General features: G+C 70.9%; 45 protein-coding genes (1 of these 45 running past the window's edge). 28 read left to right on the top strand and 17 right to left on the bottom strand.

Going from position 1 to position 49,415, the window contains the following annotated elements:
* Positions 1-188: 188 nt before the first annotated feature.
* A complete protein-coding gene (locus tag RS82_RS18665; RefSeq protein ID WP_045302176.1) occupies positions 189-1,415 on the top strand; it encodes an amidohydrolase in 1,227 nt (408 codons plus the stop codon).
* A gap of 60 nt (positions 1,416-1,475) precedes the next feature.
* Here RS82_RS18665 and RS82_RS18660 read toward each other — a convergent pair whose 3' ends face one another.
* The 3 genes from RS82_RS18660 to RS82_RS18650 form a co-directional block, all read right to left on the bottom strand.
* A complete protein-coding gene (locus RS82_RS18660) occupies positions 1,476-1,934 on the bottom strand; it encodes an SRPBCC family protein (RefSeq protein WP_045302175.1) in 459 nt (152 codons plus the stop codon).
* Positions 1,935-1,951: 17 nt separating this feature from the next.
* Positions 1,952-2,686, bottom strand: coding sequence for a hemerythrin domain-containing protein (locus tag RS82_RS18655; RefSeq protein ID WP_052676936.1), 735 nt, complete (start codon positions 2,684-2,686; stop codon positions 1,952-1,954).
* 115 nt (positions 2,687-2,801) lie between these two features.
* Positions 2,802-3,902 (bottom strand): VanZ family protein, encoded by a 1,101-nt coding sequence (locus RS82_RS18650; protein ID WP_045302173.1) that lies wholly within the window; start codon positions 3,900-3,902, stop codon positions 2,802-2,804.
* A 152-nt stretch (positions 3,903-4,054) separates the two neighbouring features.
* On the opposite strand from RS82_RS18650, the gene RS82_RS18645 reads away from it, so the two are divergent.
* From RS82_RS18645 to sufU, 3 genes are all read left to right on the top strand, one after another.
* Positions 4,055-6,124, top strand: a complete 2,070-nt coding sequence (locus RS82_RS18645; protein WP_045302302.1) for an APC family permease — start codon at positions 4,055-4,057, stop codon at positions 6,122-6,124.
* 61 nt (positions 6,125-6,185) lie between these two features.
* A complete protein-coding gene (locus tag RS82_RS18640; RefSeq protein WP_045302171.1) occupies positions 6,186-7,487 on the top strand; it encodes a cysteine desulfurase in 1,302 nt (433 codons plus the stop codon).
* On the top strand, positions 7,484-7,936 hold the full coding sequence (gene sufU, locus RS82_RS18635; RefSeq protein WP_045302169.1) for a Fe-S cluster assembly sulfur transfer protein SufU: 453 nt from the start codon (positions 7,484-7,486) through the stop codon (positions 7,934-7,936). Before RS82_RS18640 ends, sufU begins: the two co-directional genes overlap by 4 nt.
* Positions 7,937-7,947: 11 nt before the next feature.
* Here the strand turns inward: sufU and RS82_RS18630 are convergent, their stop codons facing one another.
* Both RS82_RS18630 and RS82_RS18625 read right to left on the bottom strand, forming a co-directional pair.
* Positions 7,948-8,808 carry a DUF4097 family beta strand repeat-containing protein gene (locus tag RS82_RS18630; RefSeq protein WP_045302167.1) on the bottom strand — a complete coding sequence of 287 codons (861 nt, stop codon included), beginning with the start codon at positions 8,806-8,808 and terminating at the stop codon, positions 7,948-7,950.
* On the bottom strand, positions 8,808-9,302 hold the full coding sequence (locus RS82_RS18625; protein WP_045302165.1) for a toxin-antitoxin system HicB family antitoxin: 495 nt from the start codon (positions 9,300-9,302) through the stop codon (positions 8,808-8,810). The genes RS82_RS18630 and RS82_RS18625 overlap by 1 nt, the downstream gene beginning before the upstream one ends.
* Before the next feature lie 181 nt (positions 9,303-9,483).
* On the opposite strand from RS82_RS18625, the gene RS82_RS21420 reads away from it, so the two are divergent.
* The 7 genes from RS82_RS21420 to RS82_RS18595 all read left to right on the top strand — a co-directional run bounded on the left by RS82_RS21420 (position 9,484) and on the right by RS82_RS18595 (position 17,566).
* The gene (locus RS82_RS21420; protein WP_157005676.1) at positions 9,484-9,624 is read left to right on the top strand and encodes a hypothetical protein; all 141 of its coding nucleotides are present in this window, start codon (positions 9,484-9,486) and stop codon (positions 9,622-9,624) included.
* A complete protein-coding gene (locus tag RS82_RS18620; protein ID WP_045302164.1) occupies positions 9,621-9,710 on the top strand; it encodes a potassium-transporting ATPase subunit F in 90 nt (29 codons plus the stop codon). Before RS82_RS21420 ends, RS82_RS18620 begins: the two co-directional genes overlap by 4 nt.
* The gene (gene kdpA, locus RS82_RS18615; protein WP_045302162.1) at positions 9,710-11,392 is read left to right on the top strand and encodes a potassium-transporting ATPase subunit KdpA; all 1,683 of its coding nucleotides are present in this window, start codon (positions 9,710-9,712) and stop codon (positions 11,390-11,392) included. The genes RS82_RS18620 and kdpA overlap by 1 nt, the downstream gene beginning before the upstream one ends.
* Before the next feature lies 1 nt (position 11,393).
* The gene (gene kdpB, locus RS82_RS18610; protein WP_045302161.1) at positions 11,394-13,595 is read left to right on the top strand and encodes a potassium-transporting ATPase subunit KdpB; all 2,202 of its coding nucleotides are present in this window, start codon (positions 11,394-11,396) and stop codon (positions 13,593-13,595) included.
* Between the two features lie 17 nt (positions 13,596-13,612).
* Positions 13,613-14,224, top strand: a complete 612-nt coding sequence (kdpC, locus tag RS82_RS18605; RefSeq protein ID WP_045302159.1) for a potassium-transporting ATPase subunit KdpC — start codon at positions 13,613-13,615, stop codon at positions 14,222-14,224.
* Positions 14,225-14,360: 136 nt separating this feature from the next.
* Complete coding sequence (locus tag RS82_RS18600; RefSeq protein ID WP_045302156.1) at positions 14,361-16,886, top strand: DUF4118 domain-containing protein; 2,526 nt, start codon at positions 14,361-14,363, stop codon at positions 16,884-16,886.
* Positions 16,883-17,566 carry a response regulator gene (locus RS82_RS18595; RefSeq protein WP_045302154.1) on the top strand — a complete coding sequence of 228 codons (684 nt, stop codon included), beginning with the start codon at positions 16,883-16,885 and terminating at the stop codon, positions 17,564-17,566. The genes RS82_RS18600 and RS82_RS18595 overlap by 4 nt, the downstream gene beginning before the upstream one ends.
* Before the next feature lie 389 nt (positions 17,567-17,955).
* Here RS82_RS18595 and RS82_RS18590 read toward each other — a convergent pair whose 3' ends face one another.
* The 4 genes from RS82_RS18590 to RS82_RS18575 form a co-directional block, all read right to left on the bottom strand.
* Entirely contained in the window at positions 17,956-18,858 is a 903-nt protein-coding gene (locus RS82_RS18590) for a TerC family protein (protein WP_045302152.1), read from the bottom strand.
* Between the two features lie 61 nt (positions 18,859-18,919).
* The gene (locus tag RS82_RS18585) at positions 18,920-19,798 is read right to left on the bottom strand and encodes an alpha/beta fold hydrolase (RefSeq protein ID WP_045302150.1); all 879 of its coding nucleotides are present in this window, start codon (positions 19,796-19,798) and stop codon (positions 18,920-18,922) included.
* A 17-nt stretch (positions 19,799-19,815) separates the two neighbouring features.
* Positions 19,816-20,796, bottom strand: coding sequence for an SRPBCC family protein (locus tag RS82_RS18580; protein ID WP_045302148.1), 981 nt, complete (start codon positions 20,794-20,796; stop codon positions 19,816-19,818).
* 2 nt (positions 20,797-20,798) lie between these two features.
* Positions 20,799-21,194, bottom strand: coding sequence for an ArsR/SmtB family transcription factor (locus RS82_RS18575; RefSeq protein WP_045302145.1), 396 nt, complete (start codon positions 21,192-21,194; stop codon positions 20,799-20,801).
* A gap of 100 nt (positions 21,195-21,294) precedes the next feature.
* Between RS82_RS18575 and purL the strand changes: the two genes are divergently transcribed.
* The 4 genes from purL to RS82_RS18560 all read left to right on the top strand — a co-directional run bounded on the left by purL (position 21,295) and on the right by RS82_RS18560 (position 25,746).
* The gene (gene purL / locus RS82_RS18570; RefSeq protein WP_045302142.1) at positions 21,295-23,628 is read left to right on the top strand and encodes a phosphoribosylformylglycinamidine synthase subunit PurL; all 2,334 of its coding nucleotides are present in this window, start codon (positions 21,295-21,297) and stop codon (positions 23,626-23,628) included.
* Positions 23,629-23,732: 104 nt separating this feature from the next.
* On the top strand, positions 23,733-23,870 hold the full coding sequence (locus tag RS82_RS21600) for a hypothetical protein (RefSeq protein ID WP_169748726.1): 138 nt from the start codon (positions 23,733-23,735) through the stop codon (positions 23,868-23,870).
* Positions 23,871-23,943: 73 nt separating this feature from the next.
* Positions 23,944-24,750, top strand: coding sequence for an RND family efflux transporter (locus tag RS82_RS18565; protein ID WP_052676934.1), 807 nt, complete (start codon positions 23,944-23,946; stop codon positions 24,748-24,750).
* Between the two features lie 39 nt (positions 24,751-24,789).
* Positions 24,790-25,746, top strand: a complete 957-nt coding sequence (locus RS82_RS18560) for a hypothetical protein (protein WP_052676933.1) — start codon at positions 24,790-24,792, stop codon at positions 25,744-25,746.
* Positions 25,747-25,998: 252 nt separating this feature from the next.
* On the opposite strand, the gene RS82_RS18555 is transcribed toward RS82_RS18560, so the two are convergent.
* Genes RS82_RS18555 through RS82_RS18535 form a run of 5 tightly spaced genes read right to left on the bottom strand, consistent with a single transcriptional unit; the run spans position 25,999 to position 31,243 of the window.
* Complete coding sequence (locus tag RS82_RS18555) at positions 25,999-27,066, bottom strand: 1-acyl-sn-glycerol-3-phosphate acyltransferase (RefSeq protein ID WP_045302141.1); 1,068 nt, start codon at positions 27,064-27,066, stop codon at positions 25,999-26,001.
* Positions 27,066-27,911, bottom strand: coding sequence for a patatin-like phospholipase family protein (locus RS82_RS18550; protein ID WP_045302138.1), 846 nt, complete (start codon positions 27,909-27,911; stop codon positions 27,066-27,068). The genes RS82_RS18555 and RS82_RS18550 overlap by 1 nt, the downstream gene beginning before the upstream one ends.
* Positions 27,912-27,950: 39 nt before the next feature.
* Positions 27,951-28,838: a glycine betaine ABC transporter substrate-binding protein gene (locus RS82_RS18545; protein ID WP_045302137.1), complete on the bottom strand. Its 888-nt coding sequence runs from the start codon at positions 28,836-28,838 to the stop codon at positions 27,951-27,953.
* A 21-nt stretch (positions 28,839-28,859) separates the two neighbouring features.
* Positions 28,860-29,894: an ABC transporter permease gene (locus tag RS82_RS18540; RefSeq protein WP_245619654.1), complete on the bottom strand. Its 1,035-nt coding sequence runs from the start codon at positions 29,892-29,894 to the stop codon at positions 28,860-28,862.
* Positions 29,891-31,243 carry a quaternary amine ABC transporter ATP-binding protein gene (locus tag RS82_RS18535; RefSeq protein WP_045302135.1) on the bottom strand — a complete coding sequence of 451 codons (1,353 nt, stop codon included), beginning with the start codon at positions 31,241-31,243 and terminating at the stop codon, positions 29,891-29,893. The genes RS82_RS18540 and RS82_RS18535 overlap by 4 nt, the downstream gene beginning before the upstream one ends.
* Positions 31,244-31,596: 353 nt before the next feature.
* On the opposite strand from RS82_RS18535, the gene RS82_RS18530 reads away from it, so the two are divergent.
* The 3 genes from RS82_RS18530 to RS82_RS18520 are packed head-to-tail and all read left to right on the top strand — an operon-like array spanning position 31,597 to position 33,592.
* A complete protein-coding gene (locus RS82_RS18530) occupies positions 31,597-31,989 on the top strand; it encodes a GntR family transcriptional regulator (protein WP_045302133.1) in 393 nt (130 codons plus the stop codon).
* Positions 31,986-32,900 carry an ABC transporter ATP-binding protein gene (locus RS82_RS18525; RefSeq protein WP_045302131.1) on the top strand — a complete coding sequence of 305 codons (915 nt, stop codon included), beginning with the start codon at positions 31,986-31,988 and terminating at the stop codon, positions 32,898-32,900. Before RS82_RS18530 ends, RS82_RS18525 begins: the two co-directional genes overlap by 4 nt.
* On the top strand, positions 32,897-33,592 hold the full coding sequence (locus RS82_RS18520) for a hypothetical protein (RefSeq protein ID WP_045302129.1): 696 nt from the start codon (positions 32,897-32,899) through the stop codon (positions 33,590-33,592). Before RS82_RS18525 ends, RS82_RS18520 begins: the two co-directional genes overlap by 4 nt.
* Positions 33,593-33,654: 62 nt before the next feature.
* Here the strand turns inward: RS82_RS18520 and RS82_RS18515 are convergent, their stop codons facing one another.
* Positions 33,655-33,948 (bottom strand): chorismate mutase, encoded by a 294-nt coding sequence (locus RS82_RS18515; protein ID WP_045302127.1) that lies wholly within the window; start codon positions 33,946-33,948, stop codon positions 33,655-33,657.
* A 135-nt stretch (positions 33,949-34,083) separates the two neighbouring features.
* Between RS82_RS18515 and RS82_RS18510 the strand changes: the two genes are divergently transcribed.
* The 3 genes from RS82_RS18510 (at position 34,084) to RS82_RS18500 (ending at position 38,275) form a co-directional block, all read left to right on the top strand.
* The gene (locus RS82_RS18510; RefSeq protein ID WP_045302126.1) at positions 34,084-35,301 is read left to right on the top strand and encodes an AI-2E family transporter; all 1,218 of its coding nucleotides are present in this window, start codon (positions 34,084-34,086) and stop codon (positions 35,299-35,301) included.
* A 153-nt stretch (positions 35,302-35,454) separates the two neighbouring features.
* Positions 35,455-37,062, top strand: coding sequence for a response regulator transcription factor (locus RS82_RS18505; RefSeq protein WP_045302294.1), 1,608 nt, complete (start codon positions 35,455-35,457; stop codon positions 37,060-37,062).
* A gap of 118 nt (positions 37,063-37,180) precedes the next feature.
* Entirely contained in the window at positions 37,181-38,275 is a 1,095-nt protein-coding gene (locus RS82_RS18500; RefSeq protein WP_052676931.1) for a flavin-containing monooxygenase, read from the top strand.
* 14 nt (positions 38,276-38,289) lie between these two features.
* On the opposite strand, the gene RS82_RS18495 is transcribed toward RS82_RS18500, so the two are convergent.
* Together RS82_RS18495 and RS82_RS18490 are read right to left on the bottom strand one after the other, a co-directional pair.
* On the bottom strand, positions 38,290-39,489 hold the full coding sequence (locus tag RS82_RS18495; RefSeq protein WP_045302124.1) for a lactonase family protein: 1,200 nt from the start codon (positions 39,487-39,489) through the stop codon (positions 38,290-38,292).
* A 44-nt stretch (positions 39,490-39,533) separates the two neighbouring features.
* Positions 39,534-40,820, bottom strand: coding sequence for an adenylosuccinate synthase (locus tag RS82_RS18490; protein ID WP_045302122.1), 1,287 nt, complete (start codon positions 40,818-40,820; stop codon positions 39,534-39,536).
* A 164-nt stretch (positions 40,821-40,984) separates the two neighbouring features.
* Here RS82_RS18490 and RS82_RS18485 point away from each other — a divergent pair, with 164 nt between their 5' ends.
* The 7 genes from RS82_RS18485 to RS82_RS18455 form a co-directional block, all read left to right on the top strand.
* Positions 40,985-42,211, top strand: a complete 1,227-nt coding sequence (locus RS82_RS18485; protein WP_245619653.1) for an LLM class flavin-dependent oxidoreductase — start codon at positions 40,985-40,987, stop codon at positions 42,209-42,211.
* A complete protein-coding gene (locus RS82_RS18480; protein WP_045302119.1) occupies positions 42,208-43,569 on the top strand; it encodes an NtaA/DmoA family FMN-dependent monooxygenase in 1,362 nt (453 codons plus the stop codon). Before RS82_RS18485 ends, RS82_RS18480 begins: the two co-directional genes overlap by 4 nt.
* Positions 43,566-45,449, top strand: coding sequence for an FAD/NAD(P)-binding protein (locus RS82_RS18475; protein WP_045302116.1), 1,884 nt, complete (start codon positions 43,566-43,568; stop codon positions 45,447-45,449). The genes RS82_RS18480 and RS82_RS18475 overlap by 4 nt, the downstream gene beginning before the upstream one ends.
* 259 nt (positions 45,450-45,708) lie before the next feature.
* Complete coding sequence (locus tag RS82_RS18470) at positions 45,709-47,325, top strand: ABC transporter substrate-binding protein (protein ID WP_045302115.1); 1,617 nt, start codon at positions 45,709-45,711, stop codon at positions 47,323-47,325.
* A 31-nt stretch (positions 47,326-47,356) separates the two neighbouring features.
* Positions 47,357-48,328: an ABC transporter permease gene (locus tag RS82_RS18465; protein ID WP_342666944.1), complete on the top strand. Its 972-nt coding sequence runs from the start codon at positions 47,357-47,359 to the stop codon at positions 48,326-48,328.
* Between the two features lie 11 nt (positions 48,329-48,339).
* The gene (locus tag RS82_RS18460; RefSeq protein ID WP_084695760.1) at positions 48,340-49,317 is read left to right on the top strand and encodes an ABC transporter permease; all 978 of its coding nucleotides are present in this window, start codon (positions 48,340-48,342) and stop codon (positions 49,315-49,317) included.
* A protein-coding gene (locus RS82_RS18455) for an ABC transporter ATP-binding protein (protein ID WP_045302111.1) crosses the window boundary here: on the top strand, positions 49,314-49,415 show its beginning. It continues 1,542 nt past the right edge of the window; 102 of the gene's 1,644 nt are visible here — the first part of the coding sequence; its start codon is at positions 49,314-49,316; its stop codon lies beyond the right edge, outside the window. The genes RS82_RS18460 and RS82_RS18455 overlap by 4 nt, the downstream gene beginning before the upstream one ends.

The following is a 49,415-nucleotide window of genomic DNA, read 5'->3' as shown; positions in this document are numbered from 1 at the left end:
GAATGCCTCCGCGCTCCGCAGTCACTTCCGGCGCGTCCACCCCGCCCGCACCCGCACAACGTGACTGCGCAGCACAGAACGTCTTCGCTTCCGCAGTCGCTTCGTGCGGTCGCGGCGGGGTGAGAGGTCGCCGAGACGGACTGCGGAGCGGGAGGGGCGCGGCGGCGTGGCCGCGTAGGCTCGACCGCATGACCCTCGACCTCGAAGCGATCTACGTCGATCTGCACCGGCATCCGGAACTGTCCTTCCAGGAGACCCGCACGGCGGGGGTGATCGCGCAGCATCTGACCGCGCTCGGCGTCGAGTTCGAGGAGGGGATCGGCAAGACCGGCGTCACCGGCGTGATCCGCAACGGTGAAGGCCCTGTCGTGTGGCTGCGCGCCGACATGGACGCCCTGCCCGTGCCCGAGCAGACGGGCCTCGAGTACGCCAGCACGGCGCGCGGCACCGACCCGGCGGGCAACGACGTGCCCGTCATGCACGCGTGCGGTCACGACATGCACGTGACGGCGCTGCTCGGCGCCCTCGAGCGCCTGGTCGCCACGAAGGGCGAGTGGTCGGGCACGGTCGTCGCCGTCTTCCAGCCCGCCGAAGAGTACGGCGCCGGTTCGCAGGCCATGATCGCCGACGGCGTGCTCGAGAAGTTCCCGAAGCCCGACATCGTGCTCGGCCAGCACGTCACGCCGCTGCCCGCCGGCACCATCGGCGTGCGCAGCGGCACGCAGATGGCGGCATCCGACGGCATCACCGTCACCCTGCTGGGCCGCGGCGGCCACGGCTCGCGCCCGCAGGCGACCATCGACCCGATCGTCATGGCCGCGGCCACGGTGATGCGCCTGCAGACGATCGTCTCGCGCGAGGTCGACCCCCGCGACGTCGCGGTCGTGACGGTCGGGTCGATCCACGCCGGCTTGAAGAACAACATCATCCCCGCCGAGGCGAAGCTCGAGCTGAGCCTGCGCTACCCCGACGACGTGGCCCGCGCGCGCGTGCTCGAGAAGGTCGAGCGCATCGTGCGCGCCGAGGCGCAGGCTTCGGGCGCCGAGGAGCCGCCGGTCATCGTCACCGACCACACGCTCCCCCCGACCATCAACGACGCCGAGTCCACCGCCCGCCTCAGCGCGGCGTTCGACGCCGCGTTCGGCGAGGGCACCGTGATCGACCCGGGCATGTTCACCGGCAGCGAGGACGTCTCGTGGTTCGCCCGTGAGGCCGGCGTGCCGCTCGTCTTCTGGTTCTGGGGCGGGGTCGACCCGGCGAAGTTCGCCGAAGCCACCGCCGCCGGCACGGTCGAGCGCGACATCCCGACCAACCACTCGCCCTTCTTCGCCCCGGTGCTCCAGCCCACGCTGAGCCGCGGCGTCGACGCGCTCGTGGTCGCCGCGCGCGAGTTCCTCGGGACGCCGACGGCGTAGGCGGTGGAAGGATGCTGCGGGCCGCGGCATCCGTTCCTTCCGGCGTCGTCGCGGAGCGGGTCAGGCGGGTTCGGCGACGGCTCCCGCGCGGGCGTCTTCGGCATCGAGCAGTCGCTGGAGGCCGCGGAAGTCGCGCATGAGGATGCGCGACAGGACGAACGTCGGAAGCAGGGCGACCAGTCGCAGCCACCCCGCGACGTCGCCCCCGTAGTCGGCGTGCACGCGCGTGCCCACGTCCTCGGCGGAGCAGGCGTACTCGACGCGCGAGTTCCACGGCGACGTGGAGTGCCACACGACCCGCTCGTTCGGTTCGACGACCTCGAGCACGTCTTCGAACCGGACACGGAACGGGCCGATGATGTGGTCGACCGCGCTCCAGCGGCTGCCTGCACTCGGCGGCCCGGCTCCGACGCGCTGCCGGAGTTCGACCGCCGGCGCCCAGTCGTGCCAGGTGCCGGGGTCCGCGAGGTACGGGAACACGCGAGCGGGCGGGTGGTCGAGATGCACGTCCAGCGTCACGCGTCTCCACATGGCCGTCACACCATCGCGGGAACCGGGCGGTCCGGGTAGAGCTCCCGCATCGCCCTGTCGTACTGCCGCTTCATCAGCAGGAGGTACAGCAGCCGGATCGGCGCGGGGACGTTCGCGCGCATCCACTCGTCCCGCTCTCCCTCGGGCACGCTGGCCACCAGCAGTCCGAGCTGGAGGGACAGGATGTCCTTGCCGAGCTCCTTGCGGTGCGCCATGAGCTCCGCGCGCGTGTGCTCCTCCATCCAGTCCCACTCCTGCTGGGAGAGCACGGCGCCGGCCACCGGCATGATGTCGTGCTCCTCCTGCCCGAGATGCGCGGTGAGTGTGTCGCGGAGGTGCTCGATGTCGCGGGCGAACGCATCACGCAGCGCGGCATCCGCCGTCCGGAGCCACGGCTCGAGCTGCGGCTCGATCCGGGCGAGCTGGGAGGCGACCTCGGCGTGCTGCGCGCGCATCTGGCCGACGTGCAGCGCGCACCCCGGATCACGTGAGACCAGCTTGTCCCACAGGGCGACATCCTCGGTCTCGTGGTGCATGTGCAGCGCGTAGAAGTCCAGGTGGGCGTACCGGCCCACGATCGCCGCGCGGTCGATGTCGCCCGGTGGCACGCCGCGCACGAGCTCCGGCAGCTCGCGATACAGCCAGCGGAAGATCCTGTGCACCAGGATCAGGCCCGACGTGTCGCACCCGGGTTCCTGCCCCTCCGGCATGGCTCCGGAGGAGGGCAGCTTGGCAGCCATATCGCACCCCCGATCCCCGCAGCTCGTCGACTCCGACGACCCCAGGCGGTGATCAGCGGGATTCTACTCCCGGGCTGCGCGTGGTCCCAGGGCCTGCGCGGCCGCGGCCCCGGTTTCAGAGGCCGGGAGCCGTCGCGGAACCGGGGGGCGCAGCATCCGGTTCCTCCAGCTCCCGCGCGTCGGTGAGGCGCTGACCCGACGCGAGACCGGGGAGGCCGCGATGCCCGTCGGTCGTGAAGACCAGCAGGATCGACACCGCCGCGAACACCGAGGCCACGAACGTCCACGCGCCCGGCAGCGCGTTCAGCACGAGGTAGCCGCCGATGCCGGCGGCGAAGCGCAGGAAGCGCGCGAGCCCGACCGGGAGCGGCCCGCCGGTGAAGCGCACCTGCACGGCGTGGTCGCCGATCGTGCCGCCGGTCGCGAGCGTCGCGACGAGCCACACGACGATCGACACCCCGGAGCCGATGAGGCTCGCCGCGGATCCCTCGCGCACGGCCGCGTCCGCACCGAGGAGGTAGAGCACGAGCTGCACCGCGACGATCACCGTCAGGCTGAGCACCCAGGCGGCGAGCCCGTCGCACAGCATGCCGAGGAGGCGTCGGCCGCGCGTGACCGGCTGCGGCCGGTCCGCGTCGGGCAGGCGGGGTGAGCCGCGGTAGCGGCGCGGCACGGCGAGCGCGAGCAGCGAGCCGAGCACCGCGCCCAGGGTGTTCGTGAGCAGGTCGTCCACGTCGAACACGCGGTAGGCGCAGGGGTAGAGGCCCCAGACGCCGGTGAGCTGGGTGACCTCGACGAAGACCGACAGCCCGACGCCGACGACGAGGGCCGTGATCGCGCCGCGCCCGCCCAGCACGCGGAGGAAGAACCCGAGCGGCACGAAGAGCAGGACGTTGAGCAGCAGCTGCAGCACGGCGGGATCCGTCGCGAAGCCGCTGCCTCGACGCACGATGGCCCCGCGCAGGTCGGCGGCGATCGCCGTCACGTCGACGTTCACGCCCGCGCACGCGATCGTGTCGGGGTCCGGCAGGGGCAGGAGCGTGTAGGTCCAGATCGCCATCACGTAGACCAGGGCGGCGCCCCAGAGCACGAACCGGCCGACGCCGAATCCGCCCCGGCGGCGGTAGCTGAGCGCGACGAACGGGACGAAGAGCAGCACCCCCACGACCACCCCGAGGGTGACCGCGAGCACACCGAGGATGATCTGCTCGTCCACGCTACGAGTGTCCCAGAGAGGCACCCGTATGGATTTCGTGAGGATGGACGTCTGGATGCATCCTCACGTTCTCCTCACGAGTAGCCTTACGGGCCGTGACGAACGAAAGCCGCGAGCAGTCGGTCGATGAGACGCCGATCGCCAAGCGCCTCATCCTCGGGGACCCGCTCGCGTCCACAGACTCCGACGAGCACCTGCTCCCGAAGAAGATGGCGTTGCCCATCTTCGCGTCCGACGCGCTCTCGTCCGTCGCGTACGCCCCGCAGGAACTCCTCCTCATCCTCCTCACCGGCGGCCTCGCGTTCCTCGCGTTCGCCCCCTGGATCGCCGCCGCGGTCATCGTGCTGCTGATCGTCGTCGTGATCAGCTACCGGCAGTTGATCAAGGCGTACCCCTCCGGCGGTGGCGACTACGAAGTGGCACGCAAGAACCTCGGCGAGGTGCCGGGCGTGATCGTGGCATCGGCGCTGCTCGTCGACTACGTCCTCACGGTCGCGGTGTCGGTCGCATCAGGGGTCGACAACATCATCTCCGCGCTCCCGGGCCTCAATCCCTGGCGCGTCGAGCTGGCGGTGGGCTTCGTCATCCTGATCATCATCGTGAACCTGCGCGGCGTGCGCGAAGCGTCGCGGGCGTTCGCGATCCCGACCTACGTCTTCATCGGCTCGGTCGGGCTCATGATCCTCGTCGGGCTCTTCCAGATCGTCACCGGCAATCCACCTGTGGCGTCGAGCGCCCAGTACGAGGTGCAGACCGAGAGCCTCACGCAGGCCGCGGTCATCCTGCTCGTGCTGCGCGCGTTCTCGAGCGGCTGCTCGGCCCTCACCGGCGTCGAGGCCGTGTCGAACGGGGTGCAGGCGTTCCGCAAGCCCAAGGTGCGCAACGCCCAGACCACGCTCGCGATGATGGGCGGCATCGCGATCCTGCTCTTCGCCGGGCTCACCGCGATCGCGCTCGTCTCGGGCGTGCACTACGCCGAGAACCCCTGCGACCTGATCGGCTTCGACTGCTCCAACCCGCAGCCGAGCCTCATGGCGCAGGTCTCGTCGGCCGTCTTCGGAATGAACTCCATCCCGTTCTTCGTCATCCAGGCGGCGACCGCAGTCGTGCTGCTCCTCGCCGCGAACACCGCGTTCAACGGCTTCCCTCTGCTCGGGTCGGTGCTCGCGCGCGACGGCTATGCGCCCAAGGCGCTCAACACGCGCGGCGACCGCCTCGTGTACTCGAACGGCATGATCATCCTGGGTCTGGTCGCGATCGGCGTACTGGTCGTCTACCAGGCCAATCTCACGAACCTGATCCAGCTCTACATCATCGGCGTGTTCGTCTCGTTCACGATCGGCCAGATCGGCATGATCCGGCATTGGATGCGGGGGATCCGCGGCATCCGCGAACTCCCGGCCGATGAGCGCCGCGCTGCTTCGGCGCGCACGGAGCTCTTCGGCCTGCGCAAGGGTCTCGTGATCAATTCGCTCGGCGCCACGATGACCGCGTCCGTGCTCGTCATCGTGACCATCACGAAGTTCACCCACGGCGCCTGGCTCGTGTTCCTCGCTATCCCGATCCTGTCGTTCCTCATGGTCGGCGTGCACCGCTACTACCGCGACGTCGAGCACGAGATCGAGATGGACGACCAGACGCACTTCGGGTCCACGGGCGATGTCGCTCTCATCCTCGTCAACCGGCTGCAGAAGCCCGTCGTGAAGGCGGTCGACTACGCGCTGGCCGCGAAGCACGACAAGACCTTCGCGGTGCACGTCTCGGTCACGAAGGAGGATGCCGCGGCGCTGGAGGAGGAGTGGCGCCAGCACCGCATGCCGATCCCACTCAAGATCATCGAATCGCCGTACCGCATGTACGCGAGCCCGATCGCCGACTTCGTCAAGAAGTACCGCGAGGAGCACGGCTCCTCGGTGGTCACCGTCTACCTGCCGCAGTACATCGTCGGCCATTGGTGGGAGTCGATCCTGCACAACCGCCGCGCCCGCCGGATCGCGCAGCAGCTCATGCTCGTGCACGGCGTGTCGATCACGCTCGTGCCCTGGCTCCTGGACTCGTCCGAGCTGATCTACGGCCGCCGCTCGCGTGCGCTGCCGGGCGACGACCGCGCCGGACGCGCCACGGCGCCGCAGGTGCACCGCGTCGGGCGCCGGGCGGTGCGCCCGGCCGGACCGCCCGAGAAGGCGGACGCCTCCGAGCCCCCGGTCACGACCAAGCCCTGACGATCGGCGCCCGAACGGGCGCCTCCGCGCCGGGTCGCGGCATCCCGCGTAGCCTTGAAGGGTGAGTTCTCCCGCATCCGTCTCGTCTCCGACGGCGCCACTTGACGCCGACGCGCTCCGCGCGGACTTCCCGCTCCTCGGCGAGCGCGTGAACGGCGAACGCCTCGTCTACCTCGACTCGGGCGCGACCAGCCAGAAGCCGCAGGCGGTCATCGACGCCGAGGTCGACTTCCTCACGCGGTCGAACTCCGCTGTCCACCGCGGTGCGCACACCCTCGCGGCGGAGGCCACCGAGCTCTTCGAGGACGCCCGCACGACGGTCGCGGCCTTCGTCGGCGCACGCCCCGAGCAGCTGGTGTGGACGAGCGGCGCGACCGCCGGCCTCAACCTCGTCGCGTACGCGATCGGCAACGCGAGCGTCGGACGCGGAGCCCCCGCCAGCGCGCGCTTCGCGCTGAAGCCCGGTGACGAGATCGTCATCACCGAGACCGAGCACCACGCGAACCTCATCCCCTGGCAGGAGCTGGCCGCCCGCACCGGCGCGGTGCTCCGCCACATCCCCGTCCGTGATGACGGGACCCTGGACACGGATGCCGCCGCCACCGTCATCGGCGAACGCACGCGGATCGTCGCGTTCACGCACGTGTCGAACGTGCTGGGCATCGTGAACCCGGTCGCCGAGCTCGTCGCCCTCGCACAGGCCGTCGGTGCGGTGACCGTACTGGACGCCTGCCAGTCCGCGCCGCACCTGCCGCTCGACTTCCCCGCTCTCGACGTCGACTTCGCGGTCTTCTCGGGCCACAAGATGCTGGGGCCGTACGGCGTCGGCGGCCTCTACGGCCGCGCCGAGGTGCTCGAGGCCCTGCCGCCGTTCCTCACCGGCGGGTCGATGATCACCACCGTCACCCTCGACGAGGCGTCGTACCTGCCGCCGCCCCAGCGCTTCGAGGCCGGCACCCAGCCGGTGTCGCAGGCGATCGGGCTCGCGGCCGCGGTGCGCTATCTCGACGCCGTGGGCATGCCCGCGGTGCACGCGCACGAGAAGGCCCTCGAAGCGCGCATGGGTGAAGGCCTGCGCTCGATCCCCGGCATCCGGCTGCTCGGCGACGCGGCGGGCGCCGAGCGCGTGGGGCTCTGGTCGTTCGACGTCGACGGCGTGCACGCGCACGACGTGGGTCAGTTCCTCGACGCCCGCGGGGTGGCGGTGCGCGTCGGGCACCACTGCGCGCAGCCGCTGCACCGCCGCTTCGGACTCACCGCCTCGGTACGGGCGTCGTCGGCGCTCTACAACACGGCTGACGACGTCGACGTGTTCCTGGACGCCCTGTCGGGCGTGAGGGCGTTCTTCGGAGCCGGCGCATGAGCGGCCTCGAATCGCTCTATCAGGAGCTCATCCTCGACCATTCCAAGCGCCCGCACGGCAAGGGCCTCGGCGCCGAGGAGGGCCGGGTCGCCACGTCGTATCAGCGCAACCCGATCTGCGGCGACGAGATCACCCTCCGCGTGCGCCTGTCGGACGACGGCACGACCGTCGACGAGGTCACGTGGGACGGCGCCGGCTGCTCCATCTCGCAGGCTTCGGCGTCCATGCTCGCCGCGCTGATCGAGGAGGAGGAACGGATGCCGCGGGCCGAGGCATCCGCTCTCGTCGAAGGCTTCCGCGAAGCGCTGCGCTCGCGCGGCGAGATCCCGCTGGACGAAGAGGTGTTCGGCGACGCCGCGGCCCTCTCGGGCGTCTCGAAGTTCACCGCGCGCGTGAAGTGCGCGATGCTCGCGTGGGTCGCCTTCGAGGACGCGACCGCCCGCGCCTGACCTCGGCGCCCCTAGTCGCCGCCGGCGACGGGATGGGTGCGGTGCACGGTGATGTCCCCGTACCCGGCACGGGCGTAGAGCTCGACCGACGCCTCGCCCTCGACCGGACCCGCAACCGCGGAGAGCTCGTTGCGCACCACGCCGTGCTGGCTCGACGCGTCGAGCCACGCCGCCGTGCCCGAGCGGATGCCGAGGTCCACGGCGCCGTACGACGCCTCGATCCGCGCGGTGCCGCCGTTGAGGTCGCCGATGCGCACCGGGCCGTAGGCAGACCGCACCGTGAGCGCGGGGCCCGGGTCGCCCAGGTGCACGACGCCGCTCGACGTCGCGATGTCGGCCACGCCCGAGACCGAGCCGACATCGATGCCGGCGTCCGATCCTTTGAGCCTCAGCGCCCCGTCGACGATGCCGATGCGGGCACGGCCGGATTTGATGTCCACGTCCGCGTCGCCGCGCACGTGCTCGACGCGGAGCTCCCCGTGCCCGAGGCCCAGGTCGGCGCGGCCGGTGCGCTCGAGGGTCGCGTCACCGTAATCCAGCGCGATCCGCGCGGTGCCGACCGCCCCGGCGACGCGGATCGAGCCGTACTTGAGCGCGAGCGAGACGTCCGAACCGGTCGGGATGCGCACGGACACGTCGACGGAGTCGCCCGAGCCGAACAGGTTGAACCGCACCGGGCCGACGATGCGGAGGTCGGACCCCGCCTGCGTCACGCGCACCGCCTCGGCTGCGCTGCGGTCGCCCGCGCGGTGCGGGTTGGCCGGCGCGACGTCGACGGCGAGGTCGCGACGGCGTTCTGCGACGACGTCGATGCGGCCCATCTGCAGCTCGATGCGCACGGCCGCCGGGCCTGACACGGGGAACGTCGGCATCAGCGCACCCAGCCGGTGTAGGCCGAGCTCGAACCGCGAGCCGCCGGGGGTGCAGGCTCGACGGCCGCCGCGACGGCCCGCACCAGCCACGTGTTGAGCGAGAGCCCCTCGGCGGTCGCAGCCGCCTCTGCGCGTGCCTTCAGCGAGTCGGGCAGGCGCAGGGTGGTGCGCGCGGTGGCGTCATCGGGATCATCGGATGCCGCGGCCGCGAACAGGACGGGACCGCTCGAGCCGGCGGCTGCCTCTGTCGTGGGCTCGGGCTGAGGCCGTGCGACGACGAAGTCGACTTCTCGCCCGCGCAGGCGCAGGTCGACGGACCCCGGCGCGAGCTCGCGCGTGATCTCGCCCGCCGCCTCGGACAGCGCCTCGAGGATCGCGAGCCGCACCGCGGGCTCGAGCGCTGCCGCGAGGCGCGCCGCGACCTCCGAGGCGTCGGGGCCGGCTGCCGCGGCAAGCTGACGCTGGAGCTCGTCGACGTGCGTGCTGATCTGCATGACGTCAGAGTGACATCACCGTGGTGTCATGTCAACGCCGCGTCAGGGACCCGTGAGTGTCGCCTCGAACGACGTTCGGATTCCGTGAGGACGACCGCCACGGCATCCGCCCGGGAGTTGCATCGAATCCGGCCCGCCGCACCGCGGAGCACCGCTGCAACTGCACCCACCGGGAGACCCTGTGCTCGATGTCATCTACCTCGCACTGACGCTGGCGCTGTTCGCGCTCGTCGGACTCGTCGCCAAGGCGGTGGAGAAGCTCGGCCCACGCGCCCGAGGCTCCGCCCGGCGCGAAGCGACGAGCGGGGAGGCGTGGGGATGATCGTCTTCTCGCTCGTCGGCGCGGCCCTCGGCCTCGCCGCAATCGTCTACCTCGTCGTCGCCCTCGTGAAGCCGGAGAAGTTCTGATGGACGCGGCCACCGTGTGGACCGGCGTCCTCCAGATCGCGACGGTCGTCCTGATCCTCGCGCTCCTCTACCGACCGCTCGGCGACTGGATCGCCCGCGTCTACACCGCCAGCAAGGACTGGCGCGTCGAGCGCGGCATGTACCGCCTCGTCGGGGTCGACCCTCGGTCGGAGCAGACGTGGCAGGCGTACCTGCGCGGCGTGCTCGCCTTCTCCGCCGTCGGCGTGCTCCTCGTCTACGCGCTGCAGCGCTTCCAGGCCGTGCTGCCCTATTCGCTGGGCCTGCCCGCCGTACCGGAGGGCCTCGCGTTCAACACCGCGGTGTCGTTCGTGACCAACACGAACTGGCAGTCGTACTCCCCCGAGCTGACCATGGGCTACACCGTGCAGCTGGCCGGGCTGGCGGTGCAGAACTTCGTGTCTGCGGCCGTGGGAATCGCCGTCGCCGTCACGCTCGTGCGCGGTTTCGCGCGGCGCGGGTCCGCGACGATCGGCAACTTCTGGGTCGACCTCACCCGCGGTGTCACGCGCCTGCTGCTGCCGCTCGCCGTCGTGTCGGCAATCGCGCTCGTGATCGCGGGCGTGGTGCAGAACGTCAACGGGTTCGTCGACGTCGGCACGGTCGCGGGCGGCACACAGTCGATCCCGGGCGGGCCGGTCGCCTCGCAGGAGGCCATCAAGCTCCTCGGCACGAACGGCGGCGGCTTCTTCAACGCCAACTCCGCGCACCCGTTCGAGAACCCGACGCCGTGGTCGAACGTGCTCGAGATCCTGCTGATCCTCGCCATCCCGGTGGCGCTCCCGCGGGCGTTCGGCCGCATGGTGCACGACGACCGCCAGGGCTACGCGATCCTCGCCGTCATGAGCACGATCGCCATCGTGTCGATCGCGGCGGTGACGTGGCTGGAGTCGCTGGCCCTCGGCACCGCGCCGCATCTCGCCGGCGCCGCGATGGAGGGCAAGGAGGTGCGGTACGGCATCTGGGGCTCGACGCTCTTCACCGGTGCGACCACCCTCACCTCGACCGGCGCCGTGAACTCGATGCACGACTCGTACACCGCACTCGGCGGCATGATCCCGATGAGCAACATGATGCTCGGCGAGGTCGCCCCGGGCGGCGTCGGGTCGGGCCTCTACGGCATGCTCGTGCTCGCCGTCATCGCGGTGTTCGTCGGCGGGCTGCTCGTCGGCCGCACGCCCGAGTACCTCGGCAAGAAGATCGGGCCCACCCAGATCAAGCTCGCGAGCCTGTACATCCTCGTGACCCCCGCGCTCGTGCTCGCGGGCACGGCGCTGAGCTTCGGCATCCCGGCGATCCGCGCCGACATGGAGTCGACCTCGATCTGGAACCCCGGCGTCCACGGTCTCGGCGAGGTGCTCTACGCGTTCACCTCGGCGGCGAACAACAACGGCTCGGCGTTCGCGGGGCTCACCGCGAACACGCCGTGGCTCAACACGGCGCTGGGCGTCGCGATGCTGCTCGGCCGGTTCCTGCCCATCGTGCTGGTGCTCGCCCTGGCCGGCTCGCTCGCCGCCCAGGCGCCGGTGCCCTCGACGGCCGGCACCCTGCCCACGCACCGCCCGCAGTTCGTCGGCCTCCTCGCCGTCGTCGCGGTCGTCATCACCGCACTCACGTACTTCCCCGTTCTCACGCTGGGTCCCCTGGCGGAAGGGCTCGTCTGACATGTCCACCGACGTTTCGTCTCGCTCCGCTCGCTCGACCGGGGAGGTCGAGCCGACCTCACGCCCCGTCGCGGGCACGGTCGCTCCCAAGTCGCCCAAGCCCTCTTCCCGCGCGTTCAGCGCCGCCCAGCTGTGGGCGGCCGTGCCCGGGGCCGTGCGCAAGCTGAACCCGGCCGCGCTGTGGCGCAACCCCGTCATGTTCCTGGTGTGGGTGGGCGCCGCCCTCACCACGGCGATCGCGATCGCCGAGCCATTCCTCGGCGGCCCCGAGCAGTCCGGCGGCACGCCGGTGCCCTTCGGCTTCACATGGAGCATCGCCGTGTGGCTGTGGCTCACCGTGCTCTTCGCGAACCTCGCGGAGTCGGTGGCGGAAGGCCGCGGCAAGGCTCAGGCCGCGTCGCTGCGCAAGACGCGGACGTCGACCACGGCGCGTCGCGTCACCGCGTACGACGGGAACACGGATCCCGCGGCCGAGCGCTCCGACGCGATCGAGGTCCCCTCGTCCGACCTGGCGCTCGGTGACGTCGTCATCGTGTCGGCCGGCGAGCTGATCCCCGGCGACGGCGACATCGTCGCGGGCATCGCGACCGTCGACGAGTCGGCGATCACGGGCGAGTCCGCGCCGGTCGTGCGCGAGTCGGGCGGAGACCGCTCAGCCGTCACCGGCGGCACCCGCGTGCTGTCGGACCGCATCGTCGTGCGCATCACGTCGAAGCCCGGCGAGACGTTCGTCGATCGCATGATCGCGCTCGTCGAGGGCGCCGCGCGCCAGAAGACGCCCAACGAGATCGCGCTGAACATCCTGCTCGCGAGCCTGTCGATCGTCTTCGTGATCGTCGTGCTGACGCTCAACCCGATCGCGTCGTACGCCGCGTCGCCCGTGAGCATCCCGGTGCTGATCGCTCTGCTGGTCTGCCTCATCCCGACCACCATCGGGGCTCTGCTCTCGGCGATCGGGATCGCCGGCATGGACCGCCTCGTGCAGCGCAATGTGCTCGCTATGTCGGGCCGCGCCGTCGAGGCCGCGGGCGACGTCACGACGCTGCTCCTCGACAAGACGGGCACGATCACGTACGGCAACCGCCGCGCCTCGGACTTCGTCGCGATGCCGGGCGTCCGCGAGGACGAGCTGGCACAGGCGGCCGCGCTCTCGTCGCTTGCGGATCCCACCCCCGAGGGCGTCTCAGTGGTCGAGCTCGCCGCGGTGCGCGGCATCCGCGTCAGCGAGCCTGCCGGCTCCACCGTCGTCCCCTTCACCGCCCAGACCCGCATGAGCGGCCTCGACCTCGCGGACGGCACGCAGGTGCGCAAGGGCGCCGGGTCTGCCGTGATCGCGTGGCTCGCAGCATCCGCATCCGACGTCCCGACCGCTGCGCGCGCCCAGCTGACGAGCGAGACGGATGCCATCGCGCAGTCGGGCGGCACGCCGCTCGTCGTCGCCACTCGCGACGCGGCCGGCGAGGGCCGGGTGCTCGGGGTCATCCACCTCAAGGACATCGTCAAGGACGGCCTGCGCGAGCGGTTCGACGAGCTGCGGTCGATGGGCATCCGCACGGTCATGATCACGGGCGACAACCCGCTGACGGCGGCCGCCATCGCGAAGGAGGCGGGCGTCGACGACTACCTCGCCGAAGCGACCCCCGAGGACAAGCTCGCGCTGATCCGCAAGGAGCAGCAGGGCGGCAACCTCGTCGCGATGACCGGCGACGGCACCAACGACGCACCCGCGCTCGCGCAGGCCGACGTCGGCGTCGCGATGAACACCGGAACGTCGGCCGCTAAGGAGGCCGGCAACATGGTCGACCTCGATTCCGACCCGACGAAGCTCATCGACATCGTCCGCATCGGCAAGCAGCTGCTCATCACGCGCGGCGCGCTGACCACCTTCTCGCTGGCCAACGACATCGCGAAGTACTTCGCGATCATCCCCGCGATGTTCATGGGGGTCTTTCCCGGCCTCGCGGCGCTCAACGTCATGCACCTGTCGTCGCCCGCGTCGGCGGTGACGAGCGCGATCATCTTCAACGCGATCATCATCGTGATCCTCATCCCCCTGGCGCTGCGCGGAGTGAAGTACCGCCCCGCGAGCGCGTCACAGATCCTCAGCCGCAACCTGCTCGTCTACGGGCTGGGCGGCGTGATCGCCCCCTTCGTCGGCATCAAGCTCATCGACCTCGTCGTGAGCCTCATCCCGGGCTTCTGAGTCCGGCAAGGAGAACCATGTCCAGCACTCGCACCACCCTCCGCACGACCGGCGTCGCCGTCCGCGCGATGCTCGTGTTCACCCTCGTCCTGGGCGTCGGCTACACCCTGCTCGTGACCGGCATCGGCCAGCTCGCCCTGCCATGGCAGGCGAACGGCTCGCTCGTGAAGAACGCCACGGGCGACACCGTGGGGTCCTCCCTCATCGGACAGTCCTTCGCGGATGCCTCGGGCGCCGCACTCGCGCGGTACTTCCAGTCGCGTCCCTCCGCTGCCGGCGACGGGTACGACGGCGGTGCATCGAGCGGTTCCAACCTCGGCCCGGAGAACCCCGAGCTGGTCTCGGTCATCCAACAGCGCAAGGCCGCGATCGCCGAGCTCGAGGGCGTGCATCCGTCGCAGGTGCCCGCCGACGCGGTGACCGCGTCGGGCTCGGGCCTGGACCCCGACATCAGCCCCGCGTACGCGCTGCTCCAGGTCCCCCGGGTCGCGGCGGCCCGCGGGCTCTCGGAGTCCGAGGTGCGCAGCGTGGTCGAGGCGCACATCCAGCAGCGCGACCTCGGGTACCTCGGCGAGCCGCGGGTGAACGTCGTCGAGCTCAACCTCGCCCTCGACGCGCTGGGTTCGTGACCGTGCCCGGAGCTGCAGCATCCGTTCCCCCTCCCGCGTCTGGGGCGCGATGTGTCCGTCGGGGCGGAGAAGTCGCGCCCCAACGGACAGGATCCGCCCCAAACCAAGGGCAGCCAGGAAGAAATAGGGTGAGCACGTGAAGCGCGGCAAGCTGCGGGTGCTGCTCGGCGCGGCGCCCGGCGTCGGCAAGACGTACGAGATGCTCGAGGAGGGCCGCCGCCTCGCCGAGGACGGGCGCGATGTCGTGATCGCGGTCGTCGAGACGCACGGGCGCGCCGCCACCGCCGCGCTCATGGACGGACTGCCCCTCGTGCCCCGCACGCTCGTGTCGCACCGCGGCGTCGAACTCAGCGACATGGACCTCGAGGGAGTCCTCGAGCGCAGCCCCGAGATCGCCCTCGTCGATGAACTCGCGCACACCAATGCGCCGGGCCTTCGGCATCCCAAGCGGTGGCAGGACGTCGCCGACCTCCTCGACGCGGGCATCGACGTGATCACGACCGTCAACGTGCAGCACATCGAGTCGCTCGGCGGGGTCGTCGAGCAGATCACCGGCGTCGCTCAGCGCGAGACGGTTCCCGATGCCGTGGTGCGAGCCGCCGACCAGGTCGAGGTCGTCGATCTGTCGCCCCAGTCGCTGCGGGATCGTCTTTCGGCGGGACTCGTCTACCCTGCCGAGCGGATCGACGCGGCGCTGTCGAACTACTTCCGGCTCGGCAACCTCACGGCACTGCGCGAACTCGCGCTGCTGTGGCTGGCCGACGAGGTCGACAGCGCCCTCAAGTCCTACCGCGCAGAGCACGGCATCGAGGGTGCGTGGCAGGCGCGCGAACGCGTGGTCATCGCCCTCACCGGCGGCTCCGAGGGCGAGACGCTGCTGCGCCGCGGCGCGCGGATCGCGGCCCGCTCCGCAGGGGGCGAGCTGCTCGCGGTGCACGTGTCGAGTCAGGACGGCCTGCGCTCGGGCGACCCCGGCGCCCTCGCCGCGCAGCGGGCGCTCGTCGAGTCGCTCGGCGGCACCTACCACCAGGTCGTCGGCGACGACATCCCGCGCGCCCTGGTCGAGTTCGCCCGCTCGGTGAATGCGACGCAGCTCGTGATCGGCGTGAGCCGGCGTGGTCGCCTCGCGACGCTCGTCACCGGCCCCGGCATCGGAGCGACGGTGATCCGCGAGTCGGGCGACATCGACGTGCACATCGTGACGCACGATGCGGCGGGCGACCGGTTCCCCCTGCCGCGCGTGACCGGCGGTGCCCTGAGCGTCCGCCGCCGCCTGCTCGGTTTCGCGCTGGCGCTGATCGGCGGGCCGCTGCTCACGTGGCTGCTGGTGTCGCTGCGCAGTGAGGACACGATCACGAGCGACGTGCTCGCGTACCAGCTGCTCGTGGTCCTGGTCTCGCTCGTCGGCGGCATCTGGCCCGCGGTCTTCGCCGCGGTGATGTCGGGCTTCACCCTGAACTACTTCTTCGTGGCGCCCTACTACACGGTGTCGGTCGCCGATCCGCGGAACGTATGGGCGCTCATCCTCTACGTCGTGATCGCCGTGCTGGTCAGCTTCATCGTCGATCGCGCCGCGCGCGCCGCGCGATCCGCCCGGCGCGCCGAGGCCGAGGCCGAGCTCCTCGCGAACGTCGCGGGCAGCGTTCTGCGCGGGGAGTCCGCGGTGCCCGCACTGATCAGCCGCACGCGAGAATCGCTCGGGCTGGCCGGCGTGCGGCTGGTCGATGCCGACGGCTCCGTCGTCGCGACCGACGGCGAGCCCGTGCGCGACGGCCGGTACGAGGCCGTGACGGTCGCGCGCCGAAACGGGGGTCCGCCCGCGATGCTCGAGCTGCACGGCCACGTGCTCGACGCGTCCGAGCGCCGGCTCATCGACGCCGTCGCCGCCCAGCTCTCGGCGGCCCTCGAGCACACCGACCTCACCGCGACGGCACGGCAGGCCGGAGCTCTCGCCGAGACGGACCAGGTGCGCAGCGCGCTGCTGTCGGCCGTGAGCCACGACCTGCGCCGCCCGCTCGCCGCCGCGGTCGCGGCCGTCGGCGGGCTCCGCGCCGCGGGCCCTCACCTGTCGCGCGAGGACCGGGCGGAGCTCCTCGCGACGGCCGACGAGTCGCTGGCGACCCTGTCGGCGCTCGTCACCGACCTGCTCGACGTCAGCCGCGTGCAGGCGGGCGTGCTCGCGGTGTCGCTGCAGTCCATCGACACCGCCGGTGTCGTGCTGGCCGCGCTCGACGAGCTCGGCGCCGGCCCCGACCGGTTCGAGCTCGCGCTCGACCCCGACCTGCCGCACGTCGAAGCCGACCCGGTGCTGCTGCAGCGGGTGCTGGTCAACGTGCTCGCGAACGCCGCGCGCCACAGCCCGGCCGGATCGCACGTGCGCGTCGCGACGAGCCGGCTCGGGCGCACCGCCGAGATCCGGGTGGTGGACCACGGCACAGGGGTGTCGCCGGAGCGCCGCGACGACATGTTCGTGCCGTTCCAGCGGCTCGGCGACACCGACAACACCGCCGGACTCGGGCTCGGACTCGCCCTGTCGAAGGGGTTCACCGAGGGCATGGGCGGTACGCTCGCCCCCGAGGACACCCCTGGAGGAGGCCTGACGATGGTCATCGCGCTGCCGGTCGCGGACGCGATCCCCGCCGACGAGAGGTCGCTGCCGTGAAGGTCCTGATCGCCGACGACGATCCGCAGCTCGTCCGCGCGCTGCGGATCACGCTCGCCGCCCACGGCTACGAGGTCCTCGCCGCCCCCGATGGGGCCGCGGCGATCGCCCTCGCCGCCAAGGAGCATCCGGACATCGTGATGGTGGACCTCGGGATGCCGCGCCTCGACGGCGTGCAGGTGATCGAGGCGCTGCGGGGCTGGAGCACGGCCCCGATCATCGTGGTCTCGGGGCGCACCGGCTCCGCCGACAAGGTCGAGTCGCTGGACGCGGGCGCCGACGACTACGTCACCAAGCCGTTCCAGATCGACGAGCTGCTCGCGCGGCTGCGGGCGCTGTCGCGACGCATGACCGCAGCATCCGGTGTCCCCGTCGTCACCTTCGGGGACGTCGTGGTGGATCTGTCCACCAAGACGGTGACGCGCTCCGGCGAGCGCGTCCACCTCACGCCCACGGAGTGGAAGATCCTCGAGTTCCTGGCCCGCAATCCCGGGTCGCTCGTGACACGGCAGGCGCTGCTCAAGGACATCTGGGGCACCGAGCAGGTGGCCGACACCGGCTACCTACGGCTGTACATGTCGCAGCTGCGCAAGAAGCTCGAGTCCGATCCGGGCAACCCCGCGCACCTGCTGACGGAGTCCGGCATGGGCTATCGCCTCCTCGCCGACGCCGCCGCCTGAGTCCCCGGGCTGCGCCGTCGCCGCCGCGCAACCGCTGCTGTTTCCTACGACTGCTGCGTCGCACGACACCGCGGTTGCGGGAAAGTGCAGCAGTTGCGGCTCCTCCCCAGTCCGGCGCGACGAACGTGGACCCACCGATCGGACAACCTGCGGCTCGCCGGCGTCGTCGCGCCGCCACCGTAGAGGGATGTGGATCCACGAGCCGCCGCTCCGGACGGTGTTCCGCCGGCGCGAGAACGACGGTGAACCGGTCAACGACCGACGGCTCCGCGCACGGATCGCCGACGGCGAGATCATCCGTGTGGCGGGCGACGCAGCGGTTGCAGGAAAGTGCAGCACTTGCGCGACGACGCGTCGCCGCGGTGCGCCTGGATGGCGGGGGTCGGCGGTCAGCCGAGGCCCTGGCGCTCCTCGGCCGCGCCAGGCACCGCGTCGCCCGTCACGGGCTTCGACGACAGGCCCACAGACCCCGACCCCGGGTCCTTCGACAGCGCGGCGGCGACGGCGACCGACTCGTCGACGTCGGGGTACTGGGGGCGCAGCTGCACGGGAGTGCGGCGGCGCTGCTCGCGCTTCGCCTTCGCGGCGGCGGCCCAGAGGTTGAGCGCCTCCACGAAGATCGCGAACGCCATCGGGCCGTAGATGAACGCCTTGTCGATGTGGAACCCGAAGCCCTCGGCGATGAGGAACACACCGATCAGCAGGAGGAACGACAGCGCCAGCATCTTCACCGTGGGGTGCTTGTTGACGAACGCGAAGATGAAGCGCGACGCGAAGAGCATGATGCCGAACGACAGCACCACGACGGTGATGATCACGAGGAGGTTGGTCGTCATGCCGACCGCGGTGATCACCGAGTCGAGTGAGAACACCAGGTCGAGCACCAGGATCTGTGCGATCACCGAGCCGAAGGTCACGGCCTTGCGGCCGCCGCCGCCGTGCTCCTCCTCGGAGCCCTCGAGCTTGTGGTGAATCTCGGTCACCGCCTTGTAGACGAGGAACAGTCCACCGGCGATGAGGATGATGTCCTTCCACGAGAAGCCCATCTCGCCGATGAAGAACACCTCCTCCTTGAGCGTGATGATCCAACCGGCGAACAGCACGAGCACGACGCGCATCAGCATCGCCAGCGTCAGGCCGAGATTGCGGGCCTTGGCCTGCTGCTCCTTGGGGAGCTTGGACGCGAGGATCGAGATGAAGATGACGTTGTCGACGCCGAGGACGACCTCGAGGACGAACAGCGTCAGGAACACGGCGATCAGATCGGGCGTGAAAGCGAAGGAGAAGTCCACGCCGCCATCGTATGCGGCGGCGGTGAACGGCCCGCGGCGACCCCTCGGCGCGCAGCGGTCGTCAGCCGAGCACCTCCCGGAGGCGAGCGGCGAAGCCCGCCGGGTCGCCGGGAAACCCCGGCTGGTCGGTGAAGCCGGCGTGGTGGCTCGGGAAGTCGGCGACCGGCAGATCGAGCACCGCGGCGACTCCGCGCGCGCCGCGCGCCGGCAGCGTGTCGGCGGACTCCACACCCGCCGCGATCACGAGCCGGTCGCCCAGCGCCCTCAGCCGGTCCGCGTCGACGCGGTAGACGATGGTGGCCGGCATGTTCCGCAGCAGCGGGTTCGTGCGGGTGCCGTCGTCCTCAGCCGACATGCCGAACATCGCAGGGTCCGGCGCGGGCTGGTCGAGATAGCCGTCGGGCACCGGGCCGTCGAGCATGACGAACGGGATGAAGGTCGCCATGGCGGCGCCGTCTCCGCGCTCGGCGTAGGTGCGCTTCATGTGGGCGACCACCGCGAGCACCGCCTCCCGGTCAGGAAGCACGTCCGCGAGCGGCGGCTCGTGCACGACGGCGATGCGCACGTCCTCGGGGTGCGCCGTGACCAGCGCGAGCAGGTTCACCGCCCCGCCGCTGGTGCCGAACGCATCGACGGGGCCGCAGTCCAGCGCCGCGATCACGCGGTGCAGATCCGCCGCGTGCTGCTCGACCGTGATGTCGGCCGTGCCCACCGGGTTGCGCCCGGCGCCGCGCGGGTCGTAGGTCACCACGGGGCGATCCGCGAACTGCTCGGCGAGCAGCGCCAATCCGCCGGCGTCCATCGGCGCGGCGAAGAGGAACAGCGCCGGCCGGTCGGCCGTGGCCGCTGTCAGGTCCCCATGGACGTCGTACGTGATCGCGTCGTCGCCCGCCCCCACGACGTGCGTGGTGATCGTGCGCTCGGCGGTGTTCTCGTTCATCTCGTGATCCTCCGCGCTCACACTCCGGCGAGCACGCCCTCGAGGCGGCCGTAGCTGGCCTCCATGCCGTCGGTCATCCCGGTGGCGAGGACGATGTCGCGCGTCTCCTTGTCGGGGTATTCGATGAGCAGCGTGATGAGGGTGGCGCCGTCCTCCTCGTAGAGGTTGAGGTCGTTGAGCGTCGAGGGGAACTCGGTTCCGGTCATGTGCTCGGTGGTGACCGCGCGGTGCGGCGCCTCGGTGAGCAGCGTCTCGCCGTCGAAGCCGAAGGTCTCGCCTTCGGTCCCTTCGAGCGGCTCCCACTGATAGCGGTACTTCCCGCCCACGGATCCGTCGATCTCGCACACCGACATGCGCCAGCCGTCGGGTCCGAGCAGCCACTGCTGCACGAGTTCGGGCTCCTCGTGCGCGCGCCACACGAGGTCGATCGGGCCCTCGATGAGCCGCGTGATGCGCACGTGGGTGTCGTCGAGGATCTCGGTCTGCGTGCCCTTGCCCGCCGCGTAGGCACGGAGCCCGTCGAGCACGCGGTCGAGCTGGTTGATCGCCATCGTCGCGCCCTCGACGGCGCCCATCGCGACGACCTTCTCGAGCGCCTCGGCGGAGTCGAAGTACGTGGTGTTGACCAGGCGCGAGCCCGTCGAGGTCTGGTCGAAGGCGAACACCATGCGCGAGGTCGGCATCTCGGCCAGCGGCGTGCCGTCGGCATCGGCGAACGAGTCGAGAGCGGTGAACGTGCGCGGGCCGTCGATCTCGAGGAACTCCCACACCCCGTGGAACTCCTCGCCCTTCGGGCTCGTCATGTGATACCGGGCGCGGCCCCCGGCCGTCAGGTCGAACTCGGTGAAGGTGGCGGGGTAGCCCGGAGGGCCCCAGAACCGCTCGAGCTGCCGGGGATCGGTGAAGGCCTCCCACAGCCGCTCGACCGGAGCGGCGAAGTCGGCCGTGAGCGTCAGGGTGAGCGCTTCGGGGTCGGTGGTGACGTCGGTGACGGGCATCGTCATTCTCCTTCGTTCCTGCGGTGATCGTTCTTCGGTTCTTCGGTGGGGCCGGACGCACCGGCGGGTTCGGCGAGCAGCGCATCGAGCCGGTCGATGCGTGCGCGCCACAGGTCCTCGTAGCGGGCGAGCAGGGCGCGAGCGCGGGCGATCATCTCGGGGTCCGCACGGACGAGGCGCTCGCGGCCATCGGCGCGCTTGACGATGAGGCCGGCGGCCTCGAGCACGGTGACGTGCTTCTGCACCGCCGCGAACGACATGTCGTACTCGCGAGCGAGAGCCGATACGGAGTGTTCGCCCGAGAGCGTCCGACGCAGGATGTCGCGCCGGGTCGCCGCTGCCAGTGCGTGGAACACGCGGTCGATCTCGTCATCGCTGAGCTCAATTCCTACAACCATTTGGTTGTAGGTTAGCCTTGGCTGCAGCATCCGTCAACCCGTCGCGTGCCGAACTAGACTGTTCAGGTCCGGCATCCCCGAATTTCTGGAGCTGAGCCGCGTGACCACCCCCTCTTCGACCTCTGTCGCCGACACCGTCGAGAACGCCACCGCCACGCCCGAGAAGGAGCAGCCGTACGCGGCGCTCGGTCTCAAGCCCGACGAGTACGACAGGATCCGTGAGATCCTCGGCCGCCGCCCCACTTCGGGCGAGCTGGCGATGTACTCGGTCATGTGGTCCGAGCACTGCTCCTACAAGTCCTCGAAGATCTACCTCCGCAAGTTCGGCGAGAAGGTCTCCGACGAGATGAAGGAACGGCTCATGGTCGGCATGGGCCAGAACGCCGGCGTCGTCGACATCGGCGAGGGCTGGGCGGTCACCTTCAAGGTCGAGTCGCACAACCACCCCAGCTACATCGAGCCGTTCCAGGGCGCCGCGACCGGCGTCGGCGGCATCGTGCGCGACATCATCTCGATGGGCGCGCGCCCCGTGGCCGTCATGGACCAGCTGCGCTTCGGCGCCATCGACAACCCCGACACCGCGCGCGTGGTGCACGGCGTCGTCTCGGGCATCAGCTTCTACGGCAACTGCCTCGGCCTGCCGAACATCGGCGGCGAGACCGTGTTCGACGCCGTCTACCAGGGCAACCCGCTCGTCAACGCCCTCGCGGTGGGCGTGCTCCGCCACGAGGACCTCAAGCTCGCCAACGCGACCGGCGCGGGCAACAAGGTCGTGCTCTTCGGCGCCCGCACCGGCGGCGACGGCATCGGCGGTGCGTCGATCCTCGCCTCCGACACCTTCGCCGACGGCGGCCCCACCAAGCGCCCCGCGGTGCAGGTGGGCGACCCGTTCGCCGAGAAGGTGCTCATCGAGTGCTGCCTGGAGCTGTACCGCGACGAGCTCGTCGAGGCCATCCAGGACCTCGGCGCCGCGGGCATCTCGTGCGCCACGAGCGAGCTCGCCGCGAACGGCGGCTCGGGCATGCGCGTCGACCTCGAGAAGGTGCTGCTGCGCGACCCCACGCTCACGCCGGAGGAGATCCTCATGAGCGAGAGCCAGGAGCGCATGATGGCGATCGTCGCGCCCGAGAAGCTCGACGCGTTCCTCGAGGTCGTCGGCAAGTGGGACGTCGAGACGTCGGTGCTCGGCGAGGTGACCGGCGACGGCCGCCTCCAGATCTTCTGGCACGGCGAGCAGATCGTCGATGTCGACCCCTCGACCGTCGCGGTCGACGGCCCGGTCTACGAGCGCCCCGTGGCCTACCCCACGTGGATCGACGCGCTGCGCGAGGACTCGGCATCCGCCCTCCCGCGTCCGACCGACGCCGAGACGCTGCGCGAGCAGTTCACGAAGCTCGTCGCGAGCCCGAACCTCGCCGACACGTCGTGGATCACCAACCAGTACGACTACTACGTCATGGGCAACACCGCGCTGTCGTTCCCCGACGACGCCGGCATGATCCGCGTCGACGAGCACTCCGGTCTCGGCTTCGCGATCGCCACCGACTGCAACGGCCGCTATTGCCAGCTCGACCCGTACCAGGGCGCGAAGCTGGCGCTGGCCGAGGCGTACCGCAATGTCGCCGTGAGCGGTGCCGAGCCGACCGCCGTCACCGACTGCCTCAACTTCGGCTCGCCCGAGAATCCCGAGGTCATGTGGCAGTTCTCACAGGCCGTCGATGGTCTGTCGGACGGATGCCTCGAACTCGGCGTGCCCGTCACCGGCGGCAACGTCTCGTTCTACAACCAGACCGGCGATCAGCCGATCTTCCCGACGCCCGTCGTCGGCGTGCTGGGAATCATCGACGACGTCGCGCGCCGCATCCCGTCGGGCTGGCAGGACGCGGGCGAGAACATCTACCTGCTCGGCGTGACCTCGACCGAGCTGTCGGGCTCGCAGTGGGCCGGCACGATCCACGACCACCTCGGCGGACGCCCACCGGCGGTGGACCTCGCCCAGGAGAAGAAGCTCGCCGAGCTCATCCACGCCGGCTCGCAGCAGTCGCTCATCTCGTCGGCGCACGACCTCTCGTCGGGCGGCCTGGCACAGGCCCTCGCCGAGGCGACCATGCGCTTCGGCGTCGGCGCGCGCGTGTGGCTGAACGAGATCATGGAGCGCGACGGAGTGGATGCTGCCACCGCCCTGTTCTCGGAGTCCACGGGTCGCGTGATCGTCTCGGTCCCCCGCGAGGACGACGTGAAGTTCCGCGGTCTGTGCGAGGGCCGGGGCTACCCCGTGCTGCGCATCGGCGTGACCGACGCGGCCGCGGACGGCGACGAGCCCGCGCTCGAGGTGCAGGGTCTGTTCACCGTCCCGCTCGCGGAGCTGCGCGACCTCTCGACCGCGACGCTGCCCGACGCCTTCGGCCCGATCATCACCGAGCACACCGCCTGACGTCCTGAGCCACCCAGGTGTGGGGCGCATTCTCTCCGTTGGGGCGCAGAATCTCCGCCCCAACGGACAAAGAGCGCCCCAGACCCACAAGTAGGATGGGTCGCATGGCGGCGGAAGACGACGAGTACAGCGGTTTCAGCGACACCCGGCAGCGGCGCGTCAAGATCATCGCGTGGGTGACGATCGTCGCCCTGATCCTCGTCGGCGGCGGGGCCACCGTCTTCGCCCTCCTCTTCGGCTGAAGTCGCGGCGGGTGGCCGAGGTGTCAGCAGACTCCCGGCGACAACCGCGCTATATCGCGTTTATCATGGCAGGGTGGAGCCCATCCTCCTCATCGTGTCGAGCTGGTGGTGGATCGGTCCGGCGGCCGTTGGCGCCGGGGCGGCCACCTATGCCGGCATGACGACGCGCAACCGCCGGGCACGACGCCTGGAGCTCGATGCCGCCCGCGCGGAGGAGTCGCAGGCGTACCGGGACCTCGTCGCAGCGAGAGCGCGCCTGCGCACCGCGCAGGCCGACCTGCTGACCGCCAAGTCCCGCTCCTCGGTCCCGCCCGCGCATGCCGCCGATGCGCGGCGCGAGCTGCAGGCCGCGAGGCAGGACGAGAAGACCGCCTCCCTCGCACTGCGCGCGAGCCGCACACGCGTGAAGGCCGGGTACGCGCAGTACCGCGCCGCCTCCTCTCATGACCCGCTGCCGATCGATCGCCTCTACGCGGCGCACGACAGCGTCAACACGCGGTGGCTGGCGTACGAGACCGATGTCGACAAGGCGCTGACGTATCCGCAGATGACGGACCCGCGGCATCCGGCGACCGTCGTGTTCCTGCGCGCTCAGCGTGAGGCCCTCGTGAAGCGCCCGACCCTGCGCGACCGCGTGACGCCGCAGCAGTTCCTCGAGTACCGCGTCGCGGTGCGCCACCTCGAGGCGACCTTCGCCGAGGCGGAGCGGCAGTCGGGCGTTCCCGGAGCGCCGCGTCCGTCGTCGGCCGGAGCGACGGCCGCCGCCGGGCTCACCGCCGCCGCAGCGGTGCTGTCGGAGATCGCCGACCGCCTTCCGGCACTCATCGCACGGATCCCCCCACCCCGAACGAACGAGCCGCCCGCTGGCAGGGTGCCCTGAGCCGACCACGCGGCGGCGACCGGCCGTTAGCATGACAGTGTGCAAGCGTTCTGGGAGTTCGCGGGCAACTTCTGGTGGCTCGTCTTCCCGCTCATGGGTGTCCTCGGCATGGTCGGCAATGCCTGGGAGCGTGGCGCGCGCATGCGCCACAAGCGCCGCCTCGAGGTGATGCACGCGAAGGCCGAGCTCAAAGCCGCCCAAGCCGCGGCGCGCGGCAAGGCGGTGCCGGCGGCATCCCTCCCTCCGATCACCGGGGCGACCGCGACCGTGACGGCTTCGCAGGCCGGGTCGGCCTCCCGCGAGACGCAGGTGACCCAGCTCGAGCGACTGTTCGCGACGCACGACGCGGTCACGGCGCGCTGGCTCGAGTACGAGCTCGACGTCGCGAAGATCATCGCGTTCCCGGCCATGAGCGACGGGCGTCAGCCCCTGACGGCCGCGTTCCTGCGCGCCAAGCGCATCGCAGACGGACTCCGCCCCGCCTCGGCGAAGGCACGCCTGTCGAAGGAGCAGCTCGCCGAGTACCGCAACGCCGTCGCCGACTTCGAGGTCGCCTTCGACGTCGCCGAGCGCGACGCGCGGCGCCTGCGCGACTCGACGTTCACCGACGACGAGCGCAAGCGCCTCGACACCGCCAAGAAGCTCCTCACCGTCGCGATCGACGAGGCCGCGACGCCGGCCGAGCGCCAGCTCGCCTACCGCCGCGTGCGCGAGGAGCTCGACGGACTCATCTCCATCTCGGACGAAGCCATCGAGGTGCTCGAGAAGAAGGTGATGCTCGAGCTCGGGCCCGTCACCTCCGCCACGACGACGGTGACGGATGCTGCGTCCCTGCCGCGCGCGGAGGCTCCGGACTCGCCCGAGCCCGGGCCCGAGCCGCTTTTCCCGCCGAAGCGCCCGAGCACGACCCCGCCTCCGGGTGCGACGTGGCCGGTGCCGTCGCGCACGAACGGCGATTCGCCCGGCCGCGTGACACACCCCAAGCCCCACCGGTGATCCGCCCGCCCACCCGGAGATCTCGAGGAGTTCGTTCCTCGCTCGATCGACAGGTGGCACCGCCGATGGAGAACGGCCCCGTACGCAACGGCCGCGGCCGATGACTCCTGGGGATAAGGACGTCACCCGCGTCCTTATCCCCAGGAGTGGTGCCACCCATCGATGAGCGCGCGAGCAAGAACGACGGAACCCGTCCGTCACGTGCCACGCGAGGATGGGGCGAGACGGCACGCCCGGGACTCCGCGACGGCGTCAGGCGGCGAGCTCGGGGTGGGCGTCGATCCACCCGTCGATGCGGGCGAACCAGTCGAAGAGCCACGCGGCGCGGGCGTCGAGGTCCTCGGGGATCTCCGACCGGGGCACGCGCCACGCGCGCATCGTGATGCCCTTGTCCATCGGCAGCTCGCGCCAGACGTCACGCAGCGTGTGCAGTCGGTCGAGTCCGGTGTGGGCGATGAACACGACGTCGGCGTCGGGTGAGGCATCCAGCGCCGCGTGCATGCCGCCCGGCTGCGGCGCCATCACGTGCGTCATCGCCTCGGCGCGTTCGGCCATGGCCTCACGGCCCGCGTCGCGCAGCCGCTTGATACGCGAGCGCCGCCTCGTCGGGCTGACCTGGCCGCCTTCGGGGAAGATCACGAACGCGTCCCGGGGGCCGAGGTCGGTCGCGAGGTCGCGAAGTGCTGCCTCCACCGAAGCGCCGCCGCCATTGCGCCCGTGACCGAACCCCGACGGCACGATGAACCGCGCGGGGATGCGGTGCAGCAGGATGTCGATCGCCGGATCCCACTGCAGCGTGTACTTGAGCACGATGCGCGGCCGGCGCGCGACCTCGTTGAGCAGCGTGTGGATCAGGATGAACGAGTCGCCCGGGCCGCCGTGCCGGCTCGCCACAACGAGCGGGGTGCCGGGGGCGAGGAGCGCGTCGAACGCGGACCGGCCGGTCGCGGGATCCGCGTCGTCCGCGCCGGTCGTCGTGATCGTCAGCCGCAGCACGCCGCCGAAGATCCAGAACAGGAGCCGCAGCGCCCAGGCGCCGAGGCGATAGTGGGCGGTGACGAAGCCCGGCCGGCGCAGCGCGTACCCGAAGCCCGAGGCGATCCAGAGGGCGAACAGGGCGACAACGAGCATCGCGTCCCACAGCAGGTACACGGTCACGAGCCACAGCACGCGCGGCAGCCGGAACCGCCCCGGCACGAGGGAGGTGAGCGCGAGCGCAGCGAGCAGCCACAGCGGTGTGAGCACCAGCATGACGAGCGCAGCCACGATCACGAGCGGAGCGAGCAGGATGCGGCGCACCCAGGTGGGCAGCATCCGCATCACGAATCCCCCCTCTCGGCACCCAGCCCTCGCTCGGCGAGGAACGCGCGGCTGGCCTCGTAGGCCGCGTCGATGCGCCGGTGGACGGTGTCCATGCGGCGGTAGGACATCAGCGAGTCATCGCCGTCGAGGCCGCCACCGCTCGGGAGCACGTGCAGGGCGACCCCCTCCGGAAGCGTCGCGACGTCGCGGGCGTAGCGGTGGCGGCGGGCGATCTCGAAGGCCACGCGCGCGGTGTCGACGGCCGACTGCGGAGCGACCAGCGGCGTCTCGATGCGGCCGACCTGCAGCACGTAGACCGTCGTCGCACCGACCTCGACCGCCTGCTCGATGGGGATCGAGTTGACGATGCCGCCGTCGATGAAGTGCTCGTCGCCGATGCGTGTGGGCGGGAGCAGTCCCGGCACCGAGGCCGACGCGAGGATCGCCTCGATGAGCGGACCCGACTCGAACACGTGCTCGGCGGCGCGCTCGATGCTCGCAGCAACCACGCGCAGGCGGACGGCGAGGTCCTCGAAGGTCGTGTCGGCGCCGAGGGACCGCTCGAGCAGGTGCCGCAGCGGCGCCGGCGAATTCAGGTGCGTCTTGGTCTTCACCAGGCGCGTGAACTGGGCGAACAGCGAGTCGCCGTAGACGGCGTTCGCCTCGGGCGAGGTCCAGGCGTCGAGCAGGCGTTCGATCACGGCCGGGGTCGGCTCGCTCGCGACCAGGGCGCCGTTGATGGCGCCGATCGACGTGCCGACCACGAGATCCGGGCGGATGCCGGACTCGAGCAGGGCCCGCAGCATCCCGATCTCGACGGCACCGCGCACCCCGCCGCCGCCGAGAACGAAGGCCACCGTCATGCCCACACCCTATTGCGGTGCGGGCATGACGGCCGCCAGTCAGCGGGTGAGGCCGTCGACCCAGTCCTGGTTGTCGGCGACCCACTTCGCCACGACGGGGCCGTAGTCGTCGCCGTCGTACTCGCCGAACATGGCGTCTTCGAGCGAGTACAGCAGCTCGTTGTCCATGCGGAACGCCTCGAGCCAGTCCGAGATCTCGGGGAACTCGTCGGCGAACGACGTCGATGCCACGGTGTGGATGCCCTCGGCGTCGCCGAGCAGCCCGTCGGGGTCTTCGAGGTCCTTCAGCGGGAACGCGTTGTACGCCCAATGCGGCCGCCAGAGGGTGACGGCGACGTCGCGTCCGGCGTCCGTCGCCGCCTGCAGCTCGGTGAGCATCGCGGGCGTGGACGACGTCACGAACTCCATGCCCTCGAGTCCGTAGCCCGGGATCACGTCGTTCTGCGTGACGGTCACGAGCCCCGACCCCGCTTCGATGCCGACCAGCCGGTTGCCGAACACGTCGGCGTTCGCGGCGAGCTCGGTGAGCGAGTCGATGGGCGCGTCCTCATTCACGGCGATCGTGAGCTTGGCCTCGTCGTTCCAGGCTCCGAGGTCGACGAGGTCGTCGCCGTACGTCTCCATGTAGTCCGCGTGCGTGAGCGGCAGCCACGTGTCGAGCGTCAGGTCGTAGTCGCCCTTCGCGATGCCGGTGTACGCGGCCGCGGGATCGGCGTACTCGAGGTCGACGGTGTAGCCCTTCTCCTCGAGGACGGCCTTCCACAGCTCGGACGCCGCGATGCCCTCATCCCAGCCGTTGAACACGGCGATCGTCAGGTGCCCCTTGTCGGAGCCGCCCACGCCCGTCTGCACGAGCGCGCCGTTGACGAGCAGGGCGGCGGTCCCCGCCAGGGCGAGTCCGGCGGCGATGATGCGTCGCTTGGTCATGTCGGTTCTTCTCCTGTCGGGTCAGGCCCGGACGGGCTCGGGTCGCTCTGCGGGAGCATCGGGAATGGTCCCCACGCCCCCTTCAGGCGCCGCTGGCGCGTCGCCCGGAGCCTCCGGGCGCGTGGGCCCAGCTGCAGCCTCGGTCTGCGCGGGCTTCGGGGTCGCGGATGCCGGGGTGGCAGCATCCGTGTCCGCCTTCGTGTCGCCGGCGGCGCGAGGCTTGCGGGCGCGCGGCTGGGAGAAGCCCGACGTGACGCGGTCGAGGATCATCGCCAGGATGACGACCGAGAGGCCCGCTTCGACGCCGAGCCCGATGTCGATGCGACTGAGGCTCTGCACGACCTGGCCGCCGAGGCCGCCGGCGCCGACCATGCCCGCGATGACGACCATCGACAGGCTCAGCATGATGACCTGGTTGACGCCGGCCATGATGCTCGGAAGGGCGAGAGGCAGCTGGATCTGGCGCAGGATGCGCCCGGGCGAGGCGCCGAAGGCGTGTCCGGCCTCGACGATCTCGGGGTCGACGCCGCGGATGCCCAGCTCGGTGAGGCGCACGCCGGGCGCGAGCGCGAACGCGATGGTCGCGACCATGCCGGGCACGGGGCCGACGCCGAAGATGAGCATCGCGGGGATGAGGTAGACGAAGGCGGGCATCGTCTGCAGGAAGTCGAGCACCGGACGCAGCGTCTTCGAGACGCGGTCGCTGCGCGCGGCCCAGATGCCGAGCGGCACGGCGATCGCGATCGCCACGACGGCGGCGAGGATCACGAGCGCGAGGGAGTCCATCGCGTTGGACCACTGGCCGACCGCGACGATCACGAGCAGGCCGAGGGCGCTGCCGACGGCGAGCATGAGGCCCTTCGACCAGTAGGCGAACGCGGCGATCACGAGGATCACGGCCCAGAACGGCGGTGTCGACAGAGAGGCGTCGAGCCAGTCGTAGAGGCCGCGGAAGATCACGGCGACCACGTCGAAGAAGCCGCCGAGCGCGTCGATCACCCAACGGACACCGGTCTCGACGACGTCGCCCAGCGGGAGGCGGATCAGGTCGTTCATCGCAGGGCTCCTTCCGCGGCGGAGTGTTCGTGGGCGTCGACCTCCGCCGGCGCGGCCGCACGGCCGGCCGGCACGGCGCCGGTCTGGTCGACGACTTCGAGGGTCTCGGTCATGACGCTCGCCGGGACGGTGGCGGGCACGTCGATGATGGGGTTCTCACGGGTCACCGGCGGGACGTCTCCGAGGGCGGCGAGCAGGGTCACACGGGGGATCGTGCCGACGAGCCGGCCGGCGTCGTCGATGACGGCGACCGGCACGGGGCTCTCGACCGCGCGCTCGACGACATCGGTGAGCGGATCATCGACGTGCACGGCCGGCCGGCCGTTGCGCACGAGCGAGCGCAGGTCGGTGCGGCCGTCCTTGACGGCGCGGATGACCGCGCGGTCGGTCACCGAGCCGAGGAAACGCCGGTTCTCGATGACCGACACCGAGCCGACCTGGAGGTCGCGCATGACACGGAGCGCGCCGCGGACGCCGGCGCTCACCGGCGTCGTGGCGACCGGCGGAGCCATGACCGAGCCGGCGGTGAGCACTCGCGCACGATCGACGTCCTGCACGAACTGGGCGACGTAGTCGTTGGCCGGGTCGGTGAGGATCTCTTCGGGCGTGCCGTTCTGCACGATGCGGCCGTCGCGCATCACCGCGATGCGGTCGCCGAGGAACATCGCCTCGTTGAGGTCGTGCGTGATGAACACGATGGTGCGGCCGAGCTCGCGCTGCAGCTCGATGAGCTGCTCCTGCATCTCGCGGCGGATGAGCGGGTCGAGGGCCGAGAAGGCTTCGTCCATGAGCAGGATGTCGGTGCCCGACGTGAGCGCCCGGGCAAGGCCCACGCGCTGGCGCATGCCGCCCGAGAGCTCGTCGGGCATCGCGTCGGCGCGATCGCCGAGGCCGACCTTGTCGAGGATCTCGCGCGCCCGCGCGCGGCGCTCGTCGCGTCCGACGCCCTGGATCTCGAGGGCGTACGCGGCGTTGTCGAGCACGGTGAGGTGCGGCAGCAGCGCGAAGTGCTGGAACACCATCGAGATCGAACGCTGACGGATGCCCCGTAGCGCTTTGGCAGAGGCATCGGTGACGCTCTGTCCCTGCACGAAGACGTCGCCGGCGGTCGGCGGCAGCAGCCCGTTGAGCATGCGCAGCACCGTGGACTTGCCGGAGCCCGAGAGCCCCATGATCACGAAGATCTCCCCGGGCTGGACGGTGAAGCTGGCGTCGATCACGGCGGCGGAGCCGGCGTCGGCGACGTCGGCGCGCGTGGCGCCGGCACGGAGCCGCTTGACGGCTTCCCTGGGATTGCGTCCGAAGACCTTGAAAAGGCTCCTCGCCTCGATGGCAGGCGGAACGGTCACTGTGCACCTCGGCAGCTCCGGTGCAGGAGCTGCATCGGTCGCGCCCGGGTGGCGGCCGTTCCTGCAGCGGATGTCGGATCCGCGCCGCGGCCGCCGACCATACGCTCGCCGGTCTGACGCTCGGGCGTCACCGGAGACCGCGGACTGGTCGGGAGGGGCCCGTGGAGAGCCTCAACCACCGTTTCATGGGCCGCGTGGGCTTGCAAATTCGACACCGATCGGCCGTTTCGGTACCTCGCGCACGCGTGATAGCACGGCGGGCGGCACCCGGGGCCGTCGGCGGGCGGGGCTTGACGCCGTCCCGGCTTCCATGGTTACTTAGTCAAGTAACTAACCGACCAAGCGGAGTTGATGTGATCGAAGAAGGCCGGGCGCTGTTCCTCCAGATCGCCGAGAGCGTGGAGGACTCCATCATCGACGGGAGCCTCGCCGAAGAGGCGCAGGCGCCGTCGACGAACGAGCTCGCCGCCTTCTACCGGATCAACCCCGCCACCGCCGCGAAGGGAGTCGCGATGCTGACCGACAAAGGCGTGCTGTACAAGCGGCGCGGCATCGGCATGTTCGTGGCACCGGGTGCGCGCGAACTCCTCATGAACGAACGCCGCACAGCATTCGCCGACCGCTTCGTCGAGCCGCTGCTCGCCGAGGCCCGCAAGCTCGGGCTCGGGCCCGATGATCTGGAACTGCTCATCCGCGACCGCGCCGGAGCGCAGGCCGCGACCACCACGGAAGGGAACGCACGATGACGACCGGGAACCACGTCATCGAGGTGAAGAATCTCACCAAACGCTACCGCGACGTCGTCGCGGTGGACGACGTGAGCTTCACCATCGAGAAGGACACCATCTACGGCCTGCTCGGCCGCAACGGCGCCGGCAAGACGACGGTCATGTCGATCCTCACGGCGCAGAACTTCGCGACCTCGGGCGATGTCCGGGTGTTCGGCATGCACCCGTACGAGAACGCCAAGGTGCTCTCGCGCATGTGCTTCGTGCGCGAGAGCCAGAAGTATCCCGACGACGCGCTGCCGAAGCACGCGTTCGGCGCCGCGAAGCTCTTCTTCCCCAACTGGGACGACGAGCTCGCCGCGCAGCTCATAAACGACTTCCAGCTGCCCCAGAAGACGCGCATCAAGAAGATGTCGCGCGGGCAGCTGTCGGCGGTCGGCGTCATCATCGGCATTGCCTCGCGCGCCGAGATCACGTTCTTCGACGAGCCGTACCTCGGCCTCGACGCCGTCGCGCGACAGATCTTCTACGACCGGCTGCTCGAGGACTACACCGAGCACCCGCGCACGGTGATCCTCTCGAGCCACCTCATCGACGAGGTGTCGAACCTCATCGAGCGCGTGCTCGTCATCGATCACGGACGCATCGTGATGGACGAGGCGACGGACGCCGTGCGCGACCGCGCCGCGAACATCGTGGGCGACGCGAGCGCCGTCGACGCATTCGTCACCGGCCGACAGGTGATCCACCGCGAGAGCCTGGGGAACGTGGCATCCGTCACCGTCCTCGGCGCCCTGTCGCTCGCCGACCGAGAGCGGCTCGCGGCCGCCGGCCTCGACGTCGCGCCGGTCTCGCTGCAGCAGCTGATCGTGCGCACCACCCAGAACGCGGCCGAGTCCGCGGCATCCGAGGAAGGAGCGCTGCGATGAACCGCACCGTCAACGTCGTGCGCATGCAGCTGATCAACAAGCAGACGTTCGTCTGGGTGCCGCTGATCGTGCTCGGCTCCTCGTTCGCGATATCGATCGCGATCTACGCGATCCTGAACTCGTCGGGCCTGACCGGCCCGTTCTACGGCGGCGGCTCGCAGGCGCCGCTGTGGGTGCTGATGTTCGTGGGGATCTCGTCGCTCACGCTGACCTTCCCGTTCTCGCAGGCGATGAGCGTCACCCGCAGGGAGTTCTTCTTCGGCACGATGCTCGCCGCGGCGATGTGCGCGGCACTGCTGGCGGTGGTCTTCGCCGTCGGCGGGCTGATCGAGGAGGCGACGAACGGCTGGGGCATCAACGGGTACTTCTTCGCCCTGGACTGGGTCGTCGAGGACGGCGCGCTCGGCGCTGCCTTCTTCTACTTCGTGATGGCGATGCTCATCTTCATGCTCGGGTTCTGGTCCGCCACCGTCTACAAGCGCTCGGGGGCGCTCGTGCTCACGCTCATCTGGGTCGGCGTAGGCGTACTGCTGCTCGTTGCGATCTGGGCGATCACCCGCTTCGAGGCATGGGGCGAGGTCGTGTCGTCGCTGGTCGGACTGGGCGCCGTCGGCCTCGCCGCATGGGGACTCCTCCTGACGCTCGTGCTGGGCGGGATCTCCTACCTCACGCTCCGGCGCACGGTCCCCTGATCCCCGCCCGCTCGTCGAGCGAGCCTGCGGGTCGGAACGGATGCTGCACGTGAAGCGGGACGTCAGCGGGAGTCGGCCGCCTCGGTGTGGTGGCGGATGACCTCGGCGACCACGAAGTTGAACCACTTCTCGGCGAAGGCCGGGTCGAGATCGGCCTGTTCGGCGAGGCTGCGCAGGCGCGCGGTCTGCTGCTCCTCGCGGGCCGGGTCGGAGGCGGGCATGCCGTGCTCGGCCTTCAGATGGCCGACCTGCTTGGTCGCCTTGAAGCGCTCGGCGAGCAGATACACCAGGGCCGCGTCGATGTTGTCGATGCTGCTGCGCAGCCGGGCCAGCGTCGTCGTGGGGTCTTCGGTCATGGCGCTCCTTCTCGCCCCTCGACGATACCCGAGGGCGGGGGCGCCTCCTCCGGGATGACGCGGGGTCACGCGATCCGCGTGAAGTTTGCCGCGCGTACCTCCTCGCGCGCACTCCCCAGTCCTAGAGTGTGTCCCATGACCGATGCCTCGCCCACCCTCGGCGCCACTGCCGCCGAGGCTGCCGAACCGCTGTCCGTCGACGCTGCGGCGGGCACGGACAGTCAGACCACCGTGCCCGCCTCGGTGGACGACGACCCCGACGCCGCCCCGGTCTTCACGGGTGAGGCGCCGGCGGGCAAGACCTTCTGGGCGAACCTCAACAGCCCGTTCCGATTGGGTCTGGTGCTGACGCTCGGCGCATTGGCGGCGATCGCGCTGGGTCTGGCGTTCTGGAACCTCTCGACGATCATCATCTACGTCGTCTTCGCCCTGTTCGCCGCGCTCGGCCTCGATCCCGTCGTCCGGTGGTTCGGGCGGCACAACGTCTCACGCCCGTGGGCGATCGTCATCGTGTACACCGCGTTCGCACTCGTGCTCGCCGGCATCCTGCTCCTCGTGATGCCGACGCTGATCAAGCAGATCGGCGCGTTCTTCACCGACCTGCCGACGACCATTGCGAACTTCCAGAAGTCCGACTTCTACGGGTGGCTCAGCGACACGTTCGGCTCGCAGGTGGGCCAGATCACCGATCAGGTCGAGAAGTTCCTCACCAACCCCGCGAACATCGCCGCGATCGGCGGCGGCGTCGTGAACTTCGCCGTGAGCGTCGGAACGACCATCTCCGGCCTCATCATCGTGCTGGTGCTGAGCCTGTACTTCCTCGCGGGCCTTCCCAACATGAAGGTCGCCTTCAACCGCTTCGTCGCCGCCCGCAACCGCAAGAAGGCCGCGGCGATGACCGACCAGATCACCGACTCGATCGGCGCCTATCTGATGGGCATGGTGGTGCTGGCGTTCTGCAACTCTGTGGTCGCCTTCCTGCTGCACCTGTTCCTGGGGCTGCCGTTCCCGGCGCTGATGGGCGTGCTCGCGTTCCTCATCACCCTGATCCCGCTCATCGGCTCGGTGCTCTACTGGATCACGGCGACGACGCTCGCCCTCTTCACCGGCTGGGTGCCGGCGCTGATCTTCGCGGTGATCTACCTGATCTACATGCAGCTCGAGGCGTACGTCCTGACCCCGAAGGTGATGAACAAGGCGATCTCCGTGCCGGGCGCCCTGGTCGTGATCGGCGCGATGGTCGGCGGCACGCTGCTCGGGCTCCTCGGCGCTCTGGTGGCGATCCCGGTGACGGCGTCGATCCTCCTCATCATCAAGCAGGTCTTCATCCCCAAGCAGGACGCCAAGATCTGAGTCTTTCCGCAGGCGTCTGCGCCGCACGAGACCCGCGCGCAACCGCACGGGCCCGGCGAGCGTCCGTGCCGTCGTGCGGGCCCGTCGCGATTGCGGGCTCGGCGCGGGGCGGAGGGCTTGTCGGCCACCTGCGGCTGCGCCCATACTGTGCGCATGGCGATCCGGGAGGCCGGCGTCGTGGACTGGACGGGCCGGTTCGACGAGCTCACCGCACGCGAGACCGCGCTGGCCGGCGATGAGCTGGACGAACTCGGGCAGGCGGCCTGGTTCGTCGGACGTGACGACGTGTCGGTGCGGGCGTGGGAGCGGGCGCACCTGCGCTACCTCGACGACGGCGATCTCGCTGCGGCGGTGCGGTGCGTGTTCTGGCTCGGCTTCACGCTGAGCGAGCACGGCGACGAGGTGCGCGCCGGGGCGTGGATGGCCCGGCTCATGGAGCTGTGCGGGCGTGCCGACGCCACGCCCGCGACCGACGCGGCCCGCGCGCTGTGCGTCGCCGTCGGGGTGTTCGCGCGGGGCGAGGCGGCAGCATCCGTCCCGCTCTTCCACACGGCGATCGAGAAAGCGGATGCTGCGGCCGACGCCGACGGCGTGACCCTGGGGACGATGGGCCTCGGCCGCGCGCTCCTTGCGACGGGAAGGATGGCGGAGGCGTTCGCCGAGATCGATCGGGTGATGCTGCTCATCGCCGATGGCCGGGTGAGCGACCGGGCTGCGGGTCCCGCATACTGCGCGGCGATCGCGAGCCTGCTCGGCCGCGGCGACATCGAGCGCGCCCGTGTGTGGACGCGCGAACTCGGCGACTGGTGCGATGCGCAGCGCGGGCTCGAGCCGTTCCGCGGCGAGTGCACCCTGCATCGCGCGGGCGTGCTCCAGCTGGGCGGCGAGTGGCAGGCCGCGGCGAGCGCCGCCGACGAGGTGTGCGCCACCGAGAAACGCAGCGAGACGCTCGCGAACGCGTGGTACCGCGCCGCCGACCTGCACCGGGTCGCCGGCCGATCCGCACCCGCCCGCGACGCGCTGCGCCGTGCCGCCTCCCTCGGCCGCGAGGTGCAGCCCGGGCTGGCCCTGCTGCACCGTGACACCGGAGACCTCGGTGGAGCATGGGCGGGGCTCGAGGCGGCGCGCACGGCGCCGCACGAACCGGCGGTCCGCGCGGAGCTGCTGGCAGCGGCCGTGCGTGTGGCGCTCGACCGTGGACGCGTGGCGGATGCGGCGGCCGCCGCAGACGAGCTGCGGGCATGCGCGGCGGCCTTCGACACCCGCTATCTGAGAGCCCTGTCGTCGCGAGCCGACGGCGAGGTCGCGCTGTCGGAGGGCCGTGCCGCCGAGGCGCTGGCGCTCCTGCGGTCGTCGTGGGGGGCGTGGCGACGGCTGGACGCACCCTACGACGCTGCGCTCACGCGCATCTCGATCGGCGCCGCGATCCGCGAGATCGGTGATACCGAGGGGGCCGAACTCGAGTTCGACGCCGCGCGCGGGGTGCTCGAAGGCCTCGGTGCGATCCCCGACCTCGCACGGCTCGAGCGAGTCGCCGCGGCGCGGGGGGCAGCATCCGATCCCGGACTCAGCCGGCGCGAGCGAGAGGTGCTCGCACTCGTGGCACGAGGCTGGTCGAATCGGCGCATCGCCGAGCACCTGTTCCTCAGCGAGCGCACGGTCGCGCGTCACGTCGGCAGCATCCTCGCGAAGCTCGGCGTGCCGAGCCGCTCGGCGGCGACGGCGTATGCGTTCGAGCACGGCCTCGCCGTTGCCCCCTGACACCCTCGTGGTCGGCTCGGGCTGAGCCGAGGACGGATGCTGCGACCCGCGAGATTGGTCATTTCTGCCGATGCCGGGCCGGCGACTCCACTCCTACCGTGAGGGTCAGGAGGTCATCATGGACACCACAGCACTCGACACCGTTGTCATCGGCGCGGGCGTCGCCGGTCTTCACACCGCACGTCTGCTCGCCGCCCGCGGGGTGGACTTCGAGGTCATCGAAGCCGGCGTCCGCGTGGGCGACACGTGGCGCGAACGCTACCGCTCGCTGCGGCTGTTCACGCCCCGGCGCTGGGCGGAGCTGCCCGGCATGCGCCTCGACATCGGGTTCTTCGAGTATCCGACGGGGACCGGCTTCGGCGACTACCTCGAGCGCTGCGCCGCCGCGATGGGTGCCCGCGTGCGGCTCTCGACCCGGGTGGAGCGGCTCTCGCTCGAGCCCGACGGAAGGTTCCGGCTCGCGCTGTCGACGGGCGACGAGGTCGTCGCGACGCACGTCGTCGTGGCCACCGGGGCGCATCACCGGCCGATCGTCCCGCCGTTCGCCGGAGAGCTCGACCCCTCGATCCATCAGCTGCACTCGCTCGGCTATCGAGGCCCCGAAGACCTCGAGCCGGGATCGGTGCTCGTCGTCGGCGCTGCGAACTCGGGCACCGACATCGCGCTGGAGGCGGCAGCATCCGGTCATGAGACCACGATCTCGGGGCGGCACCCCGGGCAGATCCCGCCCGACATCGACACCCCGATCGGCAACCTGATCGCCGGGCTGTTCCTGCGGCGGCTGCGGGCGACGACGATCGACACCGAGCGTGGGCGGGCCTTCCTTGAGGCCAACCGCGGACACGGCGTGAACCTCGTGCGCAACAAGACCCGCGATCTCGCGAAGGCGGGGATCGCGCAGGTCGCCCGCGTGGCCGGGGTGCGCGACGGGATGCCGCAGCTCGAGTCGGGCGAGACGGTCGACGTCGCGAACGTCGTGTGGTGCACCGGCTCGCTGCCGGACTTCGGCTGGATCGACGTGCCCGGCGTGCTGTCGGAGGACGGATCGGTCGCGCACCGGCGCGGGATGGTCGACGCCGTGCCCGGCCTCGCGTTCGTCGGGCTGCCGTTCCAGTACTCGGTGATGTCGCCCACTCTCGTCGGCATCCGACCCGACGCCGAGTACGTGGTCGAGCACCTGCTCGCCCCGGCGGCAGTGCCGCAGGCGGCCTGACCGCGGGACCTCGGTCAGCGCACGGGGAGCAGGCAGGTCGGCGACGGCGCGTCCGTGCGGTGCCGCACGCGTCCCGGAACGCCCGTGCGCAGGTCGAGCGTGAGCGACGCGACCTCGTTCGACAGCTGCCCGGCGACCAGCAGGATGTCGCGCACCACCGCGTGGTGCCGTGGCCAGTCGACGCCGGCGTCGACGAGGGCGACCGGCTCGACGTACTCGCCGGCGCCCCGCACGCGGAGCGTCGCGACGGTGTTGCTGCCGCGCACGCCGGCGTAGAGGAACTCGCCGTCGCGCGACGCGGCGAGCTCGGCGGCACTGTCGCCCGGGAGCGTGCCGACGCCCAGCGGCGTGCCGCCCACGAGGATCCACGTGCCGTCGGCCGCCGGCGCGAGCACGAACAGCTCGCACGAGTACTCGGTCACGACGTAGAGATGCCCGCTCGGGTGCCACACCATATGCCGCGGCCCGCTGCCCTGCGCAAGCGCGACCTGCTGCACCTGACGCAGCCCGCTCGCGCCGTCACGCCAGAACCGCACGACGTCGTAGCCGAGATCGGTCGTCGCGATGAGCCCGCCCGGCAGGAACGCTGCTTCGTGCGCACGTGAGGGGCGGGAGACGGTCCCCGCGGCGTCCTCTCCGAGGTCGGTCGCAGCGGGCTCTTCGCGGTCGTGGTCGGGGACGAGGTGCGCGTACTCCTCGCCGGCCGCCTGGCGCAGCGCGCGGGCCGCCGCGGCGAGGTCGATGTCGCCGGCCCGCTCCGCCGCGCCGTCGGGTCCGTACGGGTCGGTCGCCGCCGGAGCGATGACCGGCGACGAAGGACGGCCCGCGGCATCCAGGCTCATGCGGACGACGCGTCCGTCGCCCCAGCAGCTCGCGATGAGGAAGCGACCGTCGGGCGACACCGCCACGTGGCACACCGCCTCGCCGGCAGCCACCGGGGCGCCGAGCGGCGTGAACGTCGCCTCCCCGGTCCGGCGGAACGCCTGCACCTGCTGCCGCGCCTCGAGCGCCGCGTACACGACGTCCCCCGGCGCCACCGTCGACGAGCCGGGGTGCGGCGCCAGCCACGACGGCGAGTCGGTCGTCGCGACCTCGCCGGCGAACGCCAGAGCGCCGCCCGCGGAGCCGTCGTCGGCGGCGCCGGCGAGCAGCATCCCGAATCCGGACGCGTCGCCCCCCATGTCGGCGGTGTACCCGCCCAGCCAGAACTTCATGCGCGTCTTTCGGTCGTTGAGCGGGCGAAGCGAGTCGAAACGCGTCAGTCGACGAGGTCGTGTCGCACGATCACGGCGTCGCGAGCCGCGCCCACGCCGATCACCGAGATGCGCGTGCCGCTCATCGCCTCGAGCGCGAGGACATACTCCTGGGCTTCGCGCGGGAGCTCGTCGAAGGTGCGGGCGCCCGAGATGTCCTGCTTCCAGCCGGGGAAGTACTCGAGGATCGGCGTCGCGTGGTGGAAGTCGGACTGGTTCACGGGAACCTCGTCGAACCGCTCACCCTCGACGTCGTACGCGACGCAGACCGGGATCTGGTCGAGGCCGGTGAGGATGTCGAGCTTGGTCAGCACGAGGTCGGTGATGCCGTTGATGCGGGTCGCGTAGCGCGTGATCGGCGCGTCGTACCAGCCGACGCGGCGCGGACGGCCGGTCGTGGTGCCGAACTCGAACCCGCGCGAGCGCAGGAAGTCGCCGTTCTCGTCGAACAGCTCAGTCGGGAACGGCCCCGAGCCGACGCGCGTCGTGTACGCCTTCACGATGCCGACGATGCGGTCGAGGCGGTTGGGCCCGACGCCCGCGCCGGTCGCGGCGCCACCGGCGGTCGCCGACGACGACGTGACGAACGGGTAGGTGCCGTGGTCGACGTCGAGCATCGTCGCCTGGCCGCCCTCGAAGACGACCACGTCGCCCGCGTCGAGGGCGTCGCCCAGAAGGAGCGACGTGTCGGCCACCATCGGGCGCAGACGCTCGGCGTACGACAGCAGGTCGTCGACGATCTCATCCGCGGTGATCGCACGGCGGTTGAAGATCTTCACCAGCAGGTGGTTCTTCTGGTCGAGGGCACCCTCGACCTTCTGACGCAGGATGTTCTCGTCGAAGAGGTCCTGCACGCGGATGCCGACACGGTTGATCTTGTCGGCGTACGCCGGGCCGATGCCGCGACCGGTGGTGCCGATCTGGCGCTTGCCGAGGAAGCGCTCGGTGACCTTGTCGAGCGTGCGGTGGTACTGCGTGATGATGTGCGCGTTCGCGCTCACGCGCAGGCGCGAGGTGTCGAGACCGCGGGCGTGCAGCGCCTCGAGCTCGTAGAAGAGCACCTCGAGGTCGATGACGACGCCGTTGCCGATCACGGCGTTCACGCCGGGAGAAAGGATGCCGGAGGGCAGCAGGTGCAGCGCGTACTTCTCGTCGCCGATCACGACCGTGTGGCCGGCGTTGTTGCCGCCGTTGAACTTGACCACCCAGTCGGTGCGCTCACCCAGGAGATCGGTGGCCTTGCCCTTGCCCTCGTCTCCCCACTGGACTCCGACGATCACGATGCCTGGCATGGGCTACTCCCCCGTTATCGGACGGTTACACCCCATCCTATCCGGATGCTTCGTTACGCCTTCTGGCGCTGCGAGTCCTCCCATGACGACCGGGGTTGGACGCACGCATGACCCCGCGGGAATCGTGAACAGCGGATCGCCTCGTGCGAAGAAGGAGAATTCCCGTGACCGACCAGGTTCACCTCGCCATCGCCCTCGAACGGGCCGGCTGGCACCCCGCCGCGTGGCGCGAAGCCACGGCCCGCCCGCACGAGCTGACGTCGCCGCGCTACTGGCGCGACCTGCTGCGCGCGGCCGACGACGCCGGCATCGCCCTCGCCACGATCGAGGACGCCCTCGCGATCACCGACCGCTTCGAGTCCGTGGAGGGCCTCCGCCGCGATCGCGTGCGCGGCCGCCTCGACGCCGTGCTCATCGCGTCGTACGTCGCGCCGCTGACGCGCCGGATCGGCCTGGTCCCCACCGTCACGACCGCGCATCCCGAGCCGTTCCATGTCGCCACCGGCATCCAGACGCTCGACTTCGCCAGCCGTGGCCGCGCCGGTGTGCGGCTGGTCGCGGGCGCCTCCGCCGCCGAGCGGGCCAACTTCGGCCGCCGCGCGGCCGCCATCGATGCGATCCCCACGTCGGGTCGCGTCGAGGACTCGGCCGAGATCCTCGCCGCCTTCCGCGAGGCCGGCGAGTTCGCCGATGTGCTGTCGCGCCTGTGGGACTCGTGGCAGGACGACGCGATCATCCGGGATGCCGCGACCGGCCGCTTCCTCGACGCCGATCGCGTGCACAACATCGAGTTCGAGGGCGAGTTCTTCTCGATCACCGGCGCTTCGATCGTGCCGCGGTCACCGCAGGGTCGCCCGCTGATCACCGTGCTCGCACACCAGACGGTGCCGTACCGGCTCGCCGCGGAGCACGCCGACCTCGTGTTCGTCACACCCCACGTCGACGGCGGGCGTCCGGGGTTCTCGCTGCCCGGCATCCTTTCAGAGCTGGATGCTGCCGCCGAGGACCTGCGCACCGGTGACGAGCCGCTGCGGGTCTTCGCCGACCTGCTCGTGCTGATCGAAGACACCGAGACCGCGGCCCGCGCCGCCGCGGCGCGACTCGACGAGTGGGACGGCGAGCCGCTCGCCTCCGACGCACGCATCGTGGTCGGCACGCCCGGCGACATCGCCGACGCGGTGCGCGATCTCGCCGCCGCGGGCGTCCACGGTGTGCGCCTGCGGCCCGCACGCCAGCCCGCCGACGTCGTCGCCATCGCCGAGCAGGTCGTGCCGCTGCTGCGCTCGACCGGTACCCTCCGCGCCGATGACGGCGAGGATTCGTTGCGCGCCCGCCTCGACCTCGCACGTCCTGAGAGCCGCTATGCCCGAGAAGAGGAGTTCGCGCTGTGAGCCGCCCCCGTCAGATCCACCTCGCCGCGCACTTCCCCGGCGTCAACAGCACCACCGTATGGACCGACCCCGCGGCCGGCAGCCAGATCGATTTCTCGTCGTTCGAGCACTTCGCCGCGACGGCCGAGCGCGGGTTGTTCGACTACGTCTTCCTCGCTGAGGGCCTCCGCCTTCGCGAGCACAAGGGCCGCATCCACGAACTCGACGTGCTGGGCCGCCCGAACACGCTGTCGATCCTCGCCGCCGTCGCCGCGATCACCGAGCACGTCGGCGTCGTCGGCACGCTCAACACGACGTTCAACGAGCCCTACGAGCTGGCGCGCGAGCTCGCGACCCTCGACCACCTGTCGGGGGGCCGCGCCGGCTGGAATGCGGTCACGAGCTCCGACGCCTTCCACGGCGCGAACTTCCGGCGCGGCGGGTACCTCGACCACGCCGACCGGTACGAGCGCGCCCGCGAGTTCGCTGCACTCGCGAAGGAACTGTGGGACTCGTGGCCCGAGGGCGACGTGCGGGCGGATGCCGCAGCCGGCGTCTTCCTCGACGACGGCGTTCCCGCGCGCGTGCGCCACACGGGCCCGCAGTTCGACGTCGACGCGCTGTTCGACGTGCCCCGCTCTCCGCAGGGGCGCCCCGTGATCGTGCAGGCCGGCGACTCGGCCGACGGGCGCACGTTCGGCGCCGAGCATGCCGAGGTGATCTTCTCCCTGCATACCGGCTTCGATGACGCCCGCTCGTTCTACGACGACGTCAAGGGCCGGCTCGCCGGCTACGGACGCGAGGAGGACTCCCTCAAGATCCTCCCGGCGGCGACCTTCTCCATCGGCGACACCGATGCAGACGCCCACGAGCGCGCCCGCGAGGTCGCGCTGCAGCAGGTGCGGCCCGAGGTCGCCCTCACCTATGTCGAGCAGGTGTGGGGTCGCGACCTGTCCGGCTACGACCCCGACGGTCCGCTTCCCGACGTCGATCCCGACACCGGGAACGAGACGGCGCGCGGCTGGGCGAACCGGCACGCGGCGGTGCGGGCGCGGATCGCGAAGCTGCGGGAGTTGTCGGAGACGGAGGGGCTCAGCATCCGTGAGACCGTCATCCGCCTCACAGCCACCCCGACGTTCGTGGGCACGCCGGAGCGCATCGCCGCCGAGATCGACCGCTACGTGCAGGAGCGCGCGACGGACGGGTTCACCGTCGTCGGGCACCTGACGCCGCACGGGCTCGACGAGTTCGCCGAGCGCGTCGTCCCGCTGCTGCAGGAGCGCGGCTCGTACCGGCGGTCTTACGAGGAGGGCGCCACCCTCCGCGACCTGCTGGGACTGCCCGCCCCGCGCCTGGCGCCGGCGCTCGCGGCACGATGACGGGCCGCGCGCGCCTGCTGTTCGTCGGAGCCGGCCCCCGGGCGATCATGCTCCTCGAACGCGTGCTGGCGCGCGCGGACGGGCACACCCTGCTCGACATCGACCTCGTCGACCCGCATCCCCCCGGCGCCGGCCGCATCTGGCGCCACGCGCAGTCGCCGCTGCTGAAGCTCAACTCGATGACCCGCGACGTCACCGTGTTCACGGACGACAGCTGCACGATCGAGGGGCCGGTGCGTCCCGGCCCCTCGCTCAGCGAGTGGCTGGACCTGTGGCGCGCGGGCGAACTCCCAGACGTCGACCTCGACGAGCTGTCGGAGGCCGAGGCGCGGGCACTCACCCCCGAAGGCTTTCCCACGCGGCGCCTGCACAGCCACTACCTCGACTGGTTCTTCCGCCGCACCGCGGCGAGCGCGCCGGAGGGCGTGAGGATCCGGCTCCATATCGACGAGGTGACGTCGGTGCGGACGTCGTCGTCAGGACAGCACGCCGTTTCGCTCGCGAGCGGTCGAGTGATCGAGACGGATGCTGTCGCCTACTGCCTCGGTCACACCGAGCGCGAGCCCGACCCGGCGTCGGCAGCGGTCACGGCAACCGCGGCGCGAGAAGGACTCGTCTACGTGGGCCCGGCGTTCACCGCGGACGCCGACCTCTCCGCGCTGGCCGCGGGTGCCGACGTGATCGTGCGGGGCATGGGCCTCGCGGCTGTCGACCTCGTCGTGCTCCTCACCCAGGGGCGCGGCGGCCGGTTCGAACGCGATGCCGATGGCGCGCTTCGGTATCTGCCGTCTGGGCAGGAGCCGCGCCTCCACCTCGGTTCGCGCCGCGGCGTGCCGTACCGGTCGAAGGTGACCTCCACGCTGCAGGGCGATCCGCCGCAGCGGGACGTGCTGACGCCGGACGCGATCGCCGCGCTCGTCGACACGGGCCGGCCGATCGACTTCGACCGCGACGTATGGCCCCTGGTCGCCGCCGAGCTGCTGCACGGGCATTACCGCGAGCTCTTCACCGGGCATCCGCAGCGGGTGTCGGCCACGTGGGACGAGTTCCAACCGGTGCTGCACGCCCACGCGCGGGACGACCCCGCGCTCGGCGACGCGATCGCCGCGGTGGTGCCCGATCCGCTCGACCGGTTCGACGTGGCCTCGTTCGACCGGCCGTTCGCGGATGCCGAGTTCGCCGACGCCGACGACGTGCAGCGCCGCGTGCGCGCCCACATCGCCGACGACCTCGACCTGCGCACGACGCAGGAGCGGAGCCCCGCACAGGGCGTGTTCATCGCCGCTCTGCTGTCGTTCATGGCACTGTCGGAGATCCCCAAGGAGCGCTTCACGGCGCGATCCCGCGCCTACACGCTGCCCGTCCGCTGGCACACCTTCTTCAGCTACCTCGCGAGCGGTCCGCCCCCGCACCGGCTGGAGGAGCTGCTCGCGCTGGCCGATGCCGGGGTGGTGCGCTTCCTCGGGCCCGACGTGGAGGTGGTCGTCGCGCCGCGCGGGTTCGCAGCATCCAGTCCCCGTGTGCCGGGCGAGACGGTCGCCGGCGCCCTCGTCGACGCGTGGCTGCCGGCCGCCGACGCGGAACTCAGCACGAACGTCGCGCTGCGCGAGCTCGCGACCGTGCACGGCAGCGTGCTGCACGTGACGGATGCCGAGTACTCGGGCTCGCTCGGACGCGTGCGGGTGACGGACGACGGACGTGTGCTGCTCCCCGACGGCGTGCCGCACGCCACGCTGTTCGCGATCGGCCCGTTCACGTCGCAGACCGAGGCCGGCGCCTTCACGCGCCCCGCGGCGAACTCCCTGTCGCTCCGGCAGACCGACGTCGTCGCCGGCGCGATCTCTGCCCGGCTCGGCGTCGCGGTGCCCGTCGCGCCGTAGCCCGCGTCCCGGCCCCGGCTCCGCCCTCCCGCCGCTGCTCCCCCTCTGTTCCGCAGTCACTTCGGGTCGCGGATAGGTCGCGGGACCCGCACGAAGTGACTGCGGAACATGACGCCGGATGACGGCGCGTGACGGTGCGCGACCGTCATTCACGCCGCGTGACATCCCCGATCGGGGCCAGCACGACCTCTCGGGGACGCTGAAGCCACGAGCCCGGCATGTCCGCCGGGGCTCGCCCGCCACAGCTTCTGGAGACCCCATGTCGTTCACCCGACCCCGTACCGCCGCGCTTGCGGCGATCGGCGTGGTCGCGCTCGCGCTCACCGCGTGCGCGACCGGCGCCGGCGATCCCGCCCCCACCGCATCCGCAGAGGCGGAGCCCGTCACGGGCGGCAACCTGACCTTCGCGATCTCGGTCGACAGCCAGTGCATCGACCCGCAGCAGGTCGGCAACAACGACGCGATCGCGATCGCGCGTCAGACCGTCGCGTCGCTGACGATCCAGGACCCCGAGACCGGCGAGATCCTGCCGTGGCTGGCCACCGACTACGAGGTGAACGACGACGCCACGAGCTTCACCTTCACGCTGCAGGACGGCCCCACGTACGCCGACGGCGAACCCATCGACGCGGCATCCGTCAAGACGAATTTCGAGGCCATCCAGGCGCTGGGCGCGAAGGCGAGCCTCGGCTCGTCGTACCTCGCCGACCTCGAGAGCATCGAGGTGCCCGACGAGCACACGGTCATCGTCAACTTCTCGGAGCCGAGCGCGCAGTTCCTGCAGGCGACCTCCACGTTCTCGCTGGGTCTGCTGTCACCCGCCACCGCGGCGGTGAGCCAGGCGGATCGCTGCCTCGGCGACTTCATCGGCTCGGGTCCGTTCTCGGTGCAGAGCTACACGCCCAACGAGGGCGCCGTGCTCGAGCGCCGCGAGGGCTACGAGTGGGGCCCGTCCACCGCCGGGCACACCGGCGAGGCGTACCTCGACACGATCACGTACAAGGTCGTCCCCGAGTCGGGCAACCGCACCGGCAGCCTGCAGTCGGGTCAGATCGACGCGACCACGGGCATCGCGACGGCGGACGCCGTGCTCTTCGAGGGCGACGGCTTCTGGTCGCTCAACCGCGCCAACCCCGGCTCGGTCTACAACCTGTACGCGAACCAGTCGACCGAGAAGCTCGCCGACGAGAACGTGCGCCTCGCGATCCAGAAGGGCATCGACCGTGAGCAGATCACGTCGACGCTGCTCGGCCCCGACGACCTGCCGGCCGTGTCGCCGCTCGCCTCGTCGACGCCGTACTTCACCGACCTGAGCGACGTGCTCGAGTACGACCCGAAGGCGGCCGCCGAGCTGCTCGAGGACTCGGGCTGGACCGAGGGCGATGACGGCATCCGTGAGAAGGACGGCGAGAAGCTCAGCTTCCACGTCACCTACTGGCAGTCGCCCAAGGAGGTGCTCGAACTCGTGCAGCAGCAGCTGCGCCAGATCGGCGTCGACCTGCAGCTGACCTTCGCGAGCATCGCCGACGTGCAGGCCGCGAACGCCGACGGCACGTACGACTTCTCGTACGGCAACCTGACGCGGGCCGATCCCGACGTGCTGCGCACGGTGTTCTCGGTCACCGGCACCAACAACGCCACGAAGCGCACCGAGCCCGCGGAGATCGACGAGCTTCTCGACGAGCAGGCCGCCATCATCGACCCGGCCGAGCGCCAGAAGGTCGTCGACGAGGCCGCGGAGCTGCTCGTCACCGGCGGCTACTCGATCCCGATCTACCAGCTGTCGACCACGATCACTGCCGCGTCGAAGGTGCAGGGTCTCGGCTTCGAGGCGTCCAGCCGCCTGGACTTCTACGACGCCTGGATCGCCGAGTAAGCCCTCACGGGCACATCGCACGACGAAAGGGATGAGGAACGAAATCATGTGGGGTCGATACATCGCCCGAAGGATCGGGCAGGGCGTGATCGTCCTGTGGGCCGCCTACACGATCTCGTTCCTCATCCTGTACCTGCTGCCGGGCGACGCCGCGACGCTGTTCGCGGGCGGCGGCGACCAGGAGGCCGTCGATCCCGAGCTCGTCGCGCAGCTGCGCAGCGAGCTCGGGCTCGACCGCCCGCTGTGGGAGCAGTACCTCGTCGCCCTCGGCAAGGCGCTGACCGGCGACTTCGGGGTGTCGACGCAGACCGGGCGCCCGGCATCCGATCTGCTCCTCGAATCCCTCCCCCCGACGCTCGCGCTGACCGCTTTCGCGTTCGTGCTGTCGGTCGTGTTCGGCGTCGTCCTCGCGCTCTCGGCGTCACTCGCCCGGGCCAGGTGGCTGCGCAACCTGCTGTCGTCGCTGCCGCCGCTGGGCGTCTCGATCCCGGTGTTCTGGATCGGGCTCCTGCTGCTGCAGGCCTCCTCGTTCCGCATCCGCCTGTTCCCGTCGATGGGCAACGAGGGCTTCGAGAGCCTCGTGCTGCCGGCCATCACGATCGCGATCCCGTCCGGCGCCTTCATCGCGCAGCTGCTGTCGCGGAGCCTGCGCTCGACCCTCGCCCAGCCATATGTCGAGATCGTGCGGGCGAAGGGCGCGAGCGAGCGCCGCGTGCAGCTCGGCCACGCGTTCCGCAACGCCGCGATCCCCTCGCTCACGATGGTCGGCGTGCTCATCGGCGGCCTGCTCTCGGGCGCCGTCGTCACCGAGACGGTGTTCTCGCGCCTGGGCATCGGCCGGCTCGTCGTCACCGCCGTCAACAACCGCGACGTGCCCGTCGTGCAGACCGTGGTCGTCTTCGCCGCCTTCGTCTTCGTGGTCGCCAACCTCGTCGTCGACCTGGTCTACCCCCTCATCGACCGCCGCATCACGCTCGCCCGCACGGCGTTCGTCGCCGCCTGACAGGAGCCGCCATGACCGTCGAGAACGTGCTCACCCCGCCCGCGCGCTCCCTCGAGCCGCACGACCCGTTCCTCGAGTCGATCGTCGACCCCGACGCCGATCCGTCGGGCAGCCCGCACGCGGCCGCGCTCGATGAAGAGCGGCCGGATGCTGCCACCCGCCGCTCCGCCCTGCGCCCGATCGTCGCTGTGCTCAAGCAGCCGACGCTCGTGGCGTCGATCCTCGTGGTCGCCCTCGTGACCCTGTGGGCCGTGGTTCCCTCGTGGTTCACGGCGTGGGATCCGATCGTCGGAGTCCCGCAGGACCGCCTGCTGCCGCCGAGCCCGGAGCACCTCTTCGGGACGGACAACCTCGGACGCGATCTCTACGCGCGCGTCGTCTACGGATCGGCGACGTCGCTGGCCGCGACCTCGGTCGCGGTCATCGTCGGCCTCGCCGTCGGGTCGCTGTTCGGCCTGCTCGCGGGGTTCCTCCGGGGTTTCGTCGACGACGCGATCATGCGCTTCATGGACGTGCTGCTCGCGATCCCGAGCCTCCTCCTGTCGCTGGCGCTCATCACGGCGCTCGGCTTCGGCACGCTCAACGTCGCGATCGCGGTCGGACTCGCGAGCATCGCCTCCTTCTCCCGCGTCATGCGCGCCGAGGTGCTGCAGATCGCCACCGCCGTCTACGTCGAAGCCGCGCACGTCTCGGGCGTGCGCTGGCACACGGTGCTGCGCCGTCACATCCTCCCGAACGCGTCGGGCCCTGTGATCGCCCTCGCCGCCCTCGAGTTCGGCGTCATGGTGCTGGCGATCTCGTCGCTGTCGTTCCTCGGGTTCGGCGCTCCGCCGCCCACGCCGGAGTGGGGCTCGCTCGTCGCCGGCGGGCGCGACTACCTCGCCGTGGCGTGGTGGCTCACGACCTTCCCGGGCCTCGTGATCGTCGCCGTCGTGCTGTCGGCCAACCGCATCTCGCGCGCCCTCGAACGCAATGGAGGAATCCGATGACCGCGCTGCTGGAGGTCTCGAACCTTTCGGTGTCGTACACGCTGGGCGGCGAGTCGCGCCCGGCCGTGCGGGACGTGAGCTTCACCGTCGACCGCGGC

Source organism: Microbacterium trichothecenolyticum, from assembly GCF_000956465.1.
GTDB lineage: Bacteria > Actinomycetota > Actinomycetes > Actinomycetales > Microbacteriaceae > Microbacterium > Microbacterium trichothecenolyticum.
This window is presented reverse-complemented; position numbering and strand designations above follow the sequence as displayed.

Excerpts from the sequence above, each read along its gene's own strand:
- sufU (WP_045302169.1), top strand. The coding sequence starts at position 7,484 with ATGAGCGGCCTCGAATCGCTCTATCAGGAGCTCATCCTCGACCATTCC.
- RS82_RS18475 (WP_045302116.1), top strand. The coding sequence starts at position 43,566 with ATGACGGGCCGCGCGCGCCTGCTGTTCGTCGGAGCCGGCCCCCGGGCG.
- RS82_RS18520 (WP_045302129.1), top strand. The coding sequence starts at position 32,897 with ATGAACCGCACCGTCAACGTCGTGCGCATGCAGCTGATCAACAAGCAG.
- RS82_RS18490 (WP_045302122.1), bottom strand. The coding sequence starts at position 40,820 with ATGCCAGGCATCGTGATCGTCGGAGTCCAGTGGGGAGACGAGGGCAAG.
- RS82_RS18585 (WP_045302150.1), bottom strand. The coding sequence starts at position 19,798 with ATGAACGAGAACACCGCCGAGCGCACGATCACCACGCACGTCGTGGGG.
- RS82_RS18510 (WP_045302126.1), top strand. The coding sequence starts at position 34,084 with ATGACCGATGCCTCGCCCACCCTCGGCGCCACTGCCGCCGAGGCTGCC.
- RS82_RS18525 (WP_045302131.1), top strand. The coding sequence starts at position 31,986 with ATGACGACCGGGAACCACGTCATCGAGGTGAAGAATCTCACCAAACGC.
- RS82_RS18505 (WP_045302294.1), top strand. The coding sequence starts at position 35,455 with ATGGCGATCCGGGAGGCCGGCGTCGTGGACTGGACGGGCCGGTTCGAC.
- RS82_RS18515 (WP_045302127.1), bottom strand. The coding sequence starts at position 33,948 with ATGACCGAAGACCCCACGACGACGCTGGCCCGGCTGCGCAGCAGCATC.
- RS82_RS18655 (WP_052676936.1), bottom strand. The coding sequence starts at position 2,686 with ATGGCTGCCAAGCTGCCCTCCTCCGGAGCCATGCCGGAGGGGCAGGAA.
- RS82_RS18470 (WP_045302115.1), top strand. The coding sequence starts at position 45,709 with ATGTCGTTCACCCGACCCCGTACCGCCGCGCTTGCGGCGATCGGCGTG.
- RS82_RS21600 (WP_169748726.1), top strand. The coding sequence starts at position 23,733 with ATGGCGGCGGAAGACGACGAGTACAGCGGTTTCAGCGACACCCGGCAG.
- RS82_RS18460 (WP_084695760.1), top strand. The coding sequence starts at position 48,340 with ATGACCGTCGAGAACGTGCTCACCCCGCCCGCGCGCTCCCTCGAGCCG.
- RS82_RS18575 (WP_045302145.1), bottom strand. The coding sequence starts at position 21,194 with ATGGTTGTAGGAATTGAGCTCAGCGATGACGAGATCGACCGCGTGTTC.
- RS82_RS18545 (WP_045302137.1), bottom strand. The coding sequence starts at position 28,838 with ATGACCAAGCGACGCATCATCGCCGCCGGACTCGCCCTGGCGGGGACC.
- kdpC (WP_045302159.1), top strand. The coding sequence starts at position 13,613 with ATGTCCAGCACTCGCACCACCCTCCGCACGACCGGCGTCGCCGTCCGC.
- RS82_RS18625 (WP_045302165.1), bottom strand. The coding sequence starts at position 9,302 with ATGCAGATCAGCACGCACGTCGACGAGCTCCAGCGTCAGCTTGCCGCG.
- RS82_RS18465 (WP_342666944.1), top strand. The coding sequence starts at position 47,357 with ATGAGGAACGAAATCATGTGGGGTCGATACATCGCCCGAAGGATCGGG.
- RS82_RS18580 (WP_045302148.1), bottom strand. The coding sequence starts at position 20,796 with ATGCCCGTCACCGACGTCACCACCGACCCCGAAGCGCTCACCCTGACG.
- RS82_RS18665 (WP_045302176.1), top strand. The coding sequence starts at position 189 with ATGACCCTCGACCTCGAAGCGATCTACGTCGATCTGCACCGGCATCCG.
- RS82_RS18550 (WP_045302138.1), bottom strand. The coding sequence starts at position 27,911 with ATGACGGTGGCCTTCGTTCTCGGCGGCGGCGGGGTGCGCGGTGCCGTC.
- RS82_RS18620 (WP_045302164.1), top strand. The coding sequence starts at position 9,621 with ATGATCGTCTTCTCGCTCGTCGGCGCGGCCCTCGGCCTCGCCGCAATC.
- RS82_RS18555 (WP_045302141.1), bottom strand. The coding sequence starts at position 27,066 with ATGCGGATGCTGCCCACCTGGGTGCGCCGCATCCTGCTCGCTCCGCTC.
- RS82_RS18500 (WP_052676931.1), top strand. The coding sequence starts at position 37,181 with ATGGACACCACAGCACTCGACACCGTTGTCATCGGCGCGGGCGTCGCC.
- RS82_RS18495 (WP_045302124.1), bottom strand. The coding sequence starts at position 39,489 with ATGAAGTTCTGGCTGGGCGGGTACACCGCCGACATGGGGGGCGACGCG.
- RS82_RS18630 (WP_045302167.1), bottom strand. The coding sequence starts at position 8,808 with ATGCCGACGTTCCCCGTGTCAGGCCCGGCGGCCGTGCGCATCGAGCTG.
- kdpB (WP_045302161.1), top strand. The coding sequence starts at position 11,394 with ATGTCCACCGACGTTTCGTCTCGCTCCGCTCGCTCGACCGGGGAGGTC.
- kdpA (WP_045302162.1), top strand. The coding sequence starts at position 9,710 with ATGGACGCGGCCACCGTGTGGACCGGCGTCCTCCAGATCGCGACGGTC.
- RS82_RS18540 (WP_245619654.1), bottom strand. The coding sequence starts at position 29,894 with ATGAACGACCTGATCCGCCTCCCGCTGGGCGACGTCGTCGAGACCGGT.